General features: G+C 40.0%; 33 protein-coding genes (1 of these 33 running past the window's edge). 19 read left to right on the top strand and 14 right to left on the bottom strand.

Annotated features, from left to right (window positions below):
• Nucleotides 1-630 carry the final stretch of a potassium-transporting ATPase subunit KdpA gene (gene kdpA, locus DXB63_RS11240; protein WP_122126509.1) on the top strand. The gene continues 1,077 nt to the left of window position 1, outside the view, so only the last 630 of its 1,707 coding nucleotides appear in the window; the start codon falls outside the window, past its left edge; the stop codon is at nucleotides 628-630.
• Between the two features lie 144 nt (nucleotides 631-774).
• On the opposite strand, the gene DXB63_RS11235 is transcribed toward kdpA, so the two are convergent.
• The 7 genes from DXB63_RS11235 to DXB63_RS11205 form a co-directional block, all read right to left on the bottom strand.
• Entirely contained in the window at nucleotides 775-3,819 is a 3,045-nt protein-coding gene (locus tag DXB63_RS11235; protein WP_122126508.1) for a LamG domain-containing protein, read from the bottom strand.
• Nucleotides 3,820-3,892: 73 nt separating this feature from the next.
• Nucleotides 3,893-4,978: a LamG domain-containing protein gene (locus tag DXB63_RS11230; protein ID WP_158563671.1), complete on the bottom strand. Its 1,086-nt coding sequence runs from the start codon at nucleotides 4,976-4,978 to the stop codon at nucleotides 3,893-3,895.
• Nucleotides 4,979-5,014: 36 nt separating this feature from the next.
• Nucleotides 5,015-6,430, bottom strand: a complete 1,416-nt coding sequence (locus tag DXB63_RS11225; RefSeq protein WP_122126506.1) for a RagB/SusD family nutrient uptake outer membrane protein — start codon at nucleotides 6,428-6,430, stop codon at nucleotides 5,015-5,017.
• An 11-nt stretch (nucleotides 6,431-6,441) separates the two neighbouring features.
• Complete coding sequence (locus tag DXB63_RS11220; protein WP_122126505.1) at nucleotides 6,442-9,522, bottom strand: TonB-dependent receptor; 3,081 nt, start codon at nucleotides 9,520-9,522, stop codon at nucleotides 6,442-6,444.
• A 12-nt stretch (nucleotides 9,523-9,534) separates the two neighbouring features.
• Nucleotides 9,535-11,232: a hypothetical protein gene (locus DXB63_RS11215; protein WP_122126545.1), complete on the bottom strand. Its 1,698-nt coding sequence runs from the start codon at nucleotides 11,230-11,232 to the stop codon at nucleotides 9,535-9,537.
• Between the two features lie 34 nt (nucleotides 11,233-11,266).
• On the bottom strand, nucleotides 11,267-12,517 hold the full coding sequence (locus tag DXB63_RS11210) for an MFS transporter (RefSeq protein ID WP_178300759.1): 1,251 nt from the start codon (nucleotides 12,515-12,517) through the stop codon (nucleotides 11,267-11,269).
• A gap of 28 nt (nucleotides 12,518-12,545) precedes the next feature.
• Nucleotides 12,546-13,592 carry a glycoside hydrolase family 130 protein gene (locus tag DXB63_RS11205; RefSeq protein ID WP_122126544.1) on the bottom strand — a complete coding sequence of 349 codons (1,047 nt, stop codon included), beginning with the start codon at nucleotides 13,590-13,592 and terminating at the stop codon, nucleotides 12,546-12,548.
• A gap of 260 nt (nucleotides 13,593-13,852) precedes the next feature.
• Here DXB63_RS11205 and DXB63_RS11200 point away from each other — a divergent pair, with 260 nt between their 5' ends.
• The 6 genes from DXB63_RS11200 (at nucleotide 13,853) to DXB63_RS11175 (ending at nucleotide 24,409) form a co-directional block, all read left to right on the top strand.
• Complete coding sequence (locus DXB63_RS11200; protein ID WP_122126503.1) at nucleotides 13,853-17,890, top strand: hybrid sensor histidine kinase/response regulator transcription factor; 4,038 nt, start codon at nucleotides 13,853-13,855, stop codon at nucleotides 17,888-17,890.
• Nucleotides 17,891-18,340: 450 nt separating this feature from the next.
• The gene (gene kdpB, locus DXB63_RS11195; RefSeq protein WP_122126502.1) at nucleotides 18,341-20,374 is read left to right on the top strand and encodes a potassium-transporting ATPase subunit KdpB; all 2,034 of its coding nucleotides are present in this window, start codon (nucleotides 18,341-18,343) and stop codon (nucleotides 20,372-20,374) included.
• 12 nt (nucleotides 20,375-20,386) lie between these two features.
• A complete protein-coding gene (locus tag DXB63_RS11190; RefSeq protein WP_122126501.1) occupies nucleotides 20,387-20,974 on the top strand; it encodes a K(+)-transporting ATPase subunit C in 588 nt (195 codons plus the stop codon).
• Between the two features lie 13 nt (nucleotides 20,975-20,987).
• Nucleotides 20,988-21,809, top strand: a complete 822-nt coding sequence (locus DXB63_RS11185) for a hypothetical protein (protein ID WP_369869605.1) — start codon at nucleotides 20,988-20,990, stop codon at nucleotides 21,807-21,809.
• A 15-nt stretch (nucleotides 21,810-21,824) separates the two neighbouring features.
• Nucleotides 21,825-22,955, top strand: coding sequence for a sensor protein KdpD (locus DXB63_RS11180; protein ID WP_122126500.1), 1,131 nt, complete (start codon nucleotides 21,825-21,827; stop codon nucleotides 22,953-22,955).
• An 11-nt stretch (nucleotides 22,956-22,966) separates the two neighbouring features.
• On the top strand, nucleotides 22,967-24,409 hold the full coding sequence (locus DXB63_RS11175; protein WP_122126499.1) for an ATP-binding protein: 1,443 nt from the start codon (nucleotides 22,967-22,969) through the stop codon (nucleotides 24,407-24,409).
• A 214-nt stretch (nucleotides 24,410-24,623) separates the two neighbouring features.
• Here the strand turns inward: DXB63_RS11175 and DXB63_RS11170 are convergent, their stop codons facing one another.
• Complete coding sequence (locus DXB63_RS11170) at nucleotides 24,624-28,367, bottom strand: choice-of-anchor J domain-containing protein (protein ID WP_122126498.1); 3,744 nt, start codon at nucleotides 28,365-28,367, stop codon at nucleotides 24,624-24,626.
• A 333-nt stretch (nucleotides 28,368-28,700) separates the two neighbouring features.
• Between DXB63_RS11170 and DXB63_RS11165 the strand changes: the two genes are divergently transcribed.
• Nucleotides 28,701-30,491, top strand: a complete 1,791-nt coding sequence (locus DXB63_RS11165; protein WP_122126497.1) for a tetratricopeptide repeat protein — start codon at nucleotides 28,701-28,703, stop codon at nucleotides 30,489-30,491.
• A gap of 230 nt (nucleotides 30,492-30,721) precedes the next feature.
• On the opposite strand, the gene DXB63_RS11160 is transcribed toward DXB63_RS11165, so the two are convergent.
• Nucleotides 30,722-31,624, bottom strand: a complete 903-nt coding sequence (locus DXB63_RS11160; protein WP_122126496.1) for a DUF5996 family protein — start codon at nucleotides 31,622-31,624, stop codon at nucleotides 30,722-30,724.
• Between the two features lie 208 nt (nucleotides 31,625-31,832).
• Between DXB63_RS11160 and DXB63_RS11155 the strand changes: the two genes are divergently transcribed.
• From DXB63_RS11155 to DXB63_RS11135, 5 genes are all read left to right on the top strand, one after another.
• Entirely contained in the window at nucleotides 31,833-32,918 is a 1,086-nt protein-coding gene (locus DXB63_RS11155) for a hypothetical protein (protein WP_122126495.1), read from the top strand.
• Nucleotides 32,919-32,920: 2 nt separating this feature from the next.
• Nucleotides 32,921-33,562 carry an ABC transporter permease gene (locus DXB63_RS11150; RefSeq protein ID WP_122126494.1) on the top strand — a complete coding sequence of 214 codons (642 nt, stop codon included), beginning with the start codon at nucleotides 32,921-32,923 and terminating at the stop codon, nucleotides 33,560-33,562.
• Between the two features lie 2 nt (nucleotides 33,563-33,564).
• Nucleotides 33,565-34,464: a glycine betaine ABC transporter substrate-binding protein gene (locus DXB63_RS11145; RefSeq protein ID WP_122126493.1), complete on the top strand. Its 900-nt coding sequence runs from the start codon at nucleotides 33,565-33,567 to the stop codon at nucleotides 34,462-34,464.
• Complete coding sequence (locus DXB63_RS11140; protein ID WP_122126492.1) at nucleotides 34,461-35,195, top strand: ABC transporter ATP-binding protein; 735 nt, start codon at nucleotides 34,461-34,463, stop codon at nucleotides 35,193-35,195. Before DXB63_RS11145 ends, DXB63_RS11140 begins: the two co-directional genes overlap by 4 nt.
• Nucleotides 35,196-35,366: 171 nt before the next feature.
• Nucleotides 35,367-35,543 carry a histone H1 gene (locus DXB63_RS11135; protein ID WP_122126542.1) on the top strand — a complete coding sequence of 59 codons (177 nt, stop codon included), beginning with the start codon at nucleotides 35,367-35,369 and terminating at the stop codon, nucleotides 35,541-35,543.
• A gap of 68 nt (nucleotides 35,544-35,611) precedes the next feature.
• On the opposite strand, the gene DXB63_RS11130 is transcribed toward DXB63_RS11135, so the two are convergent.
• The 5 genes from DXB63_RS11130 to DXB63_RS11110 all read right to left on the bottom strand — a co-directional run bounded on the left by DXB63_RS11130 (nucleotide 35,612) and on the right by DXB63_RS11110 (nucleotide 47,013).
• Nucleotides 35,612-37,933: a family 20 glycosylhydrolase gene (locus DXB63_RS11130; protein ID WP_122126491.1), complete on the bottom strand. Its 2,322-nt coding sequence runs from the start codon at nucleotides 37,931-37,933 to the stop codon at nucleotides 35,612-35,614.
• Nucleotides 37,934-38,026: 93 nt separating this feature from the next.
• A complete protein-coding gene (locus tag DXB63_RS11125) occupies nucleotides 38,027-39,940 on the bottom strand; it encodes a RagB/SusD family nutrient uptake outer membrane protein (RefSeq protein ID WP_122126490.1) in 1,914 nt (637 codons plus the stop codon).
• A gap of 12 nt (nucleotides 39,941-39,952) precedes the next feature.
• Nucleotides 39,953-43,240 carry a TonB-dependent receptor gene (locus DXB63_RS11120; protein WP_122126489.1) on the bottom strand — a complete coding sequence of 1,096 codons (3,288 nt, stop codon included), beginning with the start codon at nucleotides 43,238-43,240 and terminating at the stop codon, nucleotides 39,953-39,955.
• Between the two features lie 11 nt (nucleotides 43,241-43,251).
• Complete coding sequence (locus DXB63_RS11115; protein WP_233522848.1) at nucleotides 43,252-45,831, bottom strand: LamG-like jellyroll fold domain-containing protein; 2,580 nt, start codon at nucleotides 45,829-45,831, stop codon at nucleotides 43,252-43,254.
• Between the two features lie 93 nt (nucleotides 45,832-45,924).
• A complete protein-coding gene (locus DXB63_RS11110; RefSeq protein WP_122126488.1) occupies nucleotides 45,925-47,013 on the bottom strand; it encodes a T9SS type A sorting domain-containing protein in 1,089 nt (362 codons plus the stop codon).
• 251 nt (nucleotides 47,014-47,264) lie between these two features.
• On the opposite strand from DXB63_RS11110, the gene DXB63_RS11105 reads away from it, so the two are divergent.
• The 6 genes from DXB63_RS11105 (at nucleotide 47,265) to DXB63_RS11080 (ending at nucleotide 57,537) form a co-directional block, all read left to right on the top strand.
• Nucleotides 47,265-48,380 (top strand): glycoside hydrolase family 18 protein, encoded by a 1,116-nt coding sequence (locus DXB63_RS11105; protein WP_122126487.1) that lies wholly within the window; start codon nucleotides 47,265-47,267, stop codon nucleotides 48,378-48,380.
• Nucleotides 48,381-48,554: 174 nt separating this feature from the next.
• Nucleotides 48,555-52,493, top strand: coding sequence for a two-component regulator propeller domain-containing protein (locus tag DXB63_RS11100; protein WP_122126486.1), 3,939 nt, complete (start codon nucleotides 48,555-48,557; stop codon nucleotides 52,491-52,493).
• A gap of 132 nt (nucleotides 52,494-52,625) precedes the next feature.
• Complete coding sequence (gene pflB, locus DXB63_RS11095) at nucleotides 52,626-54,854, top strand: formate C-acetyltransferase (protein ID WP_122126485.1); 2,229 nt, start codon at nucleotides 52,626-52,628, stop codon at nucleotides 54,852-54,854.
• A gap of 244 nt (nucleotides 54,855-55,098) precedes the next feature.
• Nucleotides 55,099-55,860 (top strand): pyruvate formate-lyase-activating protein, encoded by a 762-nt coding sequence (pflA, locus tag DXB63_RS11090; RefSeq protein WP_122126540.1) that lies wholly within the window; start codon nucleotides 55,099-55,101, stop codon nucleotides 55,858-55,860.
• A 6-nt stretch (nucleotides 55,861-55,866) separates the two neighbouring features.
• Nucleotides 55,867-56,772, top strand: a complete 906-nt coding sequence (locus tag DXB63_RS11085) for a DMT family transporter (RefSeq protein ID WP_122126484.1) — start codon at nucleotides 55,867-55,869, stop codon at nucleotides 56,770-56,772.
• Nucleotides 56,773-56,832: 60 nt separating this feature from the next.
• Complete coding sequence (locus DXB63_RS11080; protein WP_122126483.1) at nucleotides 56,833-57,537, top strand: pirin family protein; 705 nt, start codon at nucleotides 56,833-56,835, stop codon at nucleotides 57,535-57,537.
• Nucleotides 57,538-57,671: the final 134 nt, after the last annotated feature.

The raw sequence follows: 57,671 nt of genomic DNA, 5'->3' as shown, positions 1-57,671 counted from the left end.
CTATCCGGCATGATAGAGATGCTGAATATGCAGATTAACACATGGTTCGGCGGTGTCGGCGTGGGATGGATGAATTACTATACATTCATTATCATTGCTGTATTCATCAGTGGACTGATGGTAGGGCGTACGCCTGAGTTCCTCGGTAAGAAGGTGGAGGCGCGGGAGATGAAAATTGCCACTATCGTGGCGTTGCTGCACCCGTTCATCATCCTTGTCGGCACGGCACTCGCTGCTTACCTGTTTACCCATGCACCGGGATTTGTGGAAAGTGAAGGCGGATGGCTCAACAATCCGGGCTTTCACGGACTCGGTGAGATGCTTTACGAATATACATCCTCTGCCGCCAACAATGGTTCCGGTTTTGAAGGTTTAGGAGACAACACATGGTTCTGGAACTACTCCTGCGGTATCGTCCTGATTCTCGGACGCTTCTTGCCGATTGTCGGCCAAGTGGCAATAGCCGGACTGCTCGCCCGGAAAAAGTTCGTGCCGGAGAGTGCCGGAACGTTGAAGACAGATACGGTAACATTCGGTGTGATGACGTTTGCTGTCATCTTCATCGTGGCAGCTCTGTCTTTCTTCCCCGTACAAGCTTTGAGCACGATTGCAGAACACTTTAGTCTGTAATTAAGTAACGAGCTTTGATAACTAACAGAGTTATGCTCTGCAACAAACGACTCCGACTTGCAAACATCATAAAACATTGCAAGCCGGAGTCTTTTTCATATCGCCTATTGTTACTATTATTTCCAAAGGCTACACCGATAAACATTATAGGACTAAAAACTTTGAACTATACCTATGCCCATTCTTCCAATAGCGCACAAGATACGTTCCGGAAGGTAAACGTTGCCCTGTAAAGTCAATACCGAATAATGAATACACCCGGAAATGCTCTACTTCCTCTGAAGCCCAGAGATAACCGTCTTCTACGAAGAAATCGACAGTTGTATTTATATCCGTCAGGTGGGAAACTCCCTCCATATAGGCTAACTTTTTAACCTGTTTCGGTGAAACTGCATGTTGAAATATATAAAGCTCGTCCAATACTCCCTGATAATTATACGCTTGCTCACTCATTGTCATTGCTCCTATCGTCAGATTCTCGGCAGTATTCCCCATATCCCCTGTCAAAGACTTATATGTATCGAGCATTCCATTATGATACAACTCCAACGAGAAACCGGTGTAAACCACACAGAAATGTTCAAATCGATTCAGGGTTAAAGGCATGGAATAATCCAAGTCTACCACACCCGAAGCTGTCTTTACCGTCCATCGAAGGGTCATATCCGGATTGACAGACAATTTGTAACGGTCTTGCCAACTGCCATGACTTACCAAGAACTGTTCTGCCCCGTTCTTCTGCTGCGGACAAATCCAAAGGGAGATAGTAATAGCATCCCTGAAATTCAATTCATCGGAGTTAGGTAAATAGAAGAAATTATTCTTTACTTGCAATGCTTTTACCGAATTGTCGGCAGCGTCATTCGTAAATATCGGAGAAGCTCCGCTGTATTGGGCTGCCACCACACCCGAAACCTTATCTTGTAAACTATCATCAAAAGGGAAATAAAGCAATGGAGTAACTTCGTCATCGTCATTGCTTCTGACCAATACCTCATAATCTTTCGATACACTTCCCCGTACGGTAGAGGCTGTACACGTCAACGTATAAATTCCTTCAGCATCAGGTAATCTCCACATTACATCATCCTTCGAATCTATTTCATCCTCGATAGTTCCGCCATTTATCGTCCACTTTATATCTGTCGGTTGTGCATGGTTCTTCAATTGAACAGATGCCCGAACAACAGAGTTCGGCTGCACGGGCATAGTTTCCTCCACTTGAATCCCTGTAATCTCCGGAACACTAACTTGCGTATCCAAAACAAAGAATTCCACCGAATCACGGCAAGACGCTCCTTTATCTTCTACCGTGACATATAATTTATGCGCCCCAAGCGATAAATCGGCCGGGAACTGTATGGTAGAAGAAAGTTGTTTCTCTACTTTATCTCCATCTATCTCCCAAGCAAATGTGCAAGAAGAAGTAGTATGCTCCACCGTTGCCCGCGCCACTGCAGTCTGCCCTTTCACAAGATAAGAACTTTGCATCTCCAGATTCTTGATACGCAGTCGAGAGCCAAAGTCATTACCCGCATGATAATCTATCACACAATGACCTGCATACAGCAAACGTCCGTCTTGACGCAGGGATACATTTTCCGGCACAAGAGTCAGTAATCGTACACCGTCTGCCGGAATAGTCAGTGCATAAGTCCCTGAGACCGCTTCCGACAAAAAGACTTCGGATACGGCATCATAAATCCGATAACTGCCAGCAGGTAAATGCACAGAAACAGTACGTTTTTCGGTATAAGGATTATAATATAAATAGGTAGGATACTTTAGACGTCCGTCCAAATCAGTCCGATTCAAATCCAACTGTAGAATAGCTTCTACATCCGTTGATTCTACCACTGCTGCCAAATAGCCGACACTCGAACCGCTATAAAGTGACAAATTTGTTGCAGCCCAACCACCTTTCAGTGCATCACCCATCGCAAACGGGCCGGTTCCCTCCCATTTTTCTTTCATTGATTCGAAAGGTATCACTGCATTGGCATCATATTTCCGACTCCATGCCAAGCTCGCCTGCTCCTGATGAGTATCGGGCAATGCGTCGGTATAAAACAAACGACTGGCATTTGCCAGATTCAACACCCAACGGGCATAAGCACGGGCAAAGCGTTTATCATATTTGGCTACCGGAGCCAGTGCCGCAGCTTGTTGAAAACCATTCATCACGAAAGCATAATCATTGCCTCCATCATTTGCCTCGCCTATCAACCCGGAAACATCATAATCTCCCCATCGTCCGACAATACATCCCCAGCCGCGTAACGCCCCTCGATTAAAGCACCAATTAAACATCTTCTCCAGATCATAGTCTGTACCCTCTAACGCATTCATTTTCGCAGCCACCTGAACACCATAAGCCAACTGTAACTCATAAGAGGGATTACTCGTTAAACTATTCAGAAATTCCAAAGATAATTCGGCTCCTTTCAAATACTTACGTTCTCCTGTTTCCAGATAAGCATGATACAGCAGCCATGCGATACTCCCGGCACTTTCGGGTTCTTTAACACCCGATGTCAATGGTTTTCCTGTTATTAAATCATAAGCCCGATGGTTCATATCCGGCAAACGCCATAAGAAAGTATTTCCTCCCAAACCCGAGACAGCTCCCAGCCACTGATCTGCAACGGATATGAACTGTTCCCTTGCCAAAGCAGCCGGCAAATCGGCCAACTGATACAACTGATAGAAATACACATTCGGCATTACATCATACCACCAATCTTTCCCCGATTTGGAAGAAAAGCCATTCAAGTAAACATTCTCACCATTCCTTACATTATAAAAATCCATCACACCTTGTGCAAGTTCGAGCCTACTCCTCTCTTCACATCCGGTTAAATAAGCAGAAATAACTGCCGGCATAACATTAATGGCTTCCGAACCTTTTCCGTGGGAGTTCCATCCCACATACGTATCCATATAGATCGGGTTGTACTGAGCATAATTCATACCTGCCTTTTCCTGAGAAGACAAAGGGAAATGCTCCCCTTCATGCTCGTTGAATACCAAGTCTACATACTGCTCCGTAACGGTTTTCCAATCACGTAAGAGATAAGGTTGCGGAATATGCGGCATCTTCTCGATACGTGGAATAGCAATTTGTTCCGTCTGTCCATTCGATATCATACAAAGACAAAGAAGCCCGACAAACAATATTTGTTTTCTCATACCTATATCCTATTTATTGAAAAAGGCACGGTTGTATCCCAGCCGTGCCTTTTCTCATCAAAACTTATTTAAATTATTTTTCGTCATTATACAACTTATTCACCTGACCATCCGTTAAAGCGACAGTGAAAAGTTTCAATTGATCCATAGAGCCATGGAAGTAATCCCATGCGTCAACTGATGGTTTGAACCAATCACTCCAAGCAGCCATAGCTTCCTCATAAGTAGTGCTGGCACCAATTATCAAAGGAAGGGTTTTTCCTGTAGGAGATACATAATCGGCAGCCCAAGTATTGCTAGCCAATGCAGGTTTACCTGTCTCATCCCAAGTCTTGGTCAATTCACCATTTACATAGAACTTCAAAGTGTGGGATTTATAAGACATAACCACTACCAAATGTGCCCATTCATTCTCTTTTACAGATTGCGGCATTTCATTATCAGCATCAATAATACCTTGCTCCGTTGCTACTGTAAAGAACGGCTTATTCTCATCCTGCAAATTAAACTTAAAGGTATTCCAATAGTTCAAAGAAATAATATAGTTTCCGGCAACTGTTTTTGTAGGTTTAACCCATACTGATAAAGATAATTCATCTTTCAATAAATCACCCTTTGTATAGTCGGAAATTTCCAAGTGTGCACCCTTATCAAAAGAAAGAGCCTTGCCACCTTTAACACCTTCTACAAACAAAGGCTTTTGAGTATCAGTACCAAAGATTTCAGCAGGTCCGGCCTTCAAGACAGCAGTCCAAGGCTTAACACCATTAGAAACTAAATTGTCACCTTCTTTTTCAAAATCCCAAGCACATACCATTTTATCCGTAGGAAGTGCATCATAAGCAGATGCCAAGAATGTTGCTTTGGCTTCTTGAAGCTGCGTCAACATATTATCGACTTCCGTCTGACTAGGATTCTTTTCCAAACCGGTCTTAACGGCAGTTATAATTTGCCGGAAAGCATCAATTGCTGTTTGCGGATAATCAGTTGTAGTTGCAGCTTCCAACAAAGCTGTACATGCAGTTAATTCTTCATTCAACGCAGCAGTATCAGCCTTTACCACTTCCTTGTCATCGTCATCATCCGAACAAGATGTCATAAGTGGTGCAACTAAGGTTACTGCCAAACAAAACGCTACTAATTTAAAATACCTTTTCATAATACTATACATTTAGTTAATAAAAAAAATTGTTAATTATTTTATTCCGAGATTAGAATCTAACTCCGTCTGAGGTAAAGGGAAATAATATCTGGGTTCTATCCATGTAAACCCGGAACCGAGTGCCTCTGTTGCCACCTCTTTCCCCCAACGCATTAAATCAAAGAAACGATGAAACTCAAAGCCCAACTCCTTACGACGTTCCGTGCGAATCAAACTACGCATTTCACTTTCCGTTTTACCGGAAATGTCTGCAAGTCCTGCACGATTACGAACTCTATTCAATGGAGCTTCCGCCAAATCGGGATAGTGAAGTTCATTCTGGCATTCAGCTTTCATCAGCAAGATATCGGCATATCGCAAATAAATATAAGCCAATCCGCCATCACCCTTACGCCCGGCATCTACTTCAGTAAGCGGTTGGTTATGCTTCTTCACCAAGTAACCTGTTGATGACCAAGAAGATGAAAATGTATTATCATTCAACCATGTTTTTCCATCACGACCAATAGAGGCATCCAAACGTAAATCATCGCTTCCATCAGTTTGCTTTTCGGTAAAGATATCCACCCAGCTCTGAGTAGGATTATCAAAAAAGTACCCGCTCTCAATAGAAGGAGCCAGCCATTGATTCAACGCATTGCTACAAGTCGGAACTTGGTTTGATAAGAAACATATAGCAAATATGGTTTCAATGCTATTTTCATTTCCTAGCTTAAAAAGATTCTCATAAGAATCCAAATCATATAGATTTAAAGACTCTAAATTCTGAATACTCGTCAATGCTTCTCCATATTTCTTCTGATATAACTGCGCTTTTGCCAGCAAACCATAAGCTGCTCCTCTCGTTGCACGACCGGTTTCCGTCACCGCATAAGAAACAGGAAGGACTACGGCATCCGTCAAGTCTTTCTCTATTTGAGTATAAATACCCTCTACAGAAGATAAACCTACATAAATATTTTTATCCGAGTTTTGAGGATAAAGCTTCAACGGTACTTCTCCAAAGATATTTACCAATTGAAAATAAGAATAGGCACGTAAGAACTTAGCCTCAGCAATCATCTGCTCTTTCTTTGTGGCATCCATCGGAGTATTCTTTATTCCATCAATCACATTATTGGCACGACTAATTGTTTCATAAGTATTTTGCCAAAACTCAGCGATAACTCCATTGTCACTCTGAACCGTAAAATCATCAATATAGCCTATCTCTGCCTGGTCACCATCGTTACCGCCTTTTACGGCATCATCCGAAGCAACGTCTCCGAATTTCCAGAGGTTAATACTATAGGCAGCAGCATTATAAATTGCATTTACTGCTAATTGTGCCTGTTCTTCATTCGACAGGATATTAGTAGAATTATAATCTCCTTTCAAATCTTCAGTCAAGAAATCATCACATGAAGAAAGCCCTGCCAATACTAAAAATACATATATTAATCTTTTCATTGCTCTTAAATTTAGAAGGTTAAATTAACTCCGAACGTATATGTTCTACAAGCCGGATAAGTACCCCAATCAATACCGTTTGCACGGTCTCCTTCGCCTGATGAGTTAGCACTCACCGTCATTTCCGGGTCAAAACCACTATACTTTGTCAGAGTAAATAAGTTTGTTGCAGCCAAATAAATACGAAGACGGTCTACTTTCCATTGATTCGTTTTAAACGTATAACCAATCTGCAAATTCTTCAAACGGGTATAAGAGGCATTTTCCAAGAAGCGGGTAGATACGCGAGCATTATTAGATTTTGCTTTCCAGCTCGCACGCGGATACTCATTACTGGGATTAGTTTCTGTCCAACGATTATCATAATAACGCTTTGTTACATTGAAACCACGATAAAAGCCTTCATTATCCGTCAATATCTGATTATATATTTTATGTCCATAAGCTCCCTGGAAAAATGCGCTGATATCAAAGCCCTTCCATTCAGCACTTAAGTTCAATCCCAATGTGAATTTAGGAATAGAGCTTCCGACATGCTTACGATCCTTAGAATCAATAGTTCCATCTTTATGAATGTCTTTGAACTTTACATCACCGGGTTTTATACCGGCACCTTGATAAGCCGAAGAAATAATTTCATATTCATCCTGAAAGATGCCATCCATTTCATACATAAAAAACGAACCAACCGGATAGCCAACTTCTGTCTTCGTTGCATAAACACCATTATCTACACGCCCACCAACTACCGGTGCATCAATTTCCAATACTTCATTATGAAGGAAACCACCGTTAAATGCTATATCGAACCGACCATCTTTAAATATATGATGGTAAACCGCTTCAAAGTCAACACCACGATTCAATACTTTACCACTATTAATCCAAGGTGAAGAGGCATTACCAATTGATGGCGGATAAGGAGCTTGCATCAACATATTATCCGTAATCTTATTATAGAAATCAACAGAGAAACCCAATGCTCCTTTTAGAAACTCCATATCCAAACCAACATTGAATTGTTCACTTGTCTCCCACTTCAAGTTCTCATTACCTAACTGAGTTTGTGCATACCCGTTGGCAGCAACCCCTCCGAAAGGATAATAGTAATTAGGACTGTAACGGTCTGAATAAGCATAAAGACCTACATTTTGATTACCGATAACTCCATAACCTGCCCGTAACTTTAATTGATGGAAGATTTCCTGATCTGCCATAAATGCTTCATTGCGGATATTCCAGCCACCGGATACCGAATAAAAAGTTCCCCAGCGATTATCGCCAATAAAGCGGGATGTTCCGTCTTCACGCAATGTGGCATTAATGTAATAACGGCTTTTATAATCATAATTAGCTTGCAAAAAGAAAGAAGCCAATGTAGAAGCCCATTCACTCTGACTCGATTCTCTTTTACCATTGCCATTACCTATATATATCAGATTTTTGTCCCAAATAGAAAAATCCTGATCAGAATTGTTGGCTGTTTTAGCAGTTTCACGAATAGCCTCAAAACCGACTAAAGCAGATACAGTATGAGCGTCATTAAATTTACGATTAAAATTCAAGGTTGTATTGAATGTCCAATTTAAATCTTCTTCATTGGCAATCGTCAGGCTATTAGGATTATTTATACGATTGTTATCTCCCCAAGACCGATTGTACACCTTCTCCTCAAAACTACGGTAATCAACTCCGAAGTTCGTATTCAAATTCAGATTAAACGGTAACAATATCTTAGCATTAACTTTAGCAAACAAAGTCTTATTGTTCTTATTACGGTCTGTATAATCAGCTAATGCCTCCGGATTATATCCGTCACCAAAGAATGTATCATAAATAGCATTTCCAAAATAAGTGCTTGGCTTGTCTATATAATTACCATTGGCGTCTTTCACCGGAATAGCAGGGTTACGGAACATAGCATAACGCACAACACTTCCCCCCTGATTATTTCCATAACCATCACCAGAGCTGGAAACCGATTTTGTATTAGCGATACTACCATTCATATTCATGCCAATATGCAACCATTCCTTTGCTTTTGCATTCAAATTAGCACGGAGTGTCCCTCTCTCGTATCCACTATTTCTGATAATACCATCTTGATTAAAATAGGAACCTGAAACCAAATAACTCACATTATCATTTCCTCCGCTCACTGACAGTTCATGCGAATGCATCATTGCAGTACGGAATATCTCATCTACATGGTTTACATTTGCCAGATTTCCCAACATATCGTCAGTTATAAAACTACGCTGAATACTTGTGCCTATATTATCGGCCGCTGTTGCCTCATTATAAAGCTCAACATATTCTTTTGTGTTAGCCATCTTTACCAAATTAACAGCATTCTGTACACCTACCGTTCCATTATAAGAAATCCTAGCTTTACCGGACTTTCCTTGTTTAGTAGTAATCAAGATAACGCCATTTGTAGCACGTGAACCATAGATAGCAGCGGAAGATGCGTCTTTCAGTACCGTAACATTCTCAATATCATTCGGAGAAATATTATTCAATCCTTCCGAAGACGGAATCCCGTCTACAATATATAAAGGAGCGTTATCCGAATAAATAGAACCTACTCCACGTACACGAACTGAAATATCAGCCCCCGGAGCACCTGTGGCTGCCGAAACTTGTACTCCGGCAATACGTCCTTGTAAGGCTTGCTCGGCAGAAGCCAATGGAGCAGCAGTCAATTCTTTCGTTCCTACTTTCGAAACAGCCCCTAATACATCCGCCTTTTTCATTGTGGTATAACCTACCACAACCACTTCATCCATAACTTCGGACTTAGCTCCTAGTTTTACATCGATAACCGTACGACCTTTAACACTCTCTTTTATCGTTTCATAACCAATATATGATACGACTAACACTGCATTCTCCGGAACATTGAGTGAGTATTTACCATCCAAATCTGTGGTCGTACCGGTGGCACTTCCTTCAATCATGATATTTACTCCTATCAGACTTTCTCCGGAAACAGCATCTGTAATGGTTCCTGTAACCATCTTCGTTGTTTGTGCAAAGCTCAAAGATGAAATGAGCGTGACACAAAGCATAGTCCACATTTTTTTTAACATTGTGCTCATAGTTTATTTATAGCTTAAAGTTTGTTTATTCGCTGTGATGATATGATTACCATCTTTTTCTAATTTTGTACCGGCAGGAAGTTCAACAATGATACGGCTCTGATCAGCCGGAATCATTATCTCCTTAATTCCATTAACATTCTTAGTTACATACTCTTTAGCTACAATATCAAATAAATCAACGCCTGCCGCCAAAGGGTAAGTAATTGTTTTGTTTTCTTTATATGGATTATAATAGAGATAAACCGGATACGGACATTCTGCATAGAAATCCGTAGTATTACAGTTCACTTGCAAGATTCCTTCTACCGATGTAGTATGTACCATTGCTCCCAGAATACCGACAGGAGAAGTGCTATATACACTAAACATACTCTCGGGAGGATTAGAACTTGTCCACTTCGGCCCATCTCCAATAGCTACCGGAGACACTCCTTTTAAGACTTCTTTACCATAATCATCACTTTTGCGCAATCCTTCATAAGCAACATTTCCTTTGGTTAAATCACGCATCTCCGGTAACCATTGATGTTGTTCATCTATTTCATTCGGATAAAATAAACGGCAGGCATTTGTCAGGTTCAACATCCATTTACCTATTGCACGGGCAAATTGCGGTTCATATTTGACCATCGGTACTAAAGGCCATGCTAATTTTACTGAATTCATAAAGAAAGCGTATCCACCATTATCCATGATACTTCCTTGTAAACCATAAACATCGTAATCTCCCCAACGCTCTGCAATAACTCCCCAACCATACCGTGCATTTTTATCGGTACAACCATCAAAAGTCCAATCAATGATTTGCTTAACATCATAATTTGTTCCTTGTTCTGCATTCATCCGGGCAGCAGCAATAGCACTCATTTGTAACAGAATTTCATAAAAGCGACTCTCTTTCTGATTAAATATAACATCCAATGCAGATTTTGCATGAGCCAGGTAACGTTGATCTCCAAACTTCTTATAAGCAGCATATAACACCCATGCATGCCCACCGGCCGCATCTTGCTGTAAAGGGATATTATTGATAACTCCCTCCATTTTACTATAATCAAAATAAGAATAATCATAATTACCATTTAATATCGAATCAGCTTTACAGAATTGTTCGGCAATGCTACGTTGTATGTACTCTGCACCTTCTACATTCGGATATAAATCACACAAAGCATAGTACAACACATTCGGGAACACATCATACCACCAATCACGTCCATATCCACCCCCTAATAAAGCAACCGAAGGGTTCGTATTATTCATAATTATGTTCCATCCATTATCTGAATTGAAATAATTCTGAACCATCTTCACATAGTTACGACCATTCTGATCCGTTTTATCAATACCGACCAAAGTACTACCAATCAATGCAGCCAAAGAGTTTAAACTCTCATGGAATTCTCCATTATTATTTAGCGGACCTTGTCTTGAATCATTTATTGCCGTATAAATACCGAATGTCTCCTGATTGATATTCCTCCTACTGTTATCATACCAAATCAGTGGGTTACCATTCACCTTATTTTCTTCATTGAAGATATATGCATCAAAGTCTTTCGCTTTTTGCTCCCAATCCAATATTTTATAAGGTTGAGGCACATTAGGCATTAATTCCACGCGATTAATTGCCACTTGCTCTACCGGTACACCAAATGATTCTTCCTGACAACTTTGTATCGTCACAGTTGCACACATAGCAATTATAAATACTATTGCTTTATTTAATCTATTATTTTTCATACAAATCACAAGTTTTAATAATATGTTTTGCTAATGGTAAAGATAATAGCTGCAATCCCCCTACAATGGGAAGTGCATATTTTAATGAGAAATCTTCAGAGACTTTAAAAGCTAAGAATAAGAAAAGCAACAATCCAAAAGCACGTCCTACAAATAATCCGATTTCATGGCTCAGAATATAAGCATACTCATTTCTTCCCTCCTTCTTAGAAACGACATCTATTACGCGCAACATAATCGGATAGTAAGCCAAATCATGTAATGGCTGAAATATCACTTTACAAAGGACAAAAATAATCACTCCTACAGCTGAATAAAGGACACCATTGACTAATGTTCCTATAAAAAATATAATTAAACCTATTGAAAACACAATGATACGATGCTTAGGCTTTGTCATACGCCCCAATACATATACCAAAATAGCAGTAACACCACCACTGATACTTTGAATTAATCCCAAAGTTCCTTCTTCACCAACTAATTTCATCACCAATATAGCAGGTGCCGTAACCAAAAAACCTTGCACCATCCCCTTCAAGGAAGCAAGTGCCAATAACTTATTCCAAAGAGCATCAAACTTAAAATATAGGAATTGCTTCGATATCGGATTCTCGTAATTACCCCGTAATATATTGAAACAAGCCAAAATTGCTATAATTGTTGCCATTATTGTGACAATTCTATAAGCTACAGTTACGTCAATCTGAATTCCGGCAAAGACTTTACCCTGCAACTGTGCAATCATCGCTCCTACAACTAAAGGTACAAGTATTTGTCCGACCGTGAAGCCCAGACTCTCTAAGCCAAAAAAGTAATTCCGATTATCATCATTGGTTGAATTTAACGTAATCAGATAACGGTTAGTCCAGAAGAAGCCGGAAGCTGCTCCCATTATAAAACCGATAACCAATAATTCTGCAATACCTAACTGTTCAAGCATCATCATACCAACCATTGATATAGCTGAGAAAAGAATACCGGCACAATATAAATAAGCAACTTTGATATTTTTCAGCAACCAACCATTAATCACCGACGTAAATACAATTCCCGCATACATGGCCAACTGATACAATGCCACATACACAGGTTTACCACAGCTACGCATAATATAAGCACCAACAAATATTTCAACAATCGGCAATACTAAAGCATAAAGCATATTAGTTATCAACAGCACACGCATATTGCGTGGACATTGCTGAAATACGCGGTACTCGTTTAAAAGTTTCTCTATCATATTTAAACCTTTTATACGTTCGTATTTACATCTTCAAGGAACGAAGAATTTCTACTATGGAAAAAGTTGCCGAACAGATTACTTCATCACTGGCACCATAATATATATGAACCGTATCCCCATCAACGAACTGTCCGTTTGTAAAGACAACATTTCCAAAGAATCCTGTCTGTTCGTAAGAAGCTACCGGCTCCATAATCGGTTCTTCACTACGTGCTATTACTTTAGTAGGATCATTTAAATCCAGCAATAAAGCTCCTAAGCAATATCTATTTTCAGCATTGGCTCCATGATAAATCTCCAGCCATCCTTTATCCGTTTTTATCGGAGCTGCTCCCGCTCCAACACGAACTGCATCCCATTTTCCGGGACGTGTAGTGGCTATGCAATGATGCTTGCCCCAATGAATACGGTCGGGGCTCTCTGCCAACCAAATATAATTCCCCCCTAATTCAGGACTACTGGGACGATGAAAAGCATAGTACATACCATTCACTTTTTGTTCCCAAATAGCACAATCTTTATTATGAGGAGGGAATATCATACCATGACGAATGTAATCCTTAAAATCCCTTGTTTCAATCAAACCAACACCTACCGCTACGGAGGAAACCTCAGTAAAAGTCAAGAAATAGCCATCCTCTGTCGTTGCAACTCTACAATCCTCAATACCAAAAGCTTCCAAGGCACCTTTCCCGAAAATCGGAGGATAGGCAGGATCTTCATAAAAGTTCACGCCATCATCACTACACACCAGGCGCAAATACGACATCGTAGTCAAATAATAATTGTTTTTATATACGATAACACGGGGATCAGAAGCATCTAAATCCGGATCATTCTTATCGAAATGGAGAACTTCAATTTCTCCCTTATCATTATAAACAGGAAAACTGATTTTACCTTCTAGTTGTTTCGGACGTTCAGCTACACGTAATAGTAACCAAATCTTGCCATTCATACGAAACACTCCGGGATTCAACAAACAAACAATTTCCATTCCTTCGATACCGGGTTTCAGGTCGGAAGGTTTTAAGATAGGATTCTGTAGATTTCTTTTTGCTATATCCATAATATTAATGATTTTAATAGGCCAACATTCTATTCGAAACGTAAGAAATATCCCGTCTCGATTTCGAAAACAAATGTAAGGTTCTGCTAGGTAGAGAGCATCTACTATGATTTCAAAAGGATATACTTCTCTAAAAATCATCATTTTGATACCATAGTATACTAATTTGAAATTATAGTATACGTTCTATAATTTGATTCCAAGTATTTTTGAAACAGAAGAATTAATTCTATCTTTGTTTTCCAACTTATTCTATTACGATGAATAAAACAAGAAACTTCAACTTTACGATTTGCTTTCTTTTCGCTTTGTTCCTATGTACAATTAAAGGGAATGGACAATCTGTAGAATACTATCATCTGAACAACAACAACGGACTAAGTAACAGTGCTGTCAATACTATTTTTCAAGATAGTGAAAATATCATGTGGTTCGGGACATGGGACGGATTAAACAGGTATGACGGAACCCTATTCGAACAATATCGGCCACAAAGTCGGGAAAAAGCATCTTTATCACATCAAATTATTCGTTCAATATCCGAAGAGAATAATAAATTCTTGTGGATAACCACTGACTATGGAATAAACCGTATGAATAAGCAAACGGAAGAATTTGACCATTACTTTTTAGATTATCACAAATCTTATATTTATCAAGAAAAATCATTCTCTTGCAGTATAAACCATAACGGGATTATAGCAGCAGCTTTTAAAGGTAGCGGTTTATATCTGTTCGATCAAGAATCAGAATCGTTTACTCCGGTTCAAATAGACGGATATAACAGCAATCCGGCTATTACAGCATTATTTTTTGATGAAAGAAACTATTTGTGGTTACAAGAACAAAGTGATAAATTACTCCGAATTGAAATAACCCAAGACCATCAAGCCAAATTAATCCAAGAAATAATACTCCCTGAAAAAGTAGAAAATATCTTTTACGACCAAAATAAATACATTTGGTTTACACAGGACACCCAGCTCCATTATATTAATGTATATGATATTAAACCTAAGATTAACCCGACAGATATTAAAATCGAAGGAACACTTAATACAGTATACAGTCACAATAACCAAATATTTATAGGAACAACAAACGGATGCTTTGTATTTAGTAATAACCGCTTAGTCCGCTATCTGGATACCGAAGTATCTGTACTTTCCTTATATAAAGGTACACAAGATATTCTATGGATAGGAACCGATGGAAAAGGTATCTACCAGAAATACAAAAAGCCCAATTTTATCACACTTATCGATCAGAAAAGGTTTGCCCACACGAATAATTTTCCCATTCGTGCCATATTACAAGATAAAAATAATAATATATGGATTGGCAGCAAAGGAGGAGGGTTATCCCGTATTTCCTATTTAGGAGTACCCAACTTTGAAACATTCTCAAATTATAATGTGGGTATAGGTAGGACTTATAACTCCGTACTATCACTAGCACAAGGCAATAATTGTATTTGGGTCGGTACCGACGGGTTTAAGTTGCAATACTTCGACACTCAAAACAATAAACTAAAATATCCTGATTTCCTTGATTCCTCATTAGCCCAAGCCATATGCTCTGTTTATAGTATTCTGCAAACCGATTCATCAACACTATATGTAGGTACAAGCGGTGAAGGTTTCTTTAAGCTATCAATCAATACTAAAAACCAAATAGAGAACATCACCCAATTCAAACACATAGACGATAACCCCAATAGTGTCAGTAGCAATATTATCTATGCAATACTCGATGACGGAGATTTCTTATGGATTGCTACACGGGGAGGAGGGCTGAATCAATTCAATAAAAAGACGCATCAATTCTCTATTTATAAAAATGAACCGGATAACTCTAATTCCATTTGCAGCAATGATGTCATTTCTTTATTAAAAGACAGTTCCGGGAAACTATGGATAGGAACCACCTCGGGCTTGAGTATATTGACAACAGACAAAGATGGAACAAACAAATTCAAATACATTGAAGAGAGTTCGGGGTTACCCAATACGAATATACATGCCATCCTGGAAGATTGTTATCATTATATTTGGGTCAGCACCAGCAACGGGCTTGCAAAGATTAATCCCAACACCTATCAAATTACAGCTTACTACCATGAAGAAGGGTTACAGGATAATGAGTTCTCCGACGGAGCAGGCTTCGCCAATGCTAAAGGCACAGAACTATATTTCGGTGGCATTAATGGTTTTAATATTTTGCATCCTTCCCTGATTGCCAGCAAAGATTTCACCCCCAACCTTATTCTCAATCATGTGAAAGTAGATAACATGCCTTATCAAATTCACCAAAATACGATTAAGACAAATTATCAAACAGGGTCAATCAGCCTCTCTTTCTCTGTATTGGATTACTTGGATAATAAAAAATGCCAGATTGCCTATAAATTAGAAAAACGAACATTGATAAGCAACAAGAAAGATGCACAGTGGAGCTATATAGGTAACAATAGAAACATCATCCTAAACGAGCTTTCATCGGGAGAATATACCCTCTACGTAAAATCCTGTAACTCCGAGCAAGTATGGAACACTCCTATGCAGTTTTCCATATTAATTACACCTCCGTTGTGGGCAACCCAATGGGCTATCTGGTTGTACATTCTGATAGTGACATTAGGAATATGGTTGTTTTACCGAGTTAAAAAGACCAGGCTCATCATGAATCATGAGTTGGAAATGGAAAAACAAGAGAAGATAAAAAAGGAAGAGATACATCAAGCCAAACTACGGTTCTTCACTAACATCGCCCATGAATTCTCCAATTCAATCACTCTTATCTATGGTGCCATAGAGCAAATATTCATGAACGAAAATCCCGATGTAAAAATAAAGAAGCAACTCTTGGCCATACGTCGGAATACAGAGCGCATGCATGAGCAAATACAAGAACTAATGGAGTTCAGAAAAGCAGAAACGGGTCATCTACATGTACAACTGGAACAAGTAGACATCTGCGAACTAATAAAATGTACTTTGGACAACTTCATAGATATAGCCGACTCTAAAAAGATTAATCTGACATTTGATATTCAGGAAAATCTGCCATTATGGATTATAGACCGCAGTATGTTGGAAAAAGTAATATTCAACTTATTATCCAATGCCATAAAATACACACCGACAGAAGGATACATTAAGATTAATGCTACTATTGATACAAACAATCAACTTATAATCGCTTGTACGAATAATGGTCCGGGAATACGTCCGGAGGATTTATCCAATGTATTCAACCGGTTCACCATTCTGGATAACTTCGAAACGAAACTTTCCCAAGGACTATATACCCGTAATGGTATAGGATTGGCTCTCTGCAAAGATTTAGTCAACTTAATGGGAGGAGTTATTTCCGTCAACAGTGAAATCAATCAATATACGACTTTCACCATTACATTGCCCCATCATACCGACAATGAAATATCTGTTGTAAAGGAGATGATGACCGCACCGCAGGATAAAACGGCAGGGCTTTTCACCAATCAGCGTCCCATCGTACTTATTATCGACGATCAAGAAGATATCCGTACACTGATTAAAGATGTTTTAGGTGAAGAATATGAAGTAATTCCGGCATCCAACGGATTGGTAGCTTTGAACATATTAAAAGATACATTGCCGGATTTGATTATTTGCGACATCATCATGCCACAAATGAACGGCATAGAGTTCATCAGTCAAATAAAGAAGGAGAAACGCACGCAATACATCCCTATTATCATGCTTTCCAGCAAATCGACCATCGAAAGCCACATCAACGTATTAGAAACGGGGGCCAATATGTTCATCAACAAGCCTTTCCATCCACGATACCTAAAGGCTGCGGTAGAGCGCATTCTGAAGAATGACAGTATGATGAAAACTTTCTCCGAATCACCGGCCGCTTACCGGGAAAAGTACAACAACACACTGATAAGCAAAGAAGACAAGCAGTTTATCGACCGGGTTATCGAAGCTATCAGCAATAACTTCGGAGATGAAAACTACAATCAGGATTCCTTATCCAGTGATTTAGTCATCAGCCGGGTACAGTTATACCGGAAGATTAAGCAAATCACACAATCCACCCCCGGAGATTTCATTCGGAACTATCGGTTGAAGCAAGCAGAAAATATGCTGATTCATACCGACAAGACCGTATCGGAAATTATCCTTGAATGCGGATTCCATAACAAAGCCTATTTTTATCGCGAATTTGCCAAGTTACACAATTGCTCACCGAAAGACTTCAGGGCACAAAAAGGACAAGATGAGGATGCTAAAAGCACTGATCTATAAGCCCAAATGACAAAATCCGGTTATAAAATCAGTCCCGAAAATTTATAGCCGGTTGATATGCTATTCAACATACGGTCCTTTGTTTGCAAACGATAGGAGTTTGTAAACAAAGGACCGTATGTTTGTTTTCAATCGACCGTATGTTTGTAATCAAACGTCCTGATGTTTTTTAAAAACAACCTGATGATTGAAAAAGACACCAAGGTGATTGTAATCAACGTCAAGTAATCTGTTGAATGATTCCATCTTTTCCCTCTCACAAATATACCTTTCAAAACAATAGTTCACCTTTCCAAAATGAAAAGGTCGTCTTATAAACGTGGTATGGACTAACAACCGATATATAGCTGATATTCTTCTCTTTATCCATTAGTCCCATAATTTGGCATGCCTTTGGCATATACTCCTGCATAAAAAATAATAGTATACAAATTAAAAGGTAAAGAGACTATGGTTAATAACAAATCAGCTTCCTTATTCCAAAAGGAGCAAGTGATGGAGAGCCTGAAGCAATCATTCGTGAAACTCAACCCGAGAGCGATGATAAAGAACCCGATTATGTTCACCGTAGAGGTATGTACGGCAGTCATGTTTCCGGTGACAATCTACTCCATATTCAATGATGCACAAGGCTCGTTCGCTTACAACATCTGGGTGTTTATCATCCTATTCATTACTTTACTGTTTGCCAACTTCGCCGAAGCAATAGCCGAGGCACGCGGAAAGGCTCAGGCAGACAGTTTGCGAAAGACGCGTGAGGAAACTCCTGCTAAAGTCATTATAGGTGACAAAGTGCAAACCGTGAGCAGTTCCGGACTGAAGAAAGGCGATATCTTTATTTGCGAAGCAGGTGATACCATCCCTGCCGACGGAGAGATTATCGAAGGACTCGCCTCCATTGATGAAAGTGCCATTACGGGAGAATCCGCTCCGGTGATCCGCGAGGCGGGAGGCGACAAAAGTTCCGTAACGGGTGGTACGAAAGTATTATCCGATACGATCAAAGTATTGGTTACGCAGCAACCGGGTGAGAGTTTTCTCGATAAGATGATAGCCCTTGTGGAAGGTGCATCCCGACAGAAGACCCCGAACGAGATAGCCCTGACCATCCTTTTGGCCGGCTTCACACTGGTATTCGTCATTGTATGCGTCACCCTGAAGCCGTTTGCCGATTATACGGGAACAGTCATCACCATTGCGTCGTTCTTATCTCTGTTCGTGTGTCTGATACCAACGACTATCGGTGGACTGCTCTCTGCTATCGGCATTGCCGGAATGGACCGTGCCCTCCGTGCCAACGTCATCACCAAGTCCGGTAAGGCAGTAGAAACGGCAGGCGATATCGACACACTGCTGCTCGACAAAACAGGAACCATCACTATCGGTAACCGCAAGGCTACGAAGTTCTACCCGGTAAAAGGTATGGACGAACATGCGTTTATAGAATACTGCCTGCTCTCGTCTATCTCCGATGAAACACCGGAAGGTAAGTCTATCGTGGAACTAGGACGCGAAAACGGAATACGAATGCGCAGCCTCAACACGACCGGAGCCAAGATGATTAAATTTACCGCAGAGACCAAATGTTCCGGTGTAAACCTTGCCGACGGAACGGAAATCCGTAAGGGAGCTTTCGATGCCATCCGCAAGATTACCGAAGAAGCAGGTAATGTATTTCCCGACGAAACACAAGAAGCAGTTGCTTCCATCTCTTGCAACGGAGGTACACCATTGGTGGTATGTGCCAACAAGAAGGTTATCGGAGTCATCGAATTGCAGGATATCATCAAGCCGGGCATTCAGGAACGCTTCGAACGTCTGCGCAAGATGGGTGTAAAGACTGTAATGGTAACGGGTGACAATCCACTCACTGCCAAATACATTGCCGAGAAAGCAGGTGTAGACGACTTCATTGCCGAAGCCAAACCGGAGGATAAGATGAACTACATTAAAGAAGAGCAACAGGCAGGTAAACTTGTTGCCATGATGGGTGACGGAACCAATGACGCCCCTGCCCTCGCCCAAGCCAATGTAGGCGTAGCAATGAATAGCGGTACACAGGCAGCCAAAGAAGCCGGCAATATGGTAGACCTCGACAATGACCCTACTAAACTGATCGAGATTGTAGAGATTGGTAAGCAGTTGCTTATGACACGCGGAACGCTTACAACCTTCTCCATCGCCAACGATGTGGCAAAGTATTTCGCCATTATTCCGGCATTGTTCATGATTGCCATCCCGGAACTCGCCGCACTCAATATCATGGGACTTCACAGTCCGGAGAGTGCCATCCTTTCGGCAGTCATTTTCAACGCCATCATCATTCCTATCCTGATACCGTTGGCACTGAAAGGAGTAACATACAAACCGATAGGTGCAAGCGCACTGCTCCGCCGCAATCTGCTCATCTATGGTCTGGGCGGTGTCATAGCACCATTTATCGGTATCAAAGTAATAGATTTATTCATAGGATTATTCTTTTAAATATCAGCAACAATGAAGAACTTTATTAAATCACTTAAGCTTACACTCGCATTCTGTGTATTCTTCTCCGTATTCTATGTATTGATTCTGTGGATATTCGCACAGTTCGCAAGCCCCAACAAAGGAAATGCCGAAGTAGTCACCCTGGATGGAAAGATAGTGGGTGCGGCAAACGTCGGTCAATCCTTTACCAAGGACATTTACTTCTGGGGACGTCCCTCCTGCGCCGGTGACGGTTACGACGCTACCAGCTCCGCCGGCAGCAACAAAGGCGTAACCAATGAGGAATATCTCACCGAAGTATCGGCACGGGTGGATAGTTTCCTTGTTCACCATCCCTACCTCAACCGCAATGAAGTACCAGCCGAAATGGTAACGGCAAGCGGTTCCGGACTCGACCCGGACATCACCCCCGAATGTGCTTATGTACAAGTAAGGCGTGTAGCTCAAGCACGAGGGATGAATGAAGAACAAGTCAAAGCCATTGTAGATAAGGCAATAGAAAGGCCGCTACTCGGTATGTTCGGAACGGCAAAAGTAAACGTACTAAAATTGAACATCGCATTAGAGGAAACAAATGATCAGAAAATACATATTTAATATGAAGAAGTATATGAAAAAGATAATCGACATAGACAGTGAGTCTAAAGGTGCTATTAAGATAATGGCAATCATCGCCGCATTCCTATGGATTGCAACAAACACCTGCGCCCAGGCACAGGAGAAAGGTGTCAGTTTCAATGTGCAGGGAGACTTGGTAAGTTCCTACATATGGCGTGGTATGTATCAATCCGGTGCGGCAATCCAACCTACACTCGGATTGAGTGCAGGAGGTTTCTCGCTCACGGCATGGGGTAGCGTGGACTTTACCGGACAGGGACATAAGGAAGCAGACCTCACCGCAGCATACAGCGTAAAAGGTTTCACCATCTCATTGGCTGACTATTGGTGGGCAGGACAAGCCGGTTCTAATACAAGTGGCGAAAAGGCGAATACCGATGTAGACGGTGCAGGGCGTAACAAATATTTCAACTTCGACAATCGCGATACCAAACATATTTTGGAAGCCGGACTGGCATATACACTTCCCGTTGAGAAGTTCCCGTTGAGTATTGCGTGGTACACCATGTTTTGGGGAGGCGACAAAAAAGTCAATGATAAAGGGGAGGTGAAGAATGCTTATTCTTCTTACATCGAGTTGAACTATCCGTTCACCGTGAAAACCGTAGACCTGAACGCCACGCTCGGTGCAAGCCCTTTCAAATCACCGGGCAACTATTACAATGATGGTTTCGCCGTAACAAATGTAGGATTGAAGGCAACAAAGGCTATCAGGTTTACCGATAATTTCTCCCTGCCCGTCTTTGCACAAGCTATTTGGAGCCCGAGTCGGGAGGACGTGCATTTCGTGTTTGGTATCACATTAAAGCCATAAATACCATAATAAGAAATGGATAGAGAACAAAACGTGCAACACTTCCTCGACCTGATAAAGAAGTCGCGTCGCGGTAAATTTAAGATCTATATCGGTATGATAGCCGGAGTAGGCAAATCTTACCGTATGCTGACGGAGGCTCACGAGCTTCTAGCCGGAGGAGTGGATGTGCAGATCGGTTACATTGAGACGCATGGACGACCGGACACGGAAGCATTAGTGACAGGACTGCCCGTCATCCCCCGCCGGAAGATATTCTATAAAGGAAAAGAAATAGAGGAAATGGATCTGGATACCATCATACGGATTCATCCCGAAATTGTCATCATTGACGAACTGGCACATACCAATGTGGAAGGCAGCCGGAATGAAAAGCGATGGCAGGATGTGCTCGATTTGCTCGAGGAAGGTATCAACGTAATCAGTGCCGTCAATATCCAGCATATTGAAAGTGTTAACGAAGAGGTGCATCGCATCTCCGGCATCGAGGTAAAGGAACGCATCCCCGACAGTGTTCTCGAACAGGCAGACGAGGTAGTCAACATCGACCTCACCGCCGAAGAACTCATCACCCGTCTGAAAGCCGGAAAGATATACCGCCCGGAGAAGATAGAACATGCGTTGAACAACTTCTTCACGGTAGAACATATTCTCCAGTTGCGCGAACTTGCCCTAAAAGAGGTAGCACTCCGGGTAGAGAACAAGGTGGAGAACGAGGTGGTGATATCCAATGTAGGGGTGCGACATGAGAAGTTTCTCGCCTGTATCAGCAGTCATGAGAAGACACCCCGCAAGATCATCCGTAAAGCAGCAAGGCTCGCCGCACGTTACAACACCAAATTCGTTGCCCTGTACGTGCAGACACCCAAAGAGAATCCCGACCGTATTCCTCTCGCCAGCCAGCGCCATCTGCTCAATCACTTCAAACTCGCTACGGAATTAGGCGGTGAAGTAGTGCAGATACAGTCGGCGGATATCATCGGAAGCATCCTGAAAATATGCAAGGAAAAGCAAATCAGTACCGTGTGCATGGGAAGTCCGTCTTTCAAGCTACCACAGATATACTTCTCCATTACCCATTACAAAAAATTAATAGATACACTGTCGCAGTCTAACATAGATTTGATTATCTTAGCCTGCAATTAACATGAACAGCCATGAACATTAAAACGAAACTCACTTTCGGCATAGGCGTATTGGTAGCCATGATTGTACTGCTGGTAGTTCTTTCGGCAGTAAACCTCCAGATACTGACTGCCACCGAGCCTGACAGCCCTGCAGCAGGTCCAGGCTTGCAACGGGCATTGATGTGGATCTACATCGTAGGCATTGCCTGCATTCTTATCGGAATCGGCATGTTGTTCCGCCTACCCTCCTCCATCAACAAGCCCATCAAGGAACTGACCAACGGCATCATGGAGATAGCCAACCATAACTATCAGAAAAGATTGAATCTCGGCCCGAATGAGGAGTTTATAGAAGTAGCCGAAAGTTTCAACCGCATGGCGGAACGGCTGGCTGAATACCGGGCAAGCACTTTATCCGACTTGCTTGCAGGCAAGAAATATATTGAGGCAATCGTCAACAGCATCACCGAACCGATCATCGGGCTGAATAAAGATAAACAGATCGTCTTTGTCAACGAGGCAGCTCTCAACGTGCTGAACCTGAAACGGGAAGCCATTATCAATCAATCAGCTCCCGAACTATCCCTGAAAAATGATTTATTGCGTCGCCTGATACGGGAACTGCTCAACCCCGGTGATACGAAAGAACCACTCAAAATCTACGCAGACAACAAGGAGAGTTATTTCCAAGCCAAATACATCCCTATAAAGATGGTAGAGACCGGCGAGAAAGAACAGACTTATATAGGAGACGTCATCCTGCTGAAGAACATCACGGAATTCAAAGAACTGGATGCAGCTAAGACAACTTTTATTTCTACTATCTCCCATGAGTTGAAAACCCCAATCTCCGCCATCCTGATGAGCCTTCAATTATTGGAAGACAAGCGGGTAGGTGCACTCAATGAAGAACAGGAAGAGCTATCCAAGAGTATCAAAGAAAACAGCGAACGTCTGCTGGGCATCACCGGTGAACTGCTTAACCTGACGCAAGTGGAGGCCGGCAAACTGCAACTCATGCCGAAGATTACCAAACCAATTGAGTTAATAGACTATGCCATTAAAGCCAACCGTGTACAGGCAGAACGATTCGGTATACAGATAGAGGTAGAATATCCTGAAGAGAAAGTAAGCAAACTGTTCGTGGACAGTGAAAAAATAGCATGGGTGCTCACCAATCTACTAAGCAATGCCATCCGCTATTCTCCGGAAAACGGGAGGGTAATTATCGGTGCCCGTCAAGAAGACGACTATGTGGAAATGTACGTTCAAGATTTCGGCAAAGGCATTGATCCGCGTTACCATCAAAGTATCTTCGACCGTTATTTCCGTGTACCCGGTACTAAAGTACAAGGTAGCGGTTTAGGACTTTCCATATCCAAAGACTTTGTAGAAGCGCACAACGGGACACTCACTATCCAAAGCGAAGTAGGGAAAGGAAGCCGGTTTGTCATTCGGTTTAAAGTGAAATAGAGAATCTGTCATATTAAAGAAGGAGATTGTGTCAAAACTATCTCAATTCCCCCGCTTGAGCGGGGGTAGGGAGTGTGTGAATTTTCTAACAGTTTAATAAGCAAAGAAAGATCACACACCCCTTAATCCCCGCTCAAGCGGGGAAACTTAGATGCTTTGACTTTTGGCACAACCTCCTTCTACAAATCATATCGTGCAAATCCTCAACGATTCTTTATTTCACGTATACCTTACCGGTCACTATGCCGTCATCCGTAACTATTGATAGAATATACAATCCCTTAGACATAGTATCCATATCGATTTTATCCGTACCAGAATAGTTGCCAACCAACATACCATTCACGGTATAAACCCTAGCCACACTATACTCTTTCAGAATAGACAAAACATTGTCCGAGAAAATATAAGTACCATTCATATACTCTTGCGATATAGACTGTGGAGGATTCGTGTTCCATATCTTTGCCGAATACAGATTATAAGTAGTTATCACAGTTCCTTTAGCAGCCTTCTTCTGACCGTCGGCTATAAATCCGAAATAATAAAGTCCGTCTTCCTGAATGGTTACCATACCTGTTGCTGTTTGTTTATCCTCAGATATAACCTTACCGATAGCGATAGTCTCCGTAAATGACTCAGGCATATCCTCTCTTGCCATATACATTCCGATATTTATCTTTGCCACCTCTTCTTCTTCAAGGTTTTCCGGGTAATCAATGGATAGCTGATAATCAAAGCTCACATGTATTTCATCACCTTTGCGGCACTGAAATACCGGCGCAACATATACACCCGGCAATTCGGTGGGAATATCCATATAGGAATAAGCGGCACGATTGGTTTGCATAAACGTTGCATCACCTTCCGATACCTGTGCCCACTGCTGGAAAGCTCTTGAAGGATTGTAATGATACCATTCGTCTTCCCTGTTTGCAAAATCAGCCTCATACGTTCCCAGCTCCATACCCGTCGTTACAGGTTTCGTTATAGAGAATAAATCCATATAAAAATTACCTGCCGTTGTTGTGGAAGAGCACTTCACACCAATATAATACTTGCCGGACTGATTCAAGCTGATACTCTTACATATTTTCTTGTACTGTTTTGTACTGACAATTGATTTTTCCGCCTTATACACAGATATGGTCATTGATTCACTATCAGGCGCAGTACCTAAGAATATTTCAAAGTCTTGCCCATATACTTCCGGATCAATCATATTAAGGAAAGTGCGGTAGAAGAAACTGAAATCATAAGTCCCTGCCTCAATATCTATACATCCTGAATATGCCCAGTCTCCATCGGGGTTCATTGCCGAGCCCGAATGATAAATAGCACCGGTGCCACTATAAGCAGAACGGCTTGAGGAAAAATTATTGCCTGTAGCCCAAGTACCTCCGAAGATCCAGTACAAACGTTCCAAATCTGTTTCAAAATCGCATTGATACGGAATAGAACCATTCTCATAATTAATAATGACCGGAGCCACCCATGAATTATTATAAGCATCAATATCATCAGGATCTTTCACTGCCACCTTAATAATATAAGTATTGTTTGCCGAAATATCGACTTTCGTAGTAAATGTATGGGTAACCGTATCTCCGGGAGCTATATCTCCGACATAAGTTTCCGTTATCTCTTTCCCATCATTCACAGTATAAGATAATGGCAGGTTGCTTCTCACGGTAGTTCCGTGATTTGCCACTTTCAAGGTAACTGTATTTTCCGTCAGGTTAAATCCGGTCTCGGCCGAATTTGTTGCAGTAATCATACACATATCTTCGTCCTTATCAAAGCGGATATCATCAAGAATTATATCATGCCCCTGTCCGTCATTGTAAAATGCCAGATAATAATTACCTGCTTCCTGAACATCGACAGATACATATCCCTGCTTGTAATTCAATAAATTAGCATTAGTCAACGTAGCAACGCACAATGGTTCTCCTTTCTTTATTTCATCCGGTTGATCTGTTTTTGTCAGATAAACCTTTATATTACATCCGTCCACAGCAGATGCCGATGACATTCGCGTCAGATAATAGAATGAGATACGTGCGTTACCTTTAGGAGTGTTGATTGCCGGTGAGATAAGCCAATCATTATGCTCGGTACCTGCCAATGAACTGATATAAGCAGCGTTGACTCCATCTTTAGCATAATTCACTTGTCCGTCTATAACTTGCATCAGCTCCCAATAGACAACATCATTGTCCGGATTGGATATGATCCAGTTTGAATTATTTTCCGTGATTTCAAAACTCTCTTTATAAGGAAACGCCTGTGCCTCATATGATGAAATAGTTAAGGATTTAGAATCATTACCGGGATCTCCGTCCGTAGGCAATTTAGTCCCGACCGTTAAAGTATGCATTCCGACAGCACTTAAATCAATCTTACCCGTTTTAAAAGTATATTCAACACTTTCGCCAACTGTCATGGAAGCGATTGTTTCTTCCACTTTAGTGCCGTTATCCAATTGATAATACACTGCTATATTTGTTAAATCTTTATTTCCTATATTTTTAAAAGTAGCCTTCAACTCCACATTATCCTTTGCCAACGTCGCATTCAATGCCGGAGAATCAATCGAAAGGACGGTCACATCATCATACGGATCTTTTATTTGTATATTGTCCAGAAAAAGCTGTCCCATATAAGTAACGGCAGGTTTTATTGCCAATGTATAAAGCCCTGCTTCCGGCACATCAATCGACATGCTTGTTGAAGAATACGCCGGAGAAACAGCCAGATTACCGGTACCGCTAAGAGTCAATTCACTAAAGTCCTTCACAAGATACACCTCTAAATCCGCTTCTACCAATGTACGGTAATCAAATAATATTTTTACCGTTCCCTTTGGCAAAGAAATACAGCTACTCATTAAATAACTGGCATTATAAGTCAATGTCCAGCACCAACCTTTTAACTCATCATTATAATAATGCCAACCGGTTCCTCCGGTAGTAGTGCTCATGAATGCCGTCTCTGCATTATCATCTGTCATGGTAAACGGATAATCAATCTCATCTCCAATAGCAATAGAAACAGTTTGCGCATCATTATCATGATTAACATCCGCATCAGATTCAACCCATACTTTTATTTCATATTCATTGCCTGACCTCAATGTTGCAGGTGTCTGAAAAGTATATTCCCGCTGATCTCCACCGGCCAATACTTCATTCACCATTTCGGTAACTACCGGATTATTACCCACCTGATAGTTCATCTTATACGACTCGACATCATAACCTACATTCCTAACAGTAGCCTTTACTACTTGCTCCGTCTCACAACTGGAAATAGGACTATCAACCGCTATAACAGACAAATCCGAAGCCTTCACCTGATTTATCACAATATTATCCAGATACAGGGAATTAATCAACATAGGGAAAGCCTGCGGCGTTCCATAATCATGGAAAGCAATATAGATTTCCTGCCCGGCAAAGCGGCTCAAATCAACACTGTAATTATTCCAATTATCGGTAGATTGAGGAAGAATAGACAGGATAACCGTTTCGAAGTTTGCTTCATCTGTTCCTGTTGAAGAAACAGCCACTTCAAACTTTATTTTCGCTTCATCCGGAATCGTTGCCATACCATTGTAAGATGAAGCATATCCCATCATAAAGTTCAGGATATCTCCATTATTTACGGTAATCTTTGGTGTTATCAACCAAGAATCCGGGTTAGATCTTCCATAGTCCACAGACAAATAGCCGGTAATAGATAAAGCGGCATTCTCTCCTCCCTGTACAAATCCCGACAAGTTCTTTAAACCATTGTCTGTATAAGGAATTGATTTCCATTTATAAATGTCCCCTGAGCTTTTCACAGTCCAACCCTCCGGTGGAAATGTTTCTCCTTCAAATCCTTCATTCAATGCTTGTCCATAACTTGTAACAGCAATAAGAATGAAACAAAACGTAAGTAACAGATTCTTCATAAGATCGATTTATTTAATTAATAATTGAAGATGATAAATCGTTTCACATCTCTTTTTGACAAAGTAAATCATATTTTGCATAACTGTATGAGGCATCTGCCCTTACTATGCTACGATAACATTGTTAAACCGTACCTACAAAAATACCATATACCTATATAATAAGTTATATATCAATTACATATAATACCGTTATAAAAAGTAACAAAGACATATTTTCTTTATTTTTCCACCCTTTTCCTGTCTTTATTTTAAAGAAAAGCCTGTATTCTCTAACTATTTCTTATATTTGTCATTAAATAAATTCTCACTTTAAACATCATATCGCTTATAATGATTCGTAAATCAATTACATTCATTCTGTTATTATCATTAAGCACCTTATCTGCTTACTCTAATACGACAACCGATAACTACCGGAAATTATTGAATAAATCGAAGATAGTTGCGGCAAACCATGAATCTGCCCTCAATCAAGCATATGTCCAAAAAGCTGACTCACTATTACAACTAAATCCTTCTAAACAAAACTTGATTGCCGCCGAACAAGTTGTTTTTGACATCTGTTTCAGTTTGCATCAACAAGACAATCATCACGACGTTATAAGCTACATATCTTATTGCCAACCTATATTAAAAGAAATTATACCGGATGAAAAAGAAGCGTACTCCATATATATCAACATATTAGACCAATATGGAGTAGCTTATCAAAATATCGGATTGGCCAGTCAGGGAATGAATATATTCTTTAAAGCATTGGCACTGGCAGAATATAAAAATCTAAAGTCTGAGACAACGGTGCTTTACAATAACATTGCCGCGACTTATGCAGAACAGCATCAATATGCAAAGGCAGATTCTATCTATACAAAAGCAATTCGTATCAATGAAGAATTAAAAGACAAAGAGAAACTGTTTGTTAACTACAATAACCTGTCTGTTCTTGCCAGCAAACAAAATGACCATAATAAAGCTCTGGAGTACGCTTTTCTAGCAATACACCAACTGAAAGCCCGGAAAGATTCCAGCATGATTATGCTGATGTTGCGTAATATTTCCGGCATCTATCTTCATAAAGGAGAACGGAAATTGGCATTGCAATATTTGCAGGAAGTAAAAAGTTATCAGGAAAAGCATAATGAACATAGATACTTGATGAATACCTATAACATGATGGCAGAAATATATGTTCAACAAGAAGATTCTTTCCTATATTATCTGAAGAAGACGCTGAAAGTAGCCCATCAAAATAACAGCATAACTGATAATACAGGTATATTATTCCGGCTATCCAGCTTCTATGAAAAGAAAAAGGACTATGCTCAAGCTAATTTCTACTTAAAACAGTATGCAAATATAAGAGACTCCATACTTGCTTCCGACAAGCAGACGCAAGTAGACAACTTATTGAATATGTATCTGGAAGAGCAACAGCAACACACAAAAATAGAACAGATACAGCAGGAGCAAACCAAAACAATCCGTCTGATGCGTATCATTTCCGTTATTTCAGTAATGATTATCTTATTCGGATTTATCTACGGTATCTTGAAACTAAGAAAAGAGAGGAAGAACTATTTCAATAAAGTACGCAGGCATTTACGCAAACGGCAGGATATGCTGTCGGGACAAAGAGACCGAATTATGTCTTTGATAGATGAGATTGAAAAGAAAAACGAGCTGCTCAACCTGAACGAAAAGAAACGAACAGTGCTCTCGCTGCAAGCTATACGCAGCCAAGAGTTTATAATGGTTCTGATTGAAGAACTAAAGCAGCTACTACTGGAACTCAACCCCAGAGATAATAATACGAAGAAACATATCCGCGATATCATCTCCAGATTAAACCAGATGAGTAACGACAGCACACAGAAAGAATTTATAGATTCTTTTGAAAACATCTATCAAAAATTCTACGATACACTCAGTGCAAAATATCCGAACCTGACTATTAGGGAATTAAGATTATGCGCATTAATACACATCGGGCTTTCCAATAAGGAAATAGCCGATATCACATTCAGGGAAATCCGTAGTGTGGAAGCTGCGCGTAACCGGCTCCGCAAGAAACTGGCACTATCACAGAATGAAGACTTATCCAAGTTTTTAATGCAGTTCTAAGCTATTAATCCAAAAGGACAGGGAAGTTTATTCATCCTATCGGGTTATTCTTCTGATTCGCCTTAGAAGAAGTTATACTTCCACAAGGGTGAAACAATATTTTCACCCGGATGAAAAAGTTGTTTCACCCTTGTGGAAATATTGTTTCACCTGAGTAAAAATCCAACTTCTTCCTTATAAAGAAACCAAATTCTCCGACGATCACCAAAACCGATCCCTAATGAAAGATGTTAATATCCCAACGGTTGCGTTATCCAATCGATATTTTCCCAACGACGTACGCGTTGCAATATTTCAAAACTGCTACGGAAAAAGTCGACAATAGTCTCTTTCGGATTTTTGTAAGAAAAAGCATCTTCCAATGTAAGGAAAAACTCTTTCTTCTCCGGCATAAACACAGCTCTTTCCGGGCGAAGCATCTTTTCATTACCCTCTATATCGGAAATAAAAGGATATGGCATTACATAAAACGAAGGTTTGGGAGCACGCACATCACCCGGCCAAAAGCCAAACTCACAATTACTTTCATCAAAAGCATGATATGAAATAGGCGTTTTTTTAGGCATCGGAGCATATTCACCACTATACAGGATACACGACAAATCCATCGTCCCGAAATAATAAGCGGGGAAATCAGCTTTTCCACGATAAGGAGACAAGAAGCGATTCAGCACATCATAAGCAAAAAGCAAATTATCCTGAAACATCGTAACCGCTTTTGCATCATAAGAATGATGCTTGGTATCCTTATCCAAACTTACCTGATCATAAAACTCCTGTGAACGTACATTTATTTTAGAAGGAGAACCGATATAAGCCAAAGCATCCATCAGTTGTTGATAATAATCGGCTATCGTGATGCCGTCTTTCAAAGGAATAAGCGTCAGTTTACCTTCCGCACTGCGCACTTCGATATGATGCTTGCGAAAGTTTACCTGAATCTCGAACGGTGAACGGTCTCCCTGTATAATACCTGTAGTCATTCCGTCTATGGTGAGATATTGACGGGCATGTGCCCATTCAGGACGTTTGTCACAACGTTCCAGTTTTATTTTTCCCGTAATCTGTAAAAGCATATGAAGCGTATCCGCCGTATCCTGCCATTCAGGATAGTTGATAAAAGAAATATTCATATTGGTCTGTTATTAAGTTATTTATAAATATGACAGATAAACAAACAAACTGTTGAAATAGTTCAATAAAAAAGAGTGAACCATATTAACCTTCATTTGTTATAGTTAAATGAAGAGAGATTACAAAACTATATAAACTCATATCAAACACTACTGACTCATTATGAAATATAAAAAGATATTTTTGTTTGCATTATCACTATTGACAATGCAAGGCATATTTGCAGGACAACCGACAAAAGAATTACCTCAATTCACCTTGGGAGGCGCACTCCGATTCAACTATAATTATTCCGATTGGAAAGAAGACCATACAGGAGGGGCATTCGGATATGACGTCCTCCTACTCCACCTTCACGGCTCTTATAAGAAATTCCTGTTTGATGCCGACTATCGTTTCTATGTAAAGGATTTCGGCGGTCCGATGCTGAAATACGGCTGGTTCGGTTATCAATTCAATGAGAAATCCCAACTGCAACTGGGGCTGACACGGGTACCTTTCGGTATACAGCCCGTAGGTTCCAATAACTTCCTGTTTAACATCAACTATTATGTAGGTTTGGAAGACGATTCGGATATGGGTATCAAATATGTCTATGAAGGAAATCACTGGGACTTTGCCGCCGCATTCTTCAAGAATGCAGATGAAATGCTGTTCGATCCTAAAGCAGAAACATCCGGCGACCGTTACGGATACGATGTAGGAGGAAGAAATAAGGAAATCAACCAGTTCAACGGTCAGCTCTTCTACAAATGGGGTGACAATGTACGACAGAAGATAGGCGCATCCGCAGAGTTCGGACAACTCTATAACCTCGATACAAAAGGCAAAGGCACTCACTTTGCATTTGCCGTCCATCATGAACTTTTTTGGAAAGGGTTCAGCGTAAAGACACAAATATCTACCTACGCCATGTATCCCAAAAACAAAGCCGGAGAGAGCCGCGACACAATCATGATGACAGCTTACGGTGCTCCTTATGCCGTAGCGGCAAAAGCCAACACCTACACATTGGGAGTTGCCTACACCATCCCGCTGAATTGGGGACCGGTGAAAAGTATTCAGTTCTACAATGACTTCGGATGGTTGCAAAAGTGGGATAAAAAGCAAAAGGATAGTTTTGAAAACGTGGCAGGATGTATGATAGCTGCCGGACCGATCTATACCTATATCGATTACGCCATGGGGAAACATCACGCATGGTTGGGACCGGACTGGGGAGCCTTTGCCTACGGCAACGGAAGCAATTCCTGGCACGCACGATTGAACATTAACTTCGGATATTATTTTTAGCCATGATAAAAGAATTATTTAAAATATATGCAGACCGGTGGCAGTTCTTCCTTAGCTTGACATGGGAACATATCCAAATATCGGTCACGTCCATTGCAGGAGCCATCATCATCGGGTTAGCTCTTGGAGTAATGATAAGCCAATACCGTAAATCGGCATCAGTAGTATTGGGACTGACAAATTTTGTCTATACAATCCCCTCCATAGCTCTATTCGGTTTTCTGATTCCGGCAACAGGTATCGGCAATACCACTGCCATCATAGCCCTGACTGTCTATGCACTGCTTCCGATGGTGCGCAACACCTACACAGGAATTACAGGCATCGACAAAGAAATAATAGAAGCAGCACGGGGAATGGGAAGTACGCCTTTCCAAATATTATGGAAAATAAAACTTCCGCTAGCCTTTCCGGTGATACTGTCCGGCATACGCAACATGATGGTCATGACAATCGCACTCGCCGGAATTGCCGCATTTATCGGTGCAGGAGGGTTGGGAGTAGCTATCTACCGGGGTATCACGACCAACAATAGTGCAATGACCGTTGCCGGAAGTCTATTAATTGCACTTCTTGCCTTATTAGCCGACTTCGGAGTGGGAAGATATGAAAGACACATTAAAAAGAAACGTAAATTATTATAGTTATGAAAATAAAAATAACACTACTATTCATCGCATCGCTAATCTTCGTTGCCTGCGGTGAGAAAAAAGACACGATTCGTATTGCTACCAAACCGATGACGGAACAGTTCATTCTCGGTGAAATGCTGGCACAACTGATAGAAGAAAATACGAATTATAATGTAGAGATAACCAAAGGTATCGGTGGCGGAACAAGCAATATCCACCCTGCTCTGCTAAAAGGTGAATTCGACCTATATCCCGAATATACAGGCACCGGTTGGCTGGTAGTTTTGAAAAAAGACTCCTTTCCTGCTCCGGAACAGTTATATAAAGAGCTTAAAAAGGAATACCATGACAAATATGGCTTGGAATGGATAGCTCCATACGGATTCAACAATGCATACAGTCTTGCCGTAAGCAAAGAAAATGCTCAAAAGTACCACTTAAAGAAGTTTTCCGACCTGGCACAGTATCCGGAAAAGTTCACACTCGGAGCGGAATACGATTTCTTCGAGATACCCAAAGGATATTACGACTTATGCAAATATTACAACCTGAAGTTTAAGGGTAACAAGGATATGGATATAGGATTGAAATATGAAGCCATCAAATCAGGGAAAATAGATATTATGAATGTATTCACCACCGACGGACAGTTAAGTGGCGCAGGATTGGTAACACTAGAAGATGATAAATTCTACTTTCCTACTTATTACTGTGCAACAGTTGTACGGGAAGATGCACTTAAAACCCATCCGGGATTGAAAGAGGCGTTAGAGCTGATGCAAGGCCTCCTGACCGATCAGGAAATGTCCGAACTGAATTATCAGGTAGATGTAAAGGGACGCCCGGAGAAAGAAGTGGCTCATGATTTCTTGCAAAAGAAAGGTTTATTACATAAAGAGGAGGTGCAAAAATGAGAACCGATGCAATCATCCGTTTTGACCACGTATCAAAATCATACGGAGAAAACCTAGTCCTCGCCGATTTCAATTTATCTATTAATAAAGGTGAATTCGTAACGGTTATCGGAAGTTCCGGTAGCGGAAAAACCACGATGCTGAAAATGATAAACGGTCTGCTAACCCCTACTCTAGGCACTATCTACGTAGACGGTAAAGATATTGCCAGGGAGAATCAGACTCTCCTGCGTCGCAATATTGGTTATGTCATACAAGGTATTGGGCTGTTCCCTCACATGAATGTGCGCAAAAACATCGCCTATGTACCCGAATTATTAAACCGCCGTGACAAAAAGCGTACCGCCAGAGCTGTGGAGCGTCTTATCGAAGTAGTGGGTTTGGAACGTGAAATGTTGGAACGTTATCCCGCAGAGTTATCCGGCGGTCAGCGTCAAAGAATCGGCATCGCGCGTGCGCTTGCCGCCAACCCCGAAATTCTATTGATGGACGAGCCTTTCGGAGCTGTTGATGAGATCACACGCAAAATGTTGCAGAATGAAATAGCACGTATCCACCAAACGCTCGGAGTCACCATCGTGTTTATAACCCATGATATAAAAGAAGCATTAAAACTGGGGACACGTATTCTGGTTATGAACAAAGGAAAGGTTGAACAAGACGGTACACCTGAAGAGATCACTCTTTCCCCGGCCACTGCTTTTGTGAAAGAATTAGTGCAAATTAATTGACTGTTTGTACAAAAATCGTTTAAATATCGAGTAAATAAAGAGAAAATCCTATTTTTGAAAAATAATTCCGGTAAAATCCTTTTCAGATATTCATAATCAATTATATTTGCAGACAAATTAGTTGGGTGCTTTCAGGCAACCAGATTGTTTAATCAAATTATTCCGAATAAAATGAAAGAATTAGTAGAAAAAATTCAGGCTGAATTCACTGCATTTACTGAAGATGCAACAGCACAGATGGAAAAAGGTAACAAAGCTGCCGGTACTCGTGCACGCAAGAGCTCTTTGGAACTAGAAAAAATGCTAAAAGAATTCAGAAAAGCATCTTTGGAAGAATCTAAAAAATAATAGATTTACCCAATGTTACAAAAAAGCCTTGCAATAATAATCATTGCAAGGCTTTTTCATTTATCAGCTCAATAGACTCCTATCTCATCAAAATAAAGCCAAACGCCTTGACCTGCCCTATGATGGAAAGATGGGGTTTCACCCGGACTTGCAATATCGAATTTTAAATAACGACCTTTAGAGGATAAATCATCAAACTTAAACTCATCCATATAGATACCATCCCGGAATATCTCTTTTTCTGTAAAACTCAAAGTTCCAATCTTCTTGAATTGTTTATTATCATCCGATACCGAAAGTACAATAGATTTTGGGTAGTGTACTCCCATACCATAATTAACCACATGACCTAATGTTACTTTATCAAAAGTATCTTCCTCACCTAAATCCAACGTAAAAGATACATTTTGATCGTACCAGCCACACCATTCAAAGTCAGTATGCTTATCAGTTCCCCTTACTCCATTCGTTAATAAGAATACATTCGGATTTGTATTACCAATCACCGCTTTTCCTGTAGCCTTATTCCACTTCAAATCTAATGTTAACACTTCCCCTTTACTCTCTTCCCCTACAAATGTTGCAGCTTTAACAACTATATTTTTCGTAACGACCAAAGTATCGGTATATAATGTAGAAGCGAAAGTAGGACTCGTTCCATCCAACGTATATCTAATATCCACATCAGGACGCGTACATGACAAGATGACTTTCAATTCATCATTCTCCGGTTTCACGACATGATCTAGATTATACATTGATTTAGAATAACCGATTCCCATATATTCCCAACGTTTTGTCAGTTTATCCAAACGTTTTAAAAAACCTGCCCAGTTTTTTGTCCCTTTCTGTGCCCAGGCAATATCAGCCAATGCCGCTACACGTGGGAAGACCATATACTCCACATGTTCCGGACTTTCTATAAATTCGGTCCACATAGAAGCCTGTACTCCTAATAGATTTTCAGCAGCTTTAGCTTCCCAATCAGCTTGTACGGGTTCATAATCATAAATTTTCTTCATTGTATTATTACCGAAATAAGTACGAGGTTCAAACCATTGCGGTCCTTGATAATAATCCAAATAAAGAATCTGTGAAGGAGTCATTACAAACTTATGTCCTTGTTGTGCAGCCTTATAACCAGCTGTTCCTAGACCTTGCCAGCCGAATATTACAGCTCCTTCAGGAACTTTACTATTTGTCCATTCATCCCAACCGATTACCGTACGCCCTTTGCTCTGCACATATTTCGTCATACGATCCATAAAATAACCTTGCAGGTCTTCTACATTAGTAATACCTTCTTTACGCATACGTGCACGACATTTAGGACATTTCTCCCATGCCTCCTTATTAGCCTCATCACCTCCCAAATGGATATATTCAGAAGGAAATAATTCTAAAACCTCATCCAATACATCCTGCAAAAAAGCATATACACTATCGTTTCCTGCACAATAAACGACATTTGAATTACGGCCTCCCATTCCCGGTAATACAGAAATATAATGATCTATCACCGGGCATGCATATTGAGGATAAGCAGCCAATGCAGAATTGGAATGTGCCGGCATCTCTATTTCCGGTATCACCTCTATTTGCCTTTCTGCTGCAAATGAAACAATTTCTTTAATATCCGCCTGAGTATAATATCCTCCCACAGGAGTTTCCTCCCCCGGAGCTGTAGGATTTTTCTTTAAAGAAAATGGACCTTCCCGATATACTCTCCATGCACCGACTTCCGTAAGTTTAGGATATTTCTTTATTTCCAAACGCCATCCCTGATCATCGACCAAATGAAAATGAAGCTTGTTTATTTTCAACATAGCCGCAGCATTTATAATCTTCAAAACAGTCTCCTTCGGCATAAAGAAACGGGAAACATCCAACATCAATCCTCTATATTCAAAACGAGGACTATCTTCAATCGTCAATACCGGAACATTCCAACATACATTTTTAGTAACAGTAGGACTCTCTAATTCTGCAGGAAGTAATTGGCGTAAAGTTTGTACGCCGTAATAAGCCCCTTTGGAGTCAGAAGATTCAATCCGTACCTTATCTGCAGAGACGATTAATCGATAGGCTTCTTCCTTCAAAGTAGAATCTGTTACAAATGCCACATCTGCTTGAGAAACATCATCCACAAATTTAGGAACGAATCCTGCCGATTGTTCAAATAATCCGGCCAATTGAGAAGCAACATCTGATTGTTGAGCACTATTATCTACTGCAATAGTCGTTTTAGAAGAAAAAACAAATTCGCCTTTGTCCAATACCATCTTTTCCGGTTCCGGAACAATTTGTGCATCCAAATCTCTTGTAACGGCAACTTTACAACTTGTAAATACAGTAATTAAAATGAGAAATATAAAAATATGCTGTTTCATAATATTATAAAGAAGGTTCATAAATCTTTTACCTATAATTTATAGAAAGTGGAAGGGCGCAAAACGCCCTCCCTTTTCTAACTACCTCAAAAACTAATACCCCGGGTTCTGGTCTTTCAATGATATCATGTCATTTGAACTCATTTCCATTCTAGGAATAGGAATCAACTGATTACGAATCAAATAACCATCCCAGTCCTCTGCTCCATCATTCGGATACCAATACTCTCTCCACTGAGCTGAATAATTATTTTCAAGTCCGTAATGATAACATGCAGAAGTTATGCTATCATTATTATTACGCATTAAAACTTCATTCTTACGCCATTCAATACCACGACGACGAGTATCTATAAATCCGTCAAATTCCGCAGCCAATTCAAAAAGACGTTCATGGAAAATGTACTTACGGACATCATCTTTACCCATTGTACCTTGCAAATCCTTTGGATATACGGAAGCCGGCTTTGAGGAATTACGTGCGCGTTGCAATACCCTGTTTACCAATCCGATTGCCGTACCCGTATTGTTCAATTCATTTTCCACATCGGCCATCAGCAACAAGAAATCCGCAAAACGATAAACGTACAGATTATTATTTGCATAACGTCCGGAACAATCATTCGTCATATACTTACCAAAATATGGCCAGTCATTAATATTCCAGTCAGACGGACCTTTTGTTCTACAATAAGCATCTCTCACTAATGAATCCAATTCACTCGGCTTCGGATTAGTTACATCTGCATACTTAGCAAAATCAGAAAAATCTATCGAATCAACAATTTCCGTTACAGTTTCTTCTATAGGAACTAAAACAGGAGGTAAACCTTCATAAATTACAGAATATTCCCAACCAACTGTATCTTTACGTGTTTTCGATACATATGGATACGCAACCTGAATTTCATCCGATGGTTGTTTATTCACATATTTCACCCATTTTGAACAGAATGTTACTTTCAGACGCGGATCATCCTGATAAGTTCCATGAGCCCAGTTATAGAACGATTTATTAGGCTGTGAACGTCCCCATGTCTCACCTTGTGAACAGTTCTGTGGAGAAAATGTCCAGTGCAAAGAGTTATAACCTACATTTTCAGTTGTATTTTTGGTTGCATCGATTACAAAAACAAATTCTTTAGAGAAGCCCAGACGCTGACCATTAAATAATGTATTAAAATCCGGTTCCAAATCAAAGCTGCTTTTCGTTAAAACTAAATCCCCATATTCTTTCGCTTTCTTGAAATAGCTCTCACTACTTTGCATTTCAGGCCATTCTATCTTTAACTGACCAGCAGCCCAAGTATCTCCCTGTTCGGCAGCCCATGCATTACATCCCATCAACCAATAAAGTTTTGTCAGATAAGCATAAGCGGAATATTTATTAGGTGCAGTAGGTGCAGAACTGGATAATGAAGAAGTCTCATCCAAATCACTAATAGCCTCTGTCCAATCTTTTATGATTTGATCCAATACTTGCTGACGGGTTCCACGCGGCATTGCCACTTTATCACGATTGGATGGTTCTAACCGCAAAGGTACGCCACCATAAAAAGTATACAAGCTATAATAACAAACAGCACGCATGAACTTAGCTTGCGCTACCATATTAGCTTTCGTTGCCCAACTCGCACTTTCACTACTATTACATGCATTAATGAAAATATTACAGTTAGCAATAGCCTGATACAATGCTCCCCATACCAAATTATTAAATTCATTATCCGTAGGTATCAAACCATTCGTATATTGACAACGGTTATCGGAAGTAACGAAGGAAGTCCAGCAAAGTCCGGATGCTTCCGTATTTATTTCCGGCAACAACTGTGCGAAAGAACCTTGCACAGCCATCAAACCGTAAATTCCATTCAGTGCCATCTGGGCAGATTGCTCACTACTATACACTACTTTACTATTGGTTGTATATTCAGGATCCTCGTCCATACAAGCCCCGAACATGACCAATACAAGTAACAAATAGATTATATTAAATTTCTTTTTCATATTAATCAAGAATTAGAATGAAACATTAAGACCGAAGATATAAGAACGGGTGTGAGGATAAGAACTCATGTCAATACCCGGACGTGTACCATCAAATGCAAAACTATTCACTTCTGGGTCATAACCCGAATAATTAGTTATAAGGAATGGATTCTTCACGGATGCATAAACATTAATGCTCTTAAAACCGATCTTGGATACCCAGCTCTTAGGAAGATTGTATCCCAATGTTATATCAGAGCAACGAAGATAACTACCATCTTCTATATACCTGTCCATAACAACTTTCGGAGTCACAGAACCAAATGAAGGCATTTCATTACTATAGTATGCACCGATCCATGGATTATCTTCACGCCACATCTTTTGGAAAGAACTCTTATACACCATACTTGTCGAATTGGACGGCAAAATGAAATAACGTGCATTCGTATTCAAAATATCATTCCCGTAAACACCATTAAATGAAACAGAGAGTGATAAGTCTTTCCATGCAAAATTTGTTTGGAAACCATACGTAAAGTCAGGATTAGGATCACCTAAAATTACCCGGTCTTTTTCATTGATTACACCATCATTATTCTGATCCACAAACTTCAAATTACCCGGTTTTATTGTACTAATGGAACCTGCACCTGTCATTTTATCAATATAAGGATCATCATTTTGGATAATTCCATTCGTCTCGTAACCATAAAACAATCCCGGTGCCTTTCCGGCAATAAAGATATTCGCTTCACCAAAGTGATCACCAATACTGTTACCTAAATAAGCTTTCCAATTTTGTCCCGTTCCCCATTCTTCTTCCGGCAAACCGAAATCAAGAATACGTGGCTGATTGAAAGCTATATTTCCGGAAATTCCCCATGTAAAATCTTTCGTACGTATCACATCACCATGCAATGTTATTTCGATACCTTTATTACGTAAGCTACCTTGGTTAATGGTTATGGACTTATATCCCGTAGATGCCGGAAGGTCTCTTTGGATCAATAAATCCCTTGTTGTCTTTGAATACAAATCAACAGTACCGCCCAAACGGTCACGGAAGAATGAGAAATCAATTCCCACATTATAAGAAGTAGTGCGTTCCCATTTCAAACCATCATTTTCCATCTTATCCACAACCAAACCGATCAACTTATTTCCGTCACCGGTTGCACTCTGTGCCGGTTTATCAGCACCCTGCGGAGTATTAGTGAATTGTGTACCATAACTTGAGAACGTACTGTAAGGATCGATAGACTGCGAACCGGTTTCACCATAACCGGCACGTATCTTCAATTGGTTAATCCATGAAATATCTTTCATAAAATGCTCCTGTTCCAAACGCCATGCTACTGTTGCAGCAGGGAAATAAGCCCAACGATTACCTGCTTTAAATTTACTGGAACCATCACCACGTATGGAAGCTGTCAATAAATAGCGTCCGTCCAAGAAGCCTAAATTCAAACGGGCAAGGAATGAAAGCAATTGATAATCGCGCTGTATGGGTTGCTTTGACTCTACATTTCCTGCCATGTGCATACCCTTGTCACGAAAATCATAAATTTTAAAGTCATTACCTACCGTCAATGTATTCAAAGAATTATAGTCATCATAAGTTACACCGGCTGTCGCATTAATATCTACAATACCTTTCACCTTATGGTTAAACTGCAATACATTTTCTACAGAATAATTACTACGGTTAAAATCAGACTGTGTAATATATCCATTCTGTGCCGCACCATCATATAATGTTATATTAAACCAACGGTCACGGTCCTGAATAGCAATATTCCCACCCGTACGAAGGTTATACGATAAGAATTTGCAAATATTCCACGTTAAATCCAAAGAAGCACGGAATGTCTTTTCTATTGTCGTATCGTCATAATCATCTACCCATGTCCAAACCGTTGCACGGTCAGCCAGATTCGGAGTCGTTAACTCCATTTCTTCTTCAGATTTCTCATAAGGAGCGCTATATAAAGCTACATTGGATACAGCACCTGTAGCACCACCCGTTGTATTACCTCCGGACATCATGTCATTTTCCTTGATAGAGCCGTTTAATGATAAAGCAATCTTCACGGCTTTAGAAAGATCCGCATTCAGATTCACACGCAAGTCGCCCTGTTTCAAACCCGTACCTTTTACCAAGCCCTGAATATTTTTATAAGAAGCAGAAGTAAAGTAAGTAACTTTATCAGAACCACCGTTTACCGTTACAGAATAATTCTGCGAAAATGCACTGCTATAAATTTCCCTTTGCCAATCAATCGGATTTAAAAGCGTCCATTTCTCGGGTAGTTTTGATTTTTCCCCATTCTTACGATACACATTATTTCCATCTATGAAATACTGATAAGCATCATTCCAAACTTGTTCTCCTGTCTTTTCATCCTCTTTCGTTAACATCCAGTCGTCACCGACAGCATCTTTAGACTTACCACCATGAATCAAACGGCCTTCTGCATATTCTTTCAAGTCCATCATATCCAACAATTTAGCAGCGTTGGCAATCGTAAAGTTCGCAGACACACTGATAGTCGGTTTACCCGATTTACCTTTCTTAGTCGTAATCAAAATAACACCATTCGCACCACGTGAACCATAAATAGCAGTGGCAGAAGCATCTTTCAAGACTTCAATACTCTCAATATCCGCAGGATTCAAGGAGCTCAACGCATTCGATGCAATGGTAAAAGTACCGTCATTACCGGAACTTGCAAACTCACCTGCAGACGCTTGTGGTATATTATCAATCACATACAATGGTTGATTATCACCACGTAAAGAGTTTGCTCCACGAATCGTAACAGACGTCGCCGCACCCGGAGCATCAACCGATGCTCCTACAGAAAGACCGGCAATCTTACCTTGTAGCATATTATCGATAGAAGCCATCTTTCCAGCCTCTTTTTCATCCGGACGATAAGATGAAACGGCACCTGTCAAATCACTTTTTTTCATTGTACCGTATCCTACCACTACTACTTCATCAAGCACTTCACTATCGTCTTTCAACACGACATTTATCACTTTTTGTTTCCCTACAGTTTTTTCTTGTGTAGACATACCTACAAAACTATAGATCAATACTGATTTTTCAGAAGGAACGGAAATACTATAATTTCCATCCATATCCGTTATCGTTCCCGATGTAGTACCTTTTACAAGTACATTCGCACCAGGTACTCCAAAGCTATCTTCGCCCGTTACCGTTCCTTTTACAATAATCTGTGAAAAAGATATTGTTGAAATCAATAACATGCAAAGCAACATAAATATGCGCTCTCCCGCTTTTCTTTTCATAATATCAGATTTTAATTAATACATAATTTAGTTGCATAACTTCTGTTTCCCTGACGAACCTTTAATAAATAAAAGCCTGCATTCAGACCAGTCAGAGATATTGTATTATTCATTGAATATAAATGCGTTTGCATTACCAACTTCCCATCTAAAGTACAAATCTCACCTACAGCTTCCTCTGAATCATCAGAAAGGCTCACAACAATCATATCATTTGCCGGATTAGGGTAGAAAGAGAATAATTTGCCTTCTTTGCTTACAGGCGTCTGCTCTATTGGAGAAGGATCCACCATATTCACTTCTGTAATCAACGAATCCACATTAGATGCAATTATATCATTCTGGGCACGAATCAAACTCTTATAATCACTAACTTTCTGATCATTACCCATATCGAAATACATCGTTCCCAAACAATCTTTATCAATAATGAAATCTTGCTTCCTCTTTGTTTGGTCCACTCCGTTAAAATACCATCCATTCCATATATTCAATGATGAATCATAATTTTCATCTTTCATTCCCATCTTTTCAAACAAATCTTTATAACCCTGTTCTGTAGAACCGTTCACCAACAATACTCCATAAGAAAGTAGAGTTTTCTCCTTAGGGAAACCATAATTCATAAACTGCTGATATGCATTTGTATACCAATCATACGTATAAGTTACAGTCTGCGGTCCGTAAAGTTGGAAAGTAAAATAGTCTATCCCATCTATCAGTTTCTTATCAATACCATATGATACCTGATGCAAAGATACGCTAAAAATTTTTGTATCACGATGCCCTGCCATCACTTCGTCAATCAATCTTTTCACCACATTATTCAAAATATCATATTGCCATTGAGAATAACTCCATTCCAAATCCACATCCAAACCATCACAATTTTCAAGTAACACCTTTGCATCTGCAATAAAACGATCTACATTTGCCTTTTCCGTCAAAGGTCCCTTCTGCCATCCGTCACCATTCGGATAAATTAATCCCAAACGAATTTTAGCTCCACGATGATTCTTATAATAATTACGTATAAAATCAATCATACCGGTATAACTCTGTGAATCTTTACCCACATTCTCAGGATCATCACCGGTCCAATAAGCATTTAAGAAGATGTTATCCCAACTCCCTACATTCCATTGATATCCATTTTCCGCATCAGATTTAGCAGAATTTATCCGGCTGGTCGAACCTCCCCATAACATTAGATTATCCATCTTCCCGGAGAAGCCCTTTCCTATAATAATAGGAGATTCATACAACGGAAAACTGGAATAAGTCATACTTTTACCACTCAAAGTAAATACATCACTATTTGCCAAAGACGTATAGTTTGTAAAATCAACTCCTATCTTTATTACTGAATATGCATTGAACATATCGTCAATAGTAGTTTCTGTCGGTGCTAAATAAACACCTAAATATTGCCATTTGCCAACTTCTAGTTTTCCTTTCAATGTGGCAACAAAACCACACATATCGACAATAATGGATTTATCGCTTTCACTGCCTAATTTTACGACCAGATATTTATCCGTATCTGCTGTTTTAGAAAAGATTTCCGCACCTTCTTTCCATGAATCAATATAAATCCAACCGGCCAAAGATACTGTTTTAGGAGATTCATAACCAAATCTTGATTCCGGATTAAAAGGCGCTCTGCCATCCTGAGCTACCATTTGGGAACCGGCTCCCTTAAAATGCATAACTCCTGTATGTCCTTCAAATTCTTTTAAATAATCTACATTGGTAGGAGTCGCCGAATTATCCGGATATTCAGGGAAGATAGAACCGTCATTCTGTACTTTACCTGAAAGAAGAATAATATCATTCGTCATTAAAAACATATCCCTGTTAATATTGGGACGATCAGTAAAACGTGCCAAATTCGTATATCCCGTCACTACACGATATCTGAAATTAGCATTATCTGTCACCGCTACCCGGTTCAAATTATTCAATACGCCATGATGAGCAAATTTATAGTCTACTAAGTTCGGACATTGATCTTGGTCACACTTCCAATAGGCAACCAATGCATCATAATTCGGATTGAATTTGTTTAGTGTATTACGCCAAAAGAAATCCTCTTGTTCCAAAGCCTTATTCCAAATACGTATCTCATCTATTTGTCCAACCAAACCCTGTCCTATTATACAGGTCTTATCTGTAGAGATTGCCGAAGATGGTTGAAACGTAGTAGGAAGAGTTCCTGTAACAGTGGCTTCTACATTATTAATATATGCTCTTACAAAACCATTAGTTACTGTAATTGTCAGTTGTGACCATACATTCAATAAATCAGGAGTAGCAATAGTAGCAGACTTATCACCTGATTTTACCAAAATAGTATTTTGCTCCCCAAATTCAACTGAAAAATTATCCTGACTCAATAATTTTGCGGCTGTCCATGTTTGAGGTTTCAACCACATTTGAAAAGTAGCTTGGGGACTATCATTTAATTCTCTAATAGCAAAAGCATTAACACTACCTGTACCATCGGCATTTTCAAGCGCATAGTTCACAGTCTGGGAAAAAGAGCCTAATGCCATAAAAAGGGCATACGCAAAAACAAAAAGTTTCTTCATAATAACGTATATAAAATAAATTACAAAATTAAGGGTAACAAAAAAAGAATCCCCTCTCTATTACCCTGAGGGGATTCTATTATCAAGAATCAATTATAAAACGACTTTTCTTGTTGTTGCACCGACCTTTACAAGGTAAAGACCTTTTTGTGCAACAGGAATATTAACGACTGTACCTTCAGCCTCAGCTCTATTTACCAAAACACCTGCTGCATTATACACTTCAACAGGAGCAGAAGCATCTACAACACTAATAATACCGTCATTTGCAAAAACAATAATGTTATTGTTTAATTCCTGAGCGCTTATTGCATCCGGATTAGGAGTATCATTCCAAGTAGGTTGAGGGGTAGTTTTAATTTTTCCATCTAAAATAGGAGCATCAACTTGTTCAATCGTCAAATCACGCATAAAGAATAAAGCATTCATTCCCATTACTCCTCCTAGTCCAAATTGCAAATTATAAGGAAGGAATTTATAATCATCTGTTTCGTTACCGGCATTGTAAATCAATTCAAATTGAGTTTGGAACCAATAATTATTAAAATCTTTGGCAAATTTTATCTTTTGACTGAAAGTACCATCACCGGTAGCTCCATCCGTCTTTGCAAAATGCTGTTCATTACCTTGAGAATCTTTAATATTCAGATTTAATTCATAATCAGTTGCATCATCATTCAGCACCGTACGGAAAGAAGCTGTAAAACGATAGACTTTTCCCTGAACAAAACCAGTTGTCGGAGTCAGAAAACATAAAGAAGGAGCATCGCCTAAGGAACTAACATTTTTAGTAATACGATTATCTGTTACCGTTGAATTAACGCCTTGATAAGCCAAAATATTACCGAGTGCACCTCCATCTACAATTTGGAATGTATTATAGAAGTCCTCGAAATTTTGTTTTTCTTCCGCAGTCATGTCAGCCCAATTTTTTTCGCTAATACTACCTGACCAAGAATGAACCACAAGAACACCCGGTTTGTCACCAACAACTGAATTCAAATAAGTTCCACTTTGATTTAAATTACCGCCAAATTTAGAAGCGTCTTTTGCAAAGATTTCGGAAGGATTTCCTTTTTCCATTGCACTGAATTTAAAGTTAGCCGGAGTTACATCAGTTTGTGCCATTACACCAGCAGCCATTAAAAGAGCTGCGCCGAAAAGTAAACTTTTTCTTTTCATAATAAAATAATTTTAAGTTAATAATAAAAGGTATACTATTTCTGTATCATTCACCTTGTTTTGTGACGATGATGCAAATGTAGAGGGAGAGGTACGTTTTTGGCTTTTAAAAACATTCATTTCTTTTTTAATTTTATCCAATATTTCCTATCTACAACGGTTTTAGAAAGTTATCGGACGTTTTTAAAAATCGGGTATCATTTATTCTATTACTTTTGATATATGATTAAAAACTTAATTCGATACCAGTCATGAAAAAGAATTTTTTATTTACATTTATGCTACTATTATCTTGTTCGTTATATGCGCAGGATTTTATTCATGCCACCTATTTGGTTGGACATTCTTTAAACAGTGCTACGTACGTAAAGCAAATTAATTATCGGCAATTCCAGTACATCTATCTTATGGCGGCTCCTAAGTGGAATCAGGAAGATTTCAGCCGTTCTCAGGAAGAAATTATTAAAAAGTTAGTTACTAACCATCAGTATATTAAAGACAAAAAGACGGAAGTAATACCTTTATTAATAGAAGAAGCTCATAAAAACGGAACCAAGGTTTTATTATCATTTGCCGGAGAAGGTTTCAAAGAAAGAGTTACTCCCATCGACCGGCAAAACAAATTCATAGATATGATGATCCGATTCATAGACAAATACAACTATGACGGCATAGAAATTGACTGGGAAAGTGATTTATCACTTCCTACGCATGCTGATTTCATGGCAAATATCAGGAGCAAACTAGATAGTTTGGAAAAGGAAAAAAACAACGGCAGACATCTTTATCTGACAACAGCACTTCACTCATGGCAGGTATATAATCAGGAATTAGCCGATAAGCTATCTCCAAATGTGGACTGGATTAATATTATGACCTATGACATGGGGGGAGGAATATGGGGACACACTCCCGAACATAATACTCCGCTTGATAAGATGGAAAAAGAATTAAAAAATTGGGAAGTATTTAACCGTAACAAATTATGCATTGGTCTTGCCAATTATGGATTCATCTATAAAAACATAACACCGGGACAGAAAATTGAGGGTAAGCTCGATAAATACGGTAGTTATTTTAGTTATAACAATATGCTTCCACTTTTACAAAAAGGATGGACTGAAAAATATGACGATAAAGCCAAAGTTTCTTATTATTTCTCTCCTGACAAATCGGAGTTCATCACAATGGAGAATCCCAAAACTGTCCAAACTAAAATACAATGGATTCTTAAAGAAAAATATAGAGGAGCTTTTTGGTGGGAATTCAGCTATGATATGATTCTTCCAACGACCAATACAGGTAAAATCAAACATCATCTGATAGACGTTGTCAGTGAATACATAAATAAAACAACATATAAATAGGTGTAAAATTCTACCCGCACAAAAATGATTTGCATCATAATTACATCATAATTATGGTGTAAATCAATCTACTAGACAAATATCTTATCTAATAATTCTGATTTTTTTCTGTTTTTTAAATATATAGTATATCTTTGTCTAAAAGTCTTATAATAAAGAAAAGCAGCATATACTATGAAGAGAGCGTTGTTTATTATTATATCTTTATTATCCTATATTCTAGTTTGCGCTTCCGCTCAACCTGATTACTATTTCAAACAACTTTCTTTACCTGAAGGTTTAAGTCAATCTACTGTAAAATGCATACTCTATGATCACAAAGGATTTATCTGGATAGGAACAAAATCCGGATTAAATCGCTTTGACAAGCACGAAATGAAAACTTATTTCAGCGAAAAATCAAATAAAACTTCCTTGCCTGACAACCAGATACTGTTTTTAGCCGAAGATTCCTTAAACAACTTATGGATCGGAACTGAAGGAGGACTTGCTCTCTATAACTGGAAAGATGATAATTTTTCTACCATCTTATTTAATAATCAACCTATTCATGCTTATTCTTATTTATTAACCGATGGAGGATTTATATTGGCAGGAAACAGCCTTTATAAATACGATTACAACACAAAAGAAATTAAAGAAATAGACATCAAAAATAAAGGTGTAATCCATGACTTTATCGGCTTTATAGAACCGTGGATTGACAATTCATGGATTATCGGTACCAGATGGGACGGTATATGGCTATACAATCAGAAAACAGAGTCATTCAGCCGTTCTACTATATATCCCTATAAATATATATCCGCTTATTATATTGACATCCGGAAAAACTTATGGATATCGCCCTACGGAAAAGGTATAGAATGTTATTCTCCAGACGGAAGATTACTGGCTAAATATAATACATCCAACTCTTCCCTATCCAATGACATCATATTGGATATTACGGAGAAAGATGGAAATCTCTGGTTTGCCACAGACGGAGGAGGTATTTGTATCTTTAATCCTCATCAGAAGTCCTTTTCTACCATCAAACATATTTCCGGCGACGCCAATTCTCTCCCTGTCAATTCCATTTATTGTCTTTATCTGGATAAAGAAAACAACATGTGGGCAGGAACTATCCGTGAAGGAGCGCTTGGTATCAGGGAAGTATACATGAAAACATTCGGTGCCGTACCTTTTAATAATCCCTACGGACTTAGCGAAAAGGCAGTCATCAGTCTTTACGAAGATGAAGATAACATATTATGGATCGGTACGGACGGTGGCGGACTCAATGTTATGAACCAACAGACCAATACCTTTAAGCATTATCCGCTAGGATATAAAAACAAAGTAACGTCCATTACCGAGTTTTCTAAAAATGAGTTACTTATATCTATATTCGGGGAAGGTCTTTATATCTTCAACAAAAATACAGGGCAAACCCAACCATTCATTTTTATCGACAAAGAAAAGAATAATAAAACTTGCCGTAAAGGTATCAGTATCAATGTAAACAAGACTTCTCCTACGCAAATTTACCTATTTGCAGATACGATTTACGCATACGATTTAAGCAACAATACTTTTTCACGTACAAAGTTGAAAGGATTCAAAAAAGATGCAGAGGCACCTACCGGGTCTTTAAACATTATCTGGAATAACGAATATGTAACTTACCTGTACGGAATAAACAATATTTTCGAGCTTAATAACAAAACGAATGTTCTTACTCCTATATATTATTGCGACAATCTAACACATATAAATACTGTTTGCCGAGATTCCAAAGGACGTTTTTGGATTGGGACAACAAGAGGATTGGCTTATTATGATCCTCTCAATAATGAATCAAAAAATATAGAAACAAAATTATTCCATGAAATATCGTCCATTATCTGCGACAAATCAAACAGAATATGGATCGGTGCACAAGGCATGCTTTTCGTCTACATTATCAATGAAAATAAATTTGCCATTCTAGGAGAATCCGATGGAGCCTCAGCCAATGAATACCTTTCCATAGCCAACCTCATATCCCGGTCAGGAGACATTTATATGGGCGGTACCTCCGGCCTGTTACGCATAAAAAAAGACATTACATTTGACGATACGACCTATCCTACAGCCGAAATAATGGATATACAACTGGATGGAGTAAGCATACTCAATAAAATTTCACCCAACTCTACTTTATCCATACCTTGGAATCACACCTCTCTTTCCATAAAAGTAATGATGAGAGAAAAAGATATTTTCCGGAAAAAGATGCTCCGTTTCAACATTATCGGGTTAAATAACATCTACAACATAGAATCTTACGATCACACATTAACCCTTCATTCATTACCTTCGGGCAACTACGACATTACAGTCTCTTGTACCACACAAGACGGCAGTTGGACGCTTCCCATCTCTATCTTAACTATTTCCGTCACTCCTCCCTGGTGGAGAAACCCGTGGTTCATACTTTCAATTGCACTGGTAATAATAGGTAGCATCATTCTTATTTTCATGTTTTCCATCAAAAGAAAGGAAAATAAACTGAAATGGAAAATGAAAGAGCATGAACAAAAGATATATGAAGAAAAAATACGTTTCTTAATCAATATCAGTCATGAGCTGCGCACTCCATTGACGCTTATTTATGCCCCATTAAAAAGATTACTGAATAATACGCATTTTGAAGAGAACGTGCAAAAGCAACTCACAGGCATTTATAAACAGACCAAACAGATGAAGAATATCATCAATATGGTTTTGGATGTACGTAAAATGGAAGTAGGTCAAGATAAACTCCAAATCCATCCTCATCCTTTAAATGAATGGATTCGCTCCATTGCTGAAGATTTCAGAAACGAATTCGATGCTAAAAAGATACAACTGATCTACCAACTCGATGATTCGATACAACAGGTATCCTTTGATGAAAGTAAATGCGAGATCGTTCTCTCCAACTTATTGATGAATGCGCTTAAATTCAGCTCGGAGCAGACACAAATCACTATCTCAACAACTAAAATGACAGAAAATACGATACGGATCTCCGTAAAAGATCAAGGTATCGGACTCAACGGCATAGATACATCCAAACTTTTCACCCGTTTCTATCAGGGCAATCATGACCGGCAAGGTAGTGGAATAGGACTATCTTATGCTAAAATGCTGATAGAAATGCAAGGAGGAAAAATTGGAGCCATCGACAATGAAGATGAAGGAGCCACTTTCTTTTATGAGTTACCGCTTACCGTGGCTCAAGAAAATATTGCTTGTGAAGGAAAGCCATATCTGAACGAATTACTTTATTCTCCGGAAGAAAACATGCCGGAAATCAACGATTTTTCCACTAACGCCTATTCTGTTCTGATAGTAGAAGACGAACCCGAATTACGCAATTTCCTAAAAGAAGCGTTGAACGAACAATTTAAGAAGATATACACGGCAGAAGACGGTATCAATGCCCTGAATATTATTAACCAATACTTGCCGGACATAGTGGTAAGCGATGTCATGATGCCTCGCATGGATGGGTTTGAGCTTTGCAAAGTAATAAAAAGCAGCATCGACATCAGTCATATTCCTGTTATACTGCTTACGGCAAGGCATGACTCCGAAAGTACATCACTGGGGTATAAATTAGGAGCGGATGCGTACTTATCCAAACCGTTTGAATTGGAGTTCCTGACTACATTGATAACCAACCAATTGAAAAACAGGGAACAAATCAGATCACGTTACAAAAACAGTGTTACCATTATACCTCCGGAAAAATCGACATTCAGCAATGCGGATGAGGAATTCATGTTGAAATTAAACAAACTGATCAATGAGAATCTTTCGGATAACAATCTGGACGTGAAATTCCTCGTTGACAGACTCGGTATGAGCCGATCTTCCTTATACAGTAAAGTAAAATCGCTGACCGATATGGGAGTCAATGACTATATCAATAAATTCCGTATCGAGCATGCTGCCAAATTACTGGTACAAACAGATCTGAGCATCATGGAAATATCAGAAATGCTGGGGTTCAACAATCAAAGCTACTTCAGCACGGCATTCAAACAGGCAATCGGCGTTAGTCCATCCAGGTATAAAGAAGAAAATAAGAAAGAGGATTTATAGCAATATATGGGTATTTTTATGTTTAATAACATATTTACCCATTACTCCATAAATAAAGAATGAATTATTAGTCGTACCTTTACGCGCTCTAAGGAAACATTCTTAATTACTAACCCTAATATAAAAGATTTTATGGAGTTGAATAAAACCTTTAAAGACGGTCTTTGGAGCAAAGAAATTAACGTGACAGACTTCGTTAAGACCAACATTACCCCCTATGAAGGCGACGCCTCATTCCTTGCCGGACCAACCGAACGTACCAAACGTATCTGGTCTTTATGTCTGGACGCGCTTGCAGAAGAAAGAGAAAATAATGGCGTCCGCTCATTGGATAATAAAACAGTTTCTACCATCACTTCACATAAAGCCGGTTACATTGACAAAGAAAATGAACTGATTGTCGGTTTGCAGACAGATGAACTTTTAAAACGTTCAATCAAGCCTTTCGGAGGTATTAATGTAGTGGCTAAAGCCTGCCATGAAAATGGCGTTGAAGTGGACGATAAAGTAAAAGATATTTTCACACACTATCGCAAGACACACAATGACGGCGTATTCGATGTATATACGGAAGAAATACGTTCATTCCGTTCATTGGGCTTCCTGACCGGATTGCCTGACAATTATGCACGCGGACGCATCATCGGTGATTACCGCCGTCTGGCACTATATGGCATCGACCGCCTGATTGAAGCAAAGCTCGAAGACCTTCACAATCTGACAGGTCCTATGACCGATGCCCGAATCCGTCTGCGTGAAGAGGTAGCAGAACAAATCAAGGCTTTAAAGGACATCAAGGTGATGGGCGAATATTACGGTCTCGACCTCAGCCGCCCTGCCCACAATGCACAAGAAGCTGTTCAATGGGTTTACATGGCTTATCTGGCTGCCGTAAAGGAACAAGACGGAGCAGCAATGTCATTAGGTAACGTATCTTCATTCCTCGACATTTATATCGAATATGATTTGGCTCACGGCAATATCGACGAAACATTCGCACAGGAACTTATCGACCAGTTTGTCATCAAATTGCGTATGGTGCGCCACTTGCGTATGCAGTCATACAACGACATCTTTGCCGGAGACCCGACATGGGTGACAGAAGCCATCGGCGGACGTTTCAACGACGGACGTACGAAAGTGACGAAAACTTCTTTCCGTTTCTTACAGACATTATATAACTTGGGCCCGTCTCCGGAACCTAACATGACTGTACTTTGGAGTCCGGAACTGCCGGAAGGGTTCAAAGAGTTTTGTGCAAAAGTTTCTATCGATACTTCTTCCATCCAATACGAAAACGATACATTGATGCGTGAAGTTCGTAACAGTGACGACTACGGTATCGCTTGTTGCGTATCCTATCAGGCCATCGGTAAGCAAATCCAGTTCTTCGGCGCGCGTTGCAATCTGGCTAAGGCCTTGCTATTGGCTATCAATGGCGGGCGTTGTGAAAACACCGGAACCGTGATGGTGAAAGATATCCCTGTGCTCACCGGAGAACTACTGAACTTCGAGGAAGTGCTTTCCAACTATAAGAAAGTTCTGATTCAGATAGCGCGCATATACAACGAAGCGATGAACATCATCCACTATATGCACGATAAGTATTATTACGAAAAGTCTCAAATGGCATTTATCGATACCGATCCCCGTATTAATCTCGCATACGGTGTGGCAGGACTTTCTATTGCTATCGACTCTTTGTCCGCCATCAAATACGCTAAGGTGAAAGCTAAACGTAATGATATCGGTCTGACCGAAGGTTTCGACATCGAAGGAGAATTTCCTTGCTTTGGCAATGATGACGACCGGGTGGATCACTTGGGAGTGGATTTGGTTTATTTCTTCAGCGAAGAATTAAAAAAGCTCCCGGTTTACAAGAATGCACGCCCTACCCTTTCTCTGCTCACCATCACATCCAATGTGATGTACGGAAAGAAAACCGGTGCTACTCCGGACGGACGCGCCAAAGGTGTTGCTTTCGCTCCGGGCGCAAACCCGATGCACGGACGTGATAAAAACGGAGCTATCGCTTCTCTTAGTTCAGTGGCAAAATTGCGTTACCGTGATTCACAAGACGGTATCAGCAACACTTTCTCTATCGTACCAAAATCACTGGGAGCTACTGAAGCCGACCGCATTGAGAATCTGGTAACGATGATGGACGGTTACTTCACCAAAGGTGCACATCACCTGAACGTGAACGTACTGAACCGTGAAATGTTGCAAGACGCCATGGAACACCCGGAGAAGTACCCACAGTTGACTATCCGTGTATCCGGTTATGCCGTGAACTTTGTAAAGTTAAGCCGTGAGCATCAGTTGGAAGTTATTGCACGCTCTTTTCACGAAAAATTTTAGTGGAGAGATGAAAATGGAAGAAGTTCGTACACTTTCAAAACAAAGATTTTAGAGAACTTGGTTCGCGGATTACGCTGATAAGACTGATTATAACGGATAAATAATTAAAAATCCGTCTTCATCTGCCCAATCTGCGTCGTCCGCGAACCATCGGCTTTCTTTAATTGAAAAATGAAAGTAATGTTTACTAATGAAACGGAATATTACCAAGTATCGTAAAAACGACAAAAATAGCTTTATCCAAATGAATAATTTTCAATTTTCAACTCTCAACTCTCCATTATTAAAAATTCACTCCTACGAATCAATGGGAACATTCGATGGTCCCGGACTGCGATTGGTTGTATTTATGCAAGGATGCAACTTTCGTTGCCTTTATTGCGCCAATCCCGATACCATAGACTCCAAAGGAGGGAAAGAAACGGAAGTGGAAGAAATAGTTCGTATGGCAGTCAGCCAAAAGGCATTCTTCGGAAAGAAAGGAGGTATTACATTCAGTGGCGGAGAACCGACATTTCAGGCAAAAGCACTGATACCCTTATTCAAAAGACTGAAAGAAGAAGGAATACATATTTGCCTCGACAGCAACGGAGGAATTTGGAATAAAGAGGTAGAAGAATTGCTCTCTCTCACAGACCTTGTCCTGTTGGACATAAAAGAGTTCAATCCGGCGCGCCACCTTACATTAACGGAGCGTGACAATAAACAAACCCTTGCTACCGCCGCATGGCTGGAAAGCCATCAAAAACCGATGTGGCTGCGCTATGTACTTGTACCCGGCTATTCGGATTTTGAAGAGGATATTATCGCTTTAGGAGAATATTTCAAAAACTACCGGATGATTCAACGAATAGAAATACTGCCTTACCATACATTGGGCGTACACAAATACGAATCACTCGGCAAACCTTATTTATTGCAAAATATTAAAGAAAACACAATAGAACAACTCGACCGTGCCCGCGAACTGTTTTCCCGCTATTTCCCGGTCGTTTACGTCAATTAATCTATCATGAAAAAAGGTCTTTTATACGCTATCTTAGCCTCTGTATTATGGGCTATCGTCAATCCCTTCATCAAACAGGGATTAAGTTATGATTTCACACCTATGAATTTCGCAGGGTTGCGTTTCACGATCGTAGGCATTATCCTGTTCGTTTATACATGGCACAAAGGCATGTGGACGGAAATAAAGCAGCACGGCAAACTATTTGCCAACCTGATTCTCATCAATATGTTTCTGGGCTATACAGCTTTCTATTTCGGCGTGGATTTTGTAAGCGGCGCTATCAGTTCCATCATCATGGGGATGACTCCGCTCATCAACGTACTTCTCGCCCACCTCATAGCCAGCAATGACAAACTGAATCCCTATAAGATTATCAGCCTCATAGTAAGCCTTGCCGGACTGTTGCTTATCGTCGGGATGGGCAGTAACGGCGAACCGTTGGACTGGAAAGGTATCGGAGGTATCGTCTTATTGCTGCTCAGTATTATCTTTCAGGGCTATTCCGCCATTTCCGTGTCAGAAGATAAAGGCAAGGTCAACCCGATCTTCCTCAACGCCGTACAAATGTTTTTCGGAGGGTTGCTGATTTATGTTGTCGGGCTTTCAACGGAAGGTTACCACAGCTTTATCGGTAAGCCGGCCGGATTCTACATCAGCCTGGGCATACTGGTATTCATCTCGGTATTCGCTTTCAGTTTCTGGTTTATCGCCCTTCAAAGCAAAGGAGCCAAAGTCAGCGACATCAACATGTGCCGTCTGATAAATCCCGTATTGGGAGCGATTTTAAGCTGGACAATGCTGGCAGGCGAGCATCCTACATTCAGCACCGTAGCCGGAATGATTATTATTGTCAGTTCACTTATTATTTACTTCAAAGGTGAAGAAATAGTAAAGAAACTACGGCGTTAAGAACCATTCAATACTCCTTCTTGTTATATAGATATAAACTATTAACAAAAGGAGTAAATTATGAAAATAGTAGTAGATAAAGCCGATACCAGAGGTTATTTCGACCATGTATGGCTCAAGACCCATCATACATTCAGTTTCGCTGATTATTATAACCACGACCGTATGAATTTCGGTGCCTTACGGGTACTGAACGATGATACCGTATCTCCGGGACGTGGGTTCGATATGCATCCGCACCAGAATATGGAAGTCATCTCCATCCCGCTAAAAGGATATTTAACGCACGGAGACAGTGTGGAAAACGCCAGTACCATCACCCCGGGTGATATTCAGGTAATGAGTACCGGACGAGGAATTTTCCATAGTGAATACAACGGCAGCGATACCGAAGACCTGCAGTTCCTGCAAATATGGGTATTCCCGAAAGTTAAAAACACACCTCCCGAATATCATAACTATGATGTGCGCAGTGTATTGAAGAAAAATCATTTAGGAGTAATCATTGCCCCCGACGGATCTGCTCCCGCTTCCATCCTTCAGGACGCATGGTTCTCGATGGGTAAATTCGATGCCGGGCAAACCATCGATTACAAGATGCACCAAGAAGGCAACGGAGTTTATATGTTCATCATCGAAGGTGAAGCCGATGTGCTCGGACAGAGCCTGGAAAAGCGTGACGGCATAGGTATCTGGGATACGAAAGAGTTTCAGGTAAATGTCACGAAAGAAGCACACCTGTTATTGATGGAAGTTCCGATGTAATCAAACTCTTCCGGTGCGGCATTTGTGACACTTGTGACACCTGTTTCTTAAACTTATATAGCATATATATTATAATGTATCGTCCTGTTTTTGGTTGACTGGTTAAACTTAATAATCCTACTATAGGTTGTCTA

The organism is Bacteroides sp. OM05-12 (assembly GCF_003438995.1).
GTDB lineage: Bacteria > Bacteroidota > Bacteroidia > Bacteroidales > Bacteroidaceae > Bacteroides.
Note: the sequence above shows the minus strand (reverse complement) of the source record. Positions and strands in the feature narration are given on the sequence as shown.

Excerpts from the sequence above, each read along its gene's own strand:
- DXB63_RS11235 (WP_122126508.1), bottom strand. The coding sequence starts at position 3,819 with ATGAGAAAACAAATATTGTTTGTCGGGCTTCTTTGTCTTTGTATGATA.
- DXB63_RS11230 (WP_158563671.1), bottom strand. The coding sequence starts at position 4,978 with ATGAAAAGGTATTTTAAATTAGTAGCGTTTTGTTTGGCAGTAACCTTA.
- DXB63_RS11225 (WP_122126506.1), bottom strand. The coding sequence starts at position 6,430 with ATGAAAAGATTAATATATGTATTTTTAGTATTGGCAGGGCTTTCTTCA.
- DXB63_RS11220 (WP_122126505.1), bottom strand. The coding sequence starts at position 9,522 with ATGTTAAAAAAAATGTGGACTATGCTTTGTGTCACGCTCATTTCATCT.
- DXB63_RS11215 (WP_122126545.1), bottom strand. The coding sequence starts at position 11,232 with ATGTGTGCAACTGTGACGATACAAAGTTGTCAGGAAGAATCATTTGGT.
- DXB63_RS11205 (WP_122126544.1), bottom strand. The coding sequence starts at position 13,592 with ATGGATATAGCAAAAAGAAATCTACAGAATCCTATCTTAAAACCTTCC.
- DXB63_RS11200 (WP_122126503.1), top strand. The coding sequence starts at position 13,853 with ATGAATAAAACAAGAAACTTCAACTTTACGATTTGCTTTCTTTTCGCT.
- kdpB (WP_122126502.1), top strand. The coding sequence starts at position 18,341 with ATGGTTAATAACAAATCAGCTTCCTTATTCCAAAAGGAGCAAGTGATG.
- DXB63_RS11190 (WP_122126501.1), top strand. The coding sequence starts at position 20,387 with ATGAAGAACTTTATTAAATCACTTAAGCTTACACTCGCATTCTGTGTA.
- DXB63_RS11185 (WP_369869605.1), top strand. The coding sequence starts at position 20,988 with ATGAAAAAGATAATCGACATAGACAGTGAGTCTAAAGGTGCTATTAAG.
- DXB63_RS11180 (WP_122126500.1), top strand. The coding sequence starts at position 21,825 with ATGGATAGAGAACAAAACGTGCAACACTTCCTCGACCTGATAAAGAAG.
- DXB63_RS11175 (WP_122126499.1), top strand. The coding sequence starts at position 22,967 with ATGAACATTAAAACGAAACTCACTTTCGGCATAGGCGTATTGGTAGCC.
- DXB63_RS11170 (WP_122126498.1), bottom strand. The coding sequence starts at position 28,367 with ATGAAGAATCTGTTACTTACGTTTTGTTTCATTCTTATTGCTGTTACA.
- DXB63_RS11165 (WP_122126497.1), top strand. The coding sequence starts at position 28,701 with ATGATTCGTAAATCAATTACATTCATTCTGTTATTATCATTAAGCACC.
- DXB63_RS11160 (WP_122126496.1), bottom strand. The coding sequence starts at position 31,624 with ATGAATATTTCTTTTATCAACTATCCTGAATGGCAGGATACGGCGGAT.
- DXB63_RS11155 (WP_122126495.1), top strand. The coding sequence starts at position 31,833 with ATGCAAGGCATATTTGCAGGACAACCGACAAAAGAATTACCTCAATTC.
- DXB63_RS11150 (WP_122126494.1), top strand. The coding sequence starts at position 32,921 with ATGATAAAAGAATTATTTAAAATATATGCAGACCGGTGGCAGTTCTTC.
- DXB63_RS11145 (WP_122126493.1), top strand. The coding sequence starts at position 33,565 with ATGAAAATAAAAATAACACTACTATTCATCGCATCGCTAATCTTCGTT.
- DXB63_RS11140 (WP_122126492.1), top strand. The coding sequence starts at position 34,461 with ATGAGAACCGATGCAATCATCCGTTTTGACCACGTATCAAAATCATAC.
- DXB63_RS11135 (WP_122126542.1), top strand. The coding sequence starts at position 35,367 with ATGAAAGAATTAGTAGAAAAAATTCAGGCTGAATTCACTGCATTTACT.
- DXB63_RS11130 (WP_122126491.1), bottom strand. The coding sequence starts at position 37,933 with ATGAAACAGCATATTTTTATATTTCTCATTTTAATTACTGTATTTACA.
- DXB63_RS11125 (WP_122126490.1), bottom strand. The coding sequence starts at position 39,940 with ATGAAAAAGAAATTTAATATAATCTATTTGTTACTTGTATTGGTCATG.
- DXB63_RS11120 (WP_122126489.1), bottom strand. The coding sequence starts at position 43,240 with ATGAAAAGAAAAGCGGGAGAGCGCATATTTATGTTGCTTTGCATGTTA.
- DXB63_RS11115 (WP_233522848.1), bottom strand. The coding sequence starts at position 45,831 with ATGAAGAAACTTTTTGTTTTTGCGTATGCCCTTTTTATGGCATTAGGC.
- DXB63_RS11110 (WP_122126488.1), bottom strand. The coding sequence starts at position 47,013 with ATGAAAAGAAAAAGTTTACTTTTCGGCGCAGCTCTTTTAATGGCTGCT.
- DXB63_RS11105 (WP_122126487.1), top strand. The coding sequence starts at position 47,265 with ATGAAAAAGAATTTTTTATTTACATTTATGCTACTATTATCTTGTTCG.
- DXB63_RS11100 (WP_122126486.1), top strand. The coding sequence starts at position 48,555 with ATGAAGAGAGCGTTGTTTATTATTATATCTTTATTATCCTATATTCTA.
- pflB (WP_122126485.1), top strand. The coding sequence starts at position 52,626 with ATGGAGTTGAATAAAACCTTTAAAGACGGTCTTTGGAGCAAAGAAATT.
- pflA (WP_122126540.1), top strand. The coding sequence starts at position 55,099 with ATGAATAATTTTCAATTTTCAACTCTCAACTCTCCATTATTAAAAATT.
- DXB63_RS11085 (WP_122126484.1), top strand. The coding sequence starts at position 55,867 with ATGAAAAAAGGTCTTTTATACGCTATCTTAGCCTCTGTATTATGGGCT.
- DXB63_RS11080 (WP_122126483.1), top strand. The coding sequence starts at position 56,833 with ATGAAAATAGTAGTAGATAAAGCCGATACCAGAGGTTATTTCGACCAT.